The organism is Micropruina sp., assembly GCF_047606665.1.
GTDB lineage: Bacteria > Actinomycetota > Actinomycetes > Propionibacteriales > Propionibacteriaceae > Micropruina.
Window position 1 is genome coordinate 114,825 of the sequence record NZ_JASGEF010000007.1, and the last position, 57,378, is coordinate 172,202.

The 57,378-nt window shown below is 68.6% G+C and carries 54 protein-coding genes and 1 pseudogene (1 of these 55 cut by a window edge); 23 read left to right on the plus strand and 32 right to left on the minus strand.

Annotated elements, in window-relative coordinates; translation table 11 throughout:
* Together mptB and QM619_RS01385 are read right to left on the minus strand one after the other, a co-directional pair.
* Positions 1-1,328: the 5' portion of a polyprenol phosphomannose-dependent alpha 1,6 mannosyltransferase MptB gene (mptB, locus tag QM619_RS01380; RefSeq protein ID WP_415103526.1), read on the minus strand. Its footprint begins 247 nt before the window's first position; the window shows 1,328 of its 1,575 coding nt (coding positions 1-1,328); its start codon is at positions 1,326-1,328; its stop codon lies off the left edge, out of view.
* Positions 1,329-1,520: 192 nt separating this feature from the next.
* The gene (locus QM619_RS01385) at positions 1,521-1,724 is read right to left on the minus strand and encodes a hypothetical protein (protein ID WP_415103528.1); all 204 of its coding nucleotides are present in this window, start codon (positions 1,722-1,724) and stop codon (positions 1,521-1,523) included.
* A gap of 91 nt (positions 1,725-1,815) precedes the next feature.
* Here QM619_RS01385 and QM619_RS01390 point away from each other — a divergent pair, with 91 nt between their 5' ends.
* On the plus strand, positions 1,816-2,631 hold the full coding sequence (locus QM619_RS01390; RefSeq protein WP_415103530.1) for a fructosamine kinase family protein: 816 nt from the start codon (positions 1,816-1,818) through the stop codon (positions 2,629-2,631).
* Positions 2,632-2,792: 161 nt separating this feature from the next.
* Here QM619_RS01390 and QM619_RS01395 read toward each other — a convergent pair whose 3' ends face one another.
* Together QM619_RS01395 and aat are read right to left on the minus strand one after the other, a co-directional pair.
* Positions 2,793-3,656, minus strand: a complete 864-nt coding sequence (locus QM619_RS01395; protein WP_415103532.1) for an Fpg/Nei family DNA glycosylase — start codon at positions 3,654-3,656, stop codon at positions 2,793-2,795.
* Positions 3,649-4,395 (minus strand): leucyl/phenylalanyl-tRNA--protein transferase, encoded by a 747-nt coding sequence (aat, locus tag QM619_RS01400; protein WP_415103534.1) that lies wholly within the window; start codon positions 4,393-4,395, stop codon positions 3,649-3,651. The genes QM619_RS01395 and aat overlap by 8 nt, the downstream gene beginning before the upstream one ends.
* Before the next feature lie 353 nt (positions 4,396-4,748).
* Here aat and QM619_RS01405 point away from each other — a divergent pair, with 353 nt between their 5' ends.
* On the plus strand, positions 4,749-5,426 hold the full coding sequence (locus QM619_RS01405; protein WP_415103536.1) for an EcsC family protein: 678 nt from the start codon (positions 4,749-4,751) through the stop codon (positions 5,424-5,426).
* An 11-nt stretch (positions 5,427-5,437) separates the two neighbouring features.
* Here the strand turns inward: QM619_RS01405 and QM619_RS01410 are convergent, their stop codons facing one another.
* On the minus strand, positions 5,438-7,408 hold the full coding sequence (locus QM619_RS01410; RefSeq protein ID WP_415103538.1) for a GTP-binding protein: 1,971 nt from the start codon (positions 7,406-7,408) through the stop codon (positions 5,438-5,440).
* Positions 7,409-7,578: 170 nt separating this feature from the next.
* Between QM619_RS01410 and QM619_RS01415 the strand changes: the two genes are divergently transcribed.
* The gene (locus QM619_RS01415) at positions 7,579-7,929 is read left to right on the plus strand and encodes a DinB family protein (protein WP_415103540.1); all 351 of its coding nucleotides are present in this window, start codon (positions 7,579-7,581) and stop codon (positions 7,927-7,929) included.
* Between the two features lie 251 nt (positions 7,930-8,180).
* Here the strand turns inward: QM619_RS01415 and QM619_RS01420 are convergent, their stop codons facing one another.
* Positions 8,181-8,600: a PIN domain-containing protein gene (locus tag QM619_RS01420; RefSeq protein WP_415103542.1), complete on the minus strand. Its 420-nt coding sequence runs from the start codon at positions 8,598-8,600 to the stop codon at positions 8,181-8,183.
* A gap of 110 nt (positions 8,601-8,710) precedes the next feature.
* Between QM619_RS01420 and QM619_RS01425 the strand changes: the two genes are divergently transcribed.
* From QM619_RS01425 to QM619_RS01445, 5 genes are all read left to right on the plus strand, one after another.
* Positions 8,711-9,382, plus strand: coding sequence for an alpha/beta fold hydrolase (locus QM619_RS01425; protein ID WP_415103544.1), 672 nt, complete (start codon positions 8,711-8,713; stop codon positions 9,380-9,382).
* An 88-nt stretch (positions 9,383-9,470) separates the two neighbouring features.
* Positions 9,471-10,238 carry a VTC domain-containing protein gene (locus QM619_RS01430; RefSeq protein ID WP_415103546.1) on the plus strand — a complete coding sequence of 256 codons (768 nt, stop codon included), beginning with the start codon at positions 9,471-9,473 and terminating at the stop codon, positions 10,236-10,238.
* Between the two features lie 208 nt (positions 10,239-10,446).
* Complete coding sequence (locus QM619_RS01435) at positions 10,447-11,796, plus strand: FAD-dependent oxidoreductase (RefSeq protein WP_415103548.1); 1,350 nt, start codon at positions 10,447-10,449, stop codon at positions 11,794-11,796.
* A gap of 277 nt (positions 11,797-12,073) precedes the next feature.
* Entirely contained in the window at positions 12,074-14,398 is a 2,325-nt protein-coding gene (locus QM619_RS01440) for an alpha-galactosidase (protein WP_415103550.1), read from the plus strand.
* Complete coding sequence (locus QM619_RS01445; protein WP_415103552.1) at positions 14,379-15,134, plus strand: FAD-binding oxidoreductase; 756 nt, start codon at positions 14,379-14,381, stop codon at positions 15,132-15,134. Before QM619_RS01440 ends, QM619_RS01445 begins: the two co-directional genes overlap by 20 nt.
* Before the next feature lie 18 nt (positions 15,135-15,152).
* Here the strand turns inward: QM619_RS01445 and QM619_RS01450 are convergent, their stop codons facing one another.
* From QM619_RS01450 to QM619_RS01465, 4 genes are all read right to left on the minus strand, one after another.
* On the minus strand, positions 15,153-16,622 hold the full coding sequence (locus QM619_RS01450; RefSeq protein ID WP_415103554.1) for a glycoside hydrolase family 32 protein: 1,470 nt from the start codon (positions 16,620-16,622) through the stop codon (positions 15,153-15,155).
* An 87-nt stretch (positions 16,623-16,709) separates the two neighbouring features.
* Positions 16,710-17,546: a carbohydrate ABC transporter permease gene (locus QM619_RS01455; protein ID WP_415103556.1), complete on the minus strand. Its 837-nt coding sequence runs from the start codon at positions 17,544-17,546 to the stop codon at positions 16,710-16,712.
* A 7-nt stretch (positions 17,547-17,553) separates the two neighbouring features.
* Positions 17,554-18,447, minus strand: a complete 894-nt coding sequence (locus QM619_RS01460; protein ID WP_415103558.1) for a carbohydrate ABC transporter permease — start codon at positions 18,445-18,447, stop codon at positions 17,554-17,556.
* Positions 18,447-19,829, minus strand: a complete 1,383-nt coding sequence (locus tag QM619_RS01465) for an extracellular solute-binding protein (RefSeq protein WP_415103560.1) — start codon at positions 19,827-19,829, stop codon at positions 18,447-18,449. Before QM619_RS01465 ends, QM619_RS01460 begins: the two co-directional genes overlap by 1 nt.
* 208 nt (positions 19,830-20,037) lie before the next feature.
* Between QM619_RS01465 and QM619_RS01470 the strand changes: the two genes are divergently transcribed.
* Positions 20,038-21,105 (plus strand): LacI family DNA-binding transcriptional regulator, encoded by a 1,068-nt coding sequence (locus QM619_RS01470; RefSeq protein WP_415103562.1) that lies wholly within the window; start codon positions 20,038-20,040, stop codon positions 21,103-21,105.
* A 77-nt stretch (positions 21,106-21,182) separates the two neighbouring features.
* Positions 21,183-22,382 carry a galactokinase gene (gene galK, locus QM619_RS01475; protein WP_415103565.1) on the plus strand — a complete coding sequence of 400 codons (1,200 nt, stop codon included), beginning with the start codon at positions 21,183-21,185 and terminating at the stop codon, positions 22,380-22,382.
* A 17-nt stretch (positions 22,383-22,399) separates the two neighbouring features.
* On the opposite strand, the gene QM619_RS01480 is transcribed toward galK, so the two are convergent.
* The 4 genes from QM619_RS01480 to QM619_RS01495 form a co-directional block, all read right to left on the minus strand.
* Positions 22,400-22,780, minus strand: coding sequence for a hypothetical protein (locus QM619_RS01480; protein WP_415103567.1), 381 nt, complete (start codon positions 22,778-22,780; stop codon positions 22,400-22,402).
* Positions 22,777-23,094, minus strand: coding sequence for a hypothetical protein (locus QM619_RS01485; protein WP_415103569.1), 318 nt, complete (start codon positions 23,092-23,094; stop codon positions 22,777-22,779). Before QM619_RS01485 ends, QM619_RS01480 begins: the two co-directional genes overlap by 4 nt.
* Positions 23,095-24,108 carry a UDP-glucose 4-epimerase GalE gene (gene galE / locus QM619_RS01490; protein ID WP_415103571.1) on the minus strand — a complete coding sequence of 338 codons (1,014 nt, stop codon included), beginning with the start codon at positions 24,106-24,108 and terminating at the stop codon, positions 23,095-23,097. It lies immediately after the preceding gene.
* 92 nt (positions 24,109-24,200) lie between these two features.
* On the minus strand, positions 24,201-24,968 hold the full coding sequence (locus QM619_RS01495) for a DeoR/GlpR family DNA-binding transcription regulator (protein WP_415103573.1): 768 nt from the start codon (positions 24,966-24,968) through the stop codon (positions 24,201-24,203).
* Positions 24,969-25,071: 103 nt separating this feature from the next.
* Here QM619_RS01495 and QM619_RS01500 point away from each other — a divergent pair, with 103 nt between their 5' ends.
* Positions 25,072-25,386, plus strand: a complete 315-nt coding sequence (locus QM619_RS01500; RefSeq protein ID WP_415103575.1) for a DUF4406 domain-containing protein — start codon at positions 25,072-25,074, stop codon at positions 25,384-25,386.
* A gap of 226 nt (positions 25,387-25,612) precedes the next feature.
* On the opposite strand, the gene alr is transcribed toward QM619_RS01500, so the two are convergent.
* The 5 genes from alr to QM619_RS01525 all read right to left on the minus strand — a co-directional run bounded on the left by alr (position 25,613) and on the right by QM619_RS01525 (position 31,622).
* Positions 25,613-26,734, minus strand: coding sequence for an alanine racemase (alr, locus tag QM619_RS01505; protein ID WP_415103577.1), 1,122 nt, complete (start codon positions 26,732-26,734; stop codon positions 25,613-25,615).
* Complete coding sequence (locus QM619_RS01510) at positions 26,731-27,552, minus strand: sulfurtransferase (RefSeq protein WP_415103579.1); 822 nt, start codon at positions 27,550-27,552, stop codon at positions 26,731-26,733. Before QM619_RS01510 ends, alr begins: the two co-directional genes overlap by 4 nt.
* 503 nt (positions 27,553-28,055) lie before the next feature.
* On the minus strand, positions 28,056-29,474 hold the full coding sequence (locus QM619_RS01515) for a 2-oxo acid dehydrogenase subunit E2 (RefSeq protein ID WP_415103927.1): 1,419 nt from the start codon (positions 29,472-29,474) through the stop codon (positions 28,056-28,058).
* A 25-nt stretch (positions 29,475-29,499) separates the two neighbouring features.
* Complete coding sequence (locus QM619_RS01520; RefSeq protein ID WP_415103581.1) at positions 29,500-30,474, minus strand: alpha-ketoacid dehydrogenase subunit beta; 975 nt, start codon at positions 30,472-30,474, stop codon at positions 29,500-29,502.
* A complete protein-coding gene (locus tag QM619_RS01525) occupies positions 30,474-31,622 on the minus strand; it encodes a thiamine pyrophosphate-dependent dehydrogenase E1 component subunit alpha (RefSeq protein ID WP_415103583.1) in 1,149 nt (382 codons plus the stop codon). The genes QM619_RS01520 and QM619_RS01525 overlap by 1 nt, the downstream gene beginning before the upstream one ends.
* A gap of 740 nt (positions 31,623-32,362) precedes the next feature.
* Between QM619_RS01525 and QM619_RS01530 the strand changes: the two genes are divergently transcribed.
* The 5 genes from QM619_RS01530 (at position 32,363) to QM619_RS01550 (ending at position 38,535) form a co-directional block, all read left to right on the plus strand.
* Positions 32,363-33,547: an AAA family ATPase gene (locus QM619_RS01530; RefSeq protein ID WP_415103585.1), complete on the plus strand. Its 1,185-nt coding sequence runs from the start codon at positions 32,363-32,365 to the stop codon at positions 33,545-33,547.
* 174 nt (positions 33,548-33,721) lie between these two features.
* Positions 33,722-35,449 (plus strand): cation:proton antiporter, encoded by a 1,728-nt coding sequence (locus QM619_RS01535; protein ID WP_415103587.1) that lies wholly within the window; start codon positions 33,722-33,724, stop codon positions 35,447-35,449.
* Positions 35,450-35,700: 251 nt separating this feature from the next.
* The gene (locus QM619_RS01540) at positions 35,701-36,636 is read left to right on the plus strand and encodes a DUF4349 domain-containing protein (RefSeq protein WP_415103589.1); all 936 of its coding nucleotides are present in this window, start codon (positions 35,701-35,703) and stop codon (positions 36,634-36,636) included.
* 134 nt (positions 36,637-36,770) lie between these two features.
* The gene (locus tag QM619_RS01545) at positions 36,771-37,067 is read left to right on the plus strand and encodes a hypothetical protein (protein WP_415103591.1); all 297 of its coding nucleotides are present in this window, start codon (positions 36,771-36,773) and stop codon (positions 37,065-37,067) included.
* 1,099 nt (positions 37,068-38,166) lie between these two features.
* Positions 38,167-38,535 (plus strand): DUF6788 family protein, encoded by a 369-nt coding sequence (locus tag QM619_RS01550; protein ID WP_415103593.1) that lies wholly within the window; start codon positions 38,167-38,169, stop codon positions 38,533-38,535.
* A gap of 8 nt (positions 38,536-38,543) precedes the next feature.
* Here the strand turns inward: QM619_RS01550 and QM619_RS01555 are convergent, their stop codons facing one another.
* Positions 38,544-38,891, minus strand: a complete 348-nt coding sequence (locus tag QM619_RS01555; protein ID WP_415103595.1) for a putative sulfate exporter family transporter — start codon at positions 38,889-38,891, stop codon at positions 38,544-38,546.
* Here QM619_RS01555 and QM619_RS01560 point away from each other — a divergent pair.
* The 5 genes from QM619_RS01560 (at position 38,881) to QM619_RS01580 (ending at position 44,140) form a co-directional block, all read left to right on the plus strand.
* Positions 38,881-39,051 (plus strand): hypothetical protein, encoded by a 171-nt coding sequence (locus QM619_RS01560; protein WP_415103597.1) that lies wholly within the window; start codon positions 38,881-38,883, stop codon positions 39,049-39,051. The genes QM619_RS01555 and QM619_RS01560 overlap by 11 nt on opposite strands.
* A gap of 177 nt (positions 39,052-39,228) precedes the next feature.
* Positions 39,229-40,770, plus strand: coding sequence for a phytoene desaturase family protein (locus QM619_RS01565; RefSeq protein WP_415103599.1), 1,542 nt, complete (start codon positions 39,229-39,231; stop codon positions 40,768-40,770).
* Positions 40,771-40,939: 169 nt separating this feature from the next.
* Positions 40,940-42,259, plus strand: a complete 1,320-nt coding sequence (locus tag QM619_RS01570) for an AAA family ATPase (RefSeq protein WP_415103601.1) — start codon at positions 40,940-40,942, stop codon at positions 42,257-42,259.
* 148 nt (positions 42,260-42,407) lie between these two features.
* A complete protein-coding gene (locus QM619_RS01575) occupies positions 42,408-42,665 on the plus strand; it encodes a type II toxin-antitoxin system Phd/YefM family antitoxin (protein WP_415103603.1) in 258 nt (85 codons plus the stop codon).
* Positions 42,666-42,775: 110 nt separating this feature from the next.
* The gene (locus tag QM619_RS01580) at positions 42,776-44,140 is read left to right on the plus strand and encodes an ATP-binding protein (protein ID WP_415103605.1); all 1,365 of its coding nucleotides are present in this window, start codon (positions 42,776-42,778) and stop codon (positions 44,138-44,140) included.
* A 91-nt stretch (positions 44,141-44,231) separates the two neighbouring features.
* Here the strand turns inward: QM619_RS01580 and QM619_RS01585 are convergent, their stop codons facing one another.
* From QM619_RS01585 to QM619_RS01625, 9 genes and pseudogenes are all read right to left on the minus strand, one after another.
* Positions 44,232-44,507, minus strand: a complete 276-nt coding sequence (locus QM619_RS01585) for a type II toxin-antitoxin system RelE family toxin (RefSeq protein ID WP_415103607.1) — start codon at positions 44,505-44,507, stop codon at positions 44,232-44,234.
* The gene (locus tag QM619_RS01590) at positions 44,500-44,781 is read right to left on the minus strand and encodes a type II toxin-antitoxin system Phd/YefM family antitoxin (protein ID WP_415103609.1); all 282 of its coding nucleotides are present in this window, start codon (positions 44,779-44,781) and stop codon (positions 44,500-44,502) included. Before QM619_RS01590 ends, QM619_RS01585 begins: the two co-directional genes overlap by 8 nt.
* A 54-nt stretch (positions 44,782-44,835) precedes the next feature.
* Entirely contained in the window at positions 44,836-46,158 is a 1,323-nt protein-coding gene (locus QM619_RS01595) for an adenylosuccinate lyase family protein (RefSeq protein ID WP_415103612.1), read from the minus strand.
* A 92-nt stretch (positions 46,159-46,250) separates the two neighbouring features.
* The gene (locus tag QM619_RS01600; protein ID WP_415103614.1) at positions 46,251-48,476 is read right to left on the minus strand and encodes a PEP/pyruvate-binding domain-containing protein; all 2,226 of its coding nucleotides are present in this window, start codon (positions 48,474-48,476) and stop codon (positions 46,251-46,253) included.
* A gap of 88 nt (positions 48,477-48,564) precedes the next feature.
* Positions 48,565-48,777: pseudogene (locus QM619_RS01605) on the minus strand (YdeI/OmpD-associated family protein); the annotation flags it as partial.
* 103 nt (positions 48,778-48,880) lie between these two features.
* A complete protein-coding gene (locus QM619_RS01610; protein WP_415103616.1) occupies positions 48,881-49,894 on the minus strand; it encodes an ABC transporter ATP-binding protein in 1,014 nt (337 codons plus the stop codon).
* The gene (locus QM619_RS01615) at positions 49,891-50,634 is read right to left on the minus strand and encodes an ABC transporter transmembrane domain-containing protein (RefSeq protein ID WP_415103618.1); all 744 of its coding nucleotides are present in this window, start codon (positions 50,632-50,634) and stop codon (positions 49,891-49,893) included. Before QM619_RS01615 ends, QM619_RS01610 begins: the two co-directional genes overlap by 4 nt.
* On the minus strand, positions 50,634-52,403 hold the full coding sequence (locus QM619_RS01620) for an ABC transporter ATP-binding protein (protein ID WP_415103620.1): 1,770 nt from the start codon (positions 52,401-52,403) through the stop codon (positions 50,634-50,636). Before QM619_RS01620 ends, QM619_RS01615 begins: the two co-directional genes overlap by 1 nt.
* 254 nt (positions 52,404-52,657) lie before the next feature.
* Positions 52,658-53,314, minus strand: a complete 657-nt coding sequence (locus tag QM619_RS01625; RefSeq protein ID WP_415103622.1) for a TetR/AcrR family transcriptional regulator C-terminal domain-containing protein — start codon at positions 53,312-53,314, stop codon at positions 52,658-52,660.
* 59 nt (positions 53,315-53,373) lie between these two features.
* Here QM619_RS01625 and QM619_RS01630 point away from each other — a divergent pair, with 59 nt between their 5' ends.
* Both QM619_RS01630 and QM619_RS01635 read left to right on the plus strand, forming a co-directional pair.
* Positions 53,374-54,327: a zinc-binding alcohol dehydrogenase family protein gene (locus QM619_RS01630; RefSeq protein WP_415103624.1), complete on the plus strand. Its 954-nt coding sequence runs from the start codon at positions 53,374-53,376 to the stop codon at positions 54,325-54,327.
* 122 nt (positions 54,328-54,449) lie between these two features.
* Entirely contained in the window at positions 54,450-55,052 is a 603-nt protein-coding gene (locus tag QM619_RS01635; RefSeq protein ID WP_415103626.1) for an HAD family hydrolase, read from the plus strand.
* A gap of 39 nt (positions 55,053-55,091) precedes the next feature.
* On the opposite strand, the gene QM619_RS01640 is transcribed toward QM619_RS01635, so the two are convergent.
* From QM619_RS01640 to QM619_RS01650, 3 genes are all read right to left on the minus strand, one after another.
* A complete protein-coding gene (locus tag QM619_RS01640; protein WP_415103628.1) occupies positions 55,092-55,361 on the minus strand; it encodes a hypothetical protein in 270 nt (89 codons plus the stop codon).
* A gap of 284 nt (positions 55,362-55,645) precedes the next feature.
* Positions 55,646-56,824, minus strand: a complete 1,179-nt coding sequence (locus tag QM619_RS01645) for a hypothetical protein (protein ID WP_415103630.1) — start codon at positions 56,822-56,824, stop codon at positions 55,646-55,648.
* Positions 56,817-57,299: a sigma-70 family RNA polymerase sigma factor gene (locus QM619_RS01650; RefSeq protein ID WP_415103632.1), complete on the minus strand. Its 483-nt coding sequence runs from the start codon at positions 57,297-57,299 to the stop codon at positions 56,817-56,819. Before QM619_RS01650 ends, QM619_RS01645 begins: the two co-directional genes overlap by 8 nt.
* Positions 57,300-57,378: the final 79 nt, after the last annotated feature.

Here is a 57,378-nt window from a genome sequence, read left to right on the forward strand (position 1 = left end):
AGCCGGTTGGCCGCCATCAGCGACAGCGGCACCCAGGTGATCAGGTCGTACCAGCTCAGCGTGTAGGGCGAGGTGATCAGCCAGGCGGCGGTGAGCAGCGCCGCCGTCCGCACCGCGATGGTCAGCGGATCGCGTCGCGGCTCGTTACCCGGGGGTGCGCCCGGCGCGATCACCCAGGGCAGCACCCGGGACAGCATCCAGGCGACCGAGACCAGCCCGATCATGCCCAGCACGCTCATCACCGGACGGGACGTCGCATCGCCGACGGTCAGCCGGCCCAGTTCGTGCAGCCACTCCACCCACGATCCGGCCGACACGTAGGAGGTGTTGCGTCCGGCGGCGAACAGCGCCTCGGGGGCGAACAGCCCGTAGCCCAATCCGATGGTGACGCCGGCCGCCAGACAGAGTTGGAGCAGCTTGCGCGGCTGATGCCGATAGCCCCACACCATGGCCAGCCCGTAATAGACCAGCGACACCTTGACGCAGCCGGCCAGCCCGATGCCGACCCCGGCCAGCCACGCGTTGCGCCTCATGAACCACAGCCCGGCAACGGCGAACACCAAGGTCAGCGGCTCATTGTGAGCCTGCGCGCAGATCGACCAGATCATGATCGGGTTCAGAATCGTGAACAGCACGGCACGGGTCTGGAACGCCGGATCGCCGTGCGCCATCTTGACCGCGATGAAGGCGAGCACCAGGAACGGGATCAGCGCGAACATCTGCAGCCAGAACACCACCTGGTGCATGCTTTCGCCGCCCAGCGTGGCGGCCAGCCACTGGCTGAACGAGGCGATTGGCCCGTACACCGACGGGGTGTCCTGCCAGGGGGCCTCCACCCAGCGCATCACCGGGTCGTATTCCTGCCGGATGATGTTCGCCGGCGTGATGTCGTAGGGGTTCCAGCCGAGCACCATCAGGCGTCCGTACGCGGCGTACATCAGCACATCGGCCGACGTCAGCGGGGGAACCAGTGAGGTCACCGTGCAGAGTGCGGCACCCAGCAGGAACAGCCGGTGCACGCTCGGACGCCAGCCGGCGTCCACCGCGCGGTAACAGATCCACAGCCCGATCGCGCCGGCGGCGATCGCCAGCCACAAGCCGAGTACCGCGACCCACTCGTTGAGCGAGACGATTCCGGCCGGCAGATACCAGGGCGGCATCAGGCTGCTGCGCGGACCGAGCCGCAACGCCACCGCGGAGGGACCCATGAACCCGATCACGATGGTGATCAGGGTGCCGGCCAGCATCAGCGTCAAACCGAGCCGGGCGTTGCTGGTCCATTTCTGGTCGAGAATCGCGCGGGCACGGGTGACCAGCGCGCTCGGCATCGGGTGGCTCCTCGGGGTAGACAGCAGGGCTGAGACTATCGGCCGCGCCGCGCCACACCCCAGTGGATGCGTCTGGTCGAGATCATCATGTTATCCGCGGCAGAAGGGCCCGATCGGCGGGGCGCTCGTCGGATAGCGACCGATTTCAGGACCGCGACGCCCGACCAGGCGAGACGGCTGCCGAATCGGTCGCTATTTGACGGGCCGGCGAGCCTGCCGGGCTCGTCCAGACACCCCGACCGCCGCGATAGCGAGCCCGACGAGTGGGATCAACCACAAGGCAGGATTGCCGGCGGACGCGTTCTGGTCGGCCCACAGTCCGCCGGCATAGAGCGCCACACCGCCGCCGAACACCAGCACCATCCCGGTGACGACCATCATTCGGAACGTTTTCATGGCTCTTCACTCTCATCCTCGGGACGCCTCGGACACAATCTTCCCCGACCGTTCCAAGGACGATCTGTCACACCTGCGCTACCGTGCGGCGATGGACGGCGCGACGAACCCGCTGGACGACTGGCCGGTGGAGTTGCCGGAGCCGGTCAGCCTGGAGCCATTGGGCGGCGGTTGGGTGGGCCACACCCGGCTAGCGACCTTGAAGGACGGACGCCGGGTGGTGGTGAAGGACTGCCCGTACCCGGTGCTGGGCGAGGCCGATGGGTTGGCGGCGCTGCGGACGGCGGGTGTGCCGACGCCGAACGTCCTGGCCGCGACCGGATCGCGACTCGTGCTGGAGTATCTGGAGGGCACGCCGGACTGGGCAGCGATGGGCGCCGCGATCGCCCGGATGCATCGCTGCACCGGACCTGGCTACGGCTGGCATCGGGACAATCGAGCCGGACGGTTCGTGCAGCCGAACGGCTGGCTGGACGACTGGCCGAGCTTCTTCGCCGAACGCCGGATTCGCACCCACCTGGACGACCCGTCGATTCCGCGGGAGCTGGCCCGGCGGCTGCAGCGGGCCTGCGACGGGGCGGTGCAGGCGATGCTGCCGAGCCGTCCGGTGCCGTCGCTGACCCATGGCGACCTGTGGACCGGCAACACCGTCGCCGGGCGTTGGGTGATCGACCCCGAAGTGTCGTTCACCGACCGCGAGCTCGACCTGGTGCACATGCTCGGCCCCAGCCAGAACCCGTTCCCGCCGGAGTTCTGGGAGGCCTACGAGGGCGAATGGCCGATTCCGGACGACTTCGCCGACCGCCGCCGAGTGCTCGGTCTGCATCACCGGCTGCTCGGCGTCCGGCACTTCGGCGACCGCAGCGTCCCCGCCCTGATCGCCGACCTGGACGCCCTCGGCTGGTAGCAGATCCCGTGGCAAGCACGGGATGACGAAACCCACCCCGTCATCCCGGCGAACGCCGGGATCTCCAGCGCAACCCGACGCACACCCGCGCAAGAGATCCCGTGGCAAGCACAGGGATGACGAGGCTCGTCATCCCGGCGAACGCCGGGATCTCGAGGCCGCTACTTCAGCAGCTTGGACAGCCGGCGATCGGCCAGCGGTTTGCCGCCGGTCTGGCAGCCGGGACAGTACTGCAGGGACGAGTCGGCGAACGACACCTCGGCGATCGGCGTCCCACAGAGGTCGCAAGGCTGACCGGTGCGGCCGTGCACCCGCAGGCCGATCTTCTTCTCGCCCTTCAACTCCTTCGCGGCGCGTCCGACGGAACGTTCGATGGCGTCGTTGAGTTCGCCTTTGACGGCGGCGAACAGCCGGGCATGTTCCTCGGCTGACAAGGCATTGGACGGCTTGAACGGGCTGAGTTTCGCGGCGTGCAGGATCTCGTCGCTGTAGGCGTTGCCGATGCCGGCGATCACCCGCTGGTCGCGCAGCACCCCCTTCAGCTGGGCGCGTCCAGCCTTCGCAAGGATCGCCGCCAACGCGTCGGAGTCGAACTCGTCGGCCAGCGGATCAGGGCCGAGACTGGCCAGCATCGGCACCTCCTGCGGATCGCCGACCACGTAGACGGCCAGCTTGCGCTGGGTGCCCATCTCGGTCAGGTCGAAGCCGGAGCCGTCGTCCAGCACCACCCGCAGACTGAGCGGGCCGCGTCCGGGACGGGCCGGCTTGGCCGGCATGGTGTCCCTCCATTGCAGCCAACCGGCCCTGGCCAGGTGAAACACCAGCCAACTGCCGGAGACGTCGATGGCGATGAATTTGCCGTAGCGGCGCACCTCGCTGATCTCACCGCCGTGCAACGCGGACAGCGGCAGCTGAAAGGTCTTCAACGCGCTGAACGCCAACAGCTCGGTGCGGGCGATGGTGGCGCCGGTCAGCTTGTCGGTCAGGAACGATCGCAGCGCCTCGACCTCGGGCAGTTCAGGCACCGGACTCCCCCGTTCCCCAGCCAATCGAACCCAACCCAATCGAACCCTGCTCGGTCAGCTCACGTTCGGCGGCCCAGTCCGGGCCGGGCAGCGCCAGCGCCTCGTCCAGGCTGGACAGGTACTCGTCGCGGTCGATCTCGATCACGCCCAGGGACGCCAGGTGCTCGGTGCGCCACTGCACGTCGATCAACCGGTCCGGGTTGCCGTCGCGGCGCATCGCGCGGGCCAGCCGGAGCAGCGCCACCTTGGACGCGTCGCGCCCGATCTCCGCGTCGTGGAACATCGACTCGCCGGCGAACAGCCCACCAATCGACACCCCGTAGAGGCCGCCGGCGAGCCGGCCGTCCGGCGTCCAGGTCTCCACGCTGTGCACCACGCCCCGCTCGTGCAGCACGGTGAACGCGTCGATGATGTCGTCGTCGATCCAGCCGTGCGGACGGGACGGGTCGGCACACCGCGCCAGCACCCGGTCGAAAGCGGCGTCCACCGTAGTCAGATAATGTTTCGCCGATTTCCTCAGGGAGCGGGTGACGCGCAGCCCGTCCGGCAGCAGGACGCCGCGGCGCATCGGCGACCACCAGCCCATCCGGGCCGGGAACCACGAGTTGTGCAGGGGCATCGGGAACACGCCGCAGCGGTAGGCCAACACGACCAGATCGGGATCGAGTTCGTCGGAGAGCCCGATCAGGTCTTGCGCAGGCCAGTCCCGCGGCGGTCCGAAGATGCCGGGGCGACTCATTGCACGATTGTGCCATCCGGCGCCGACGATTCCAGGGACCCCGTCGGGACCACGAAGACGGGTTCAGCGGCGTCCGCGCTCGTCAAACAGCGACCGATTCGGGACGTCATCGAGGCGAGCGAGGCGAAGCGGCCCCCGAATCGGTCGCTGATCCACGGTTGTCGGTCAGGCAGCACGCGGCGCCGCGCGGTGACCGCGATCCTCGGGGTTCGTCCGGACTGGGTCGTGCCTGACTTCGTCATGGCGCGCCGTCCGCGTCCGTCCGACCGGGGACGCCGCCGGGTGACCCCGGATGATCACCGCGACGGCCGTGAGTAGTGTGGACGCCAGCCCGCGACGCCAGGAGCCACCGCATGTCCGCTCAGGAACCCAACTCCGCTCAGGAAACCAGCAAGACCCTCGTCCAGCGTGCCCCGGAGGTCGCCGGGAACTGGCTGCGCCAGATTCTCGAGTTCGCCATCGACGGCAATATGACCATTCCGGGCGCCAAGGACGCCGCCGCCCGGTCGCTGCAGACCCGCGGCGATCACGAGGAGGCGGTCGACTCGGTGATCCGGCAGCATGTCGGCCTGGCCGGGGCGCAGGGTTTCCTGACCAATCTGGGCGGCCTGCTCACCCTGCCGGTGGCGCTGCCCGCCAACCTGGCCGGGCTCGCCGTCGTCCAGATGCGGATGATCGCGGCAATCGCGCACCTGCGCGGCTACGACCTCAACGACCGGCGGGTCCGTTCGGCGCTCACCCTGGCGATGCTCGGCGAGGACGAGGTGCGCAAGCGGGTGGCGTCCGGGAAACTGCCCAGCACCCCGATGGGGGTGGCGACGGCGCCGGTCTTCGATCCGGCATTGGAGCACCTGGTCAGCGAGCGGGTCTTCGGCGACCTGGGCACCAAGATGGCCGGCAAGCATGTCGTGGTGCAGGTGGCCAAGCGGATCCCGCTGGTCGGCGGCGGGGTCGGCGCGGCCGCCGACGGCTATTTCACCTACGCGTTGGGCCAGTACGCGCGGCGCGAGTTCGTCCGTCGTCGCGGCTGACCCACCGCCCCTCACCGGGGACGTTCCCGGCACCAGACCTCGCCGTCGAGTGGATCGGGTCCGATCCGGCGACGGACGGGCGGCGTCCCGATGACCGGCTGATCGTGATCGATCTCGATCTGCAGCACACCCTCGCCACGGGTCAGGTCGGGCAGGCCTCGCGAGAACTCGAGCAGTCGCCGGGTCGGCAGGGTGCCCGACAGCACCAGCCGGTCGTCGTGCTGGGCCGTGTCGGCGATCCGTCCCTCGGACTGGCCCAGGGTCGCGGTGACGGCGGCCAGCGCCGACGCGGGAATGTCGAGGGTGAACCGTTCGATCGGTTCGCAGACTGCGGTGCCGGCCTGGGCGAGCGCCTGGTGCACCAGCATCGGCGCCAGGTTCCGGAAGTCCGCGCCGACCGTCGACATGTTCTTGTTGAACGTCTGGTGGGCGTGGCTCTGCCGGGGGTAGTACCCGGTGTGGGTGATGGTGACCACCGCGTCCGGAATCGCCCAGCCGTGCCGGCCCTGGGCCAGCCCGGTCCGCACCCCCTCCCAGGCGGCCTCGAAGAACGCCGGCGGCATCGAGCCGAGCTCGGCCTCCAGCCGTCGCACCAGCCCCGCCCCCGGTGGTGCCGACTCGACCCGGACACCCAGCGTCGCCAGGTACTGGGTGAATCGCTCGGTGATCAGCTGCACCGCGGCACCGGAGCCGAGCACCCGCTCGACGTGCACGATGGTGGTGTCGCTGAACCGGGTCGGGACGTCGAACTGCTCGGCCAGCAGGCTGCCGATCACCTCCTTCTGCACCTCGCCGTACAGCGACACCGCCAGTTCGCCCCGATCGGGATCGACCCGCAGGTTGATCAGCGGATCGGACTGCGCCAGCTCGGACAGCGCCCGGTTGAGCGCTCCTCGCCGGCTCGGGTCGACGGGTTCGACGATCGCTTCCAGTCCCGGCGGCGGGAACTCGCGGGTCACCCGTCCGGCGATCGGGGTGCCGATCCAGTCGCCGATCCGCAACGCGTCCGGGCCCTGGACGGCCGCCACCTCGCCGGCGCCGACACAGGTGGCCGAGACGAATCCCTCGGGCGCGGCGCGCCGTAGCGCGGTGATCCGCCGGGGCCGCTCGCCGGCGACCGAAACCCCTTGCCGCAGGGCTACTTCTCCGGCAAAGACCCGCACCCAGGCCGTCCGCCGACCCCCGTCGTGGTCGATCTTGAAGACCAGCGCCGAGGACTCGGCAGCCGCCGGACGCGCCCAGGCGAACAGCCTCGACAAGCCGTCCAGAAGCTCACGGACGCCGGCGCCGGTCAACGCCGAACCGGCCAGCACCGGCACCAGCACGCCGCGTCCGACCAAGGTGCGGGTCAGCGTGGCGAGCCGCCGCTGGGTGAGCCTGCGTTCGTTCACGGCATCGGCGAGCACATCGTCGTCGTGCCGGGTGAGCACCTCGATCACCGCGTCGGACGCCAGCGGCACGGCCTCGACGGCGGCGTCCGGACGCCCTTCGGCGTCGGTGCGCGACAGCATCACCACGTCCGGGCCGGCGGTGCCAGCGAGCCGTCGGCGCACCTCGGCGACGACCCGTGAACTGTCGGCGCCCGGCCGGTCGATCTTGTTGACGAAGACCAGGGTCGGCACGTCCAGCCGGCGCAACGCCCGCCACAGCACGACGGTCTGCGGCTGCACGCCCTCGACGGCGGACACCACCAGGATCGCCGCGTCCAGCACGGCGAGGCTGCGCTCTACCTCGGCGATGAAGTCGGAATGGCCCGGCGTGTCGATCAGGTTCACCTGGACGCCACCGCGGACGAACGCGGCCACATTGGTGCGAATGGTGATGCCCCTGCGGCGCTCCAACTCCATCGAGTCGGTGCGCGTGGTGCCGAGGTCGACACGGCCGAGGCTGCCGATCGTGCCGGATTCGAATAGCAGCCGTTCGGTCAGGCTGGTCTTGCCGGCGTCAACGTGGGCGAGAATCCCCAGGTTGAGAAAGTGCATGCGGGTACTCCAGGACGGGTCGGACGATCAGGGCATGGACGACCCGTGCTGCCATGATCAGACCTCCTTTCCCGTACCCGGTTCAGTACCGCGGACGTCACCCGACGTCCGGGTCAGCATCGCAAGCCGCCGGTCCCGATGCAAGCCCTTGGCCCGCACAGCCGCATCCGGTGACCAGCATCGGGTGGCGATTGCACCACATCGCCGGCTGCAACTGGATCTATGTGGAGCACGCATTCGGGCGTGGTCGCCTCGGCTTTCCCGATCTCCAGGTCCACGGAACGGCGGATGCGGCCCTGCGGGATTGGCAGGCAAGCCGCGAGGCACTCTCGGCCTGGCTTGACTCGGCCGAGGACGCCGACCTCATCGAAGACTGCCCTACCCCTCTGGGCGGGCCGCTCACGGCGAGCGAGATCGTGCGCATCCTCGTGGACGAGCAGACACACCACGGTGCGGAGATCGCGCTTCTCCGCGATCTGTGCCGGCGGCGGCACTCATACCGAGCAGGGCCGCCGCGGTGACCAGATCGCCAACCCCACGCCGAGAAACGTGCGCTATGAATGGCCCGAGAACCCCAGGCGGGACCGCACGCCGAGATACGAGCGTTGTGGCCGGGTCGAGACGCTCCCATAACGCACATATCTCGGCGCGACCCTCCCCAGAGACACTCAGGCAGTTCCATAACGCACACTTCTCCGCGCACAGACACGGCGGTCACCTGTCGCCAGGCCGCAACCAACACCCCGTACAAAGGCGACAAGGCTATGGGCCTCTACGAGCCCTGCTTCCATGGGTTGAGGCAGGCGACGCCGAGCGGCTCGAAGTGGCGGAGGTTGCGCGTCACGACGGTCATCCCGGCAGCCTGGGCCACAGCGGCGATGAGCGCATCGTCGAGCGGCGCGTGTTCGGGGACTCGATAGCCGGCCAGGATGCATGCGGCGGACTGGTCGAACGGCAGCACCCGGCCGGCGAACGCCGGCAGCACCCGGTCGCCGAACCAGCGGCGCAGGATCTCGCCTTGGAGCCGGTCGGATCGCTCTTTGGCGACGACGCCACGTTCGATCTCGGCAAGGGTCGTCGCCGTCACGAACTGGTCAGCGACCGGCACCCCGGACGCCCACGCCTCGACAGCGGGATGGCGTCCCCGGACTCGTAGCACAGAGACGACGCCTGCGTCTAGGAGGTACTGCATCGCCGGATCACCACTCCGGGGTGCGGGCGGTCAACCCGAGCCGCTCGGGCTCGAACTCGATATCGGCGCCCCCATCTACCGTGGTCGACAATCGACTCGAAGGAGGGACGATGACCGACATCGTGCTGATCGGCGGGCTGTGGCTGCGTCCGGAGATCTGGGGAGACGTGGTGACCGAGCTCGCCGGGCTCAGTCACCGGGGCGTCCCGGTGAGCTTGCCCGGACAAGGTGACGGCAACGCTGCGGCCGATCTCGACGATCAGGTGGACGCCGTGCTCACCGCGGTTGACGGGTGCCCCAAGCCACCGCTGGTGGTGGGCCATTCGGCCGCGGCGTCCCTGGCCTGGATCGCGGCCGACCGGCGGCCGGTGGCGGGTGCGGCGCTGATCGGGGGTTTCCCGGTGGCCGACGGCGAGGCGTACGCCGACTTCCTGCCGATCGCGGACGGGGCCATGCCTTTCCCCGGCTGGGCCGCCTTCGAGGGTCCGGACGCCGCGGATCTCGATCAGGCGACCCGCGAGCGGCTGGCGGCGGAGATGATCCCGGTGCCGGAGGGCGTGGCGCTCGGCGTGGTCCGGCTGCATGACGAGCGCCGCTACGACGTCCCGGTCACGCTGATCTGCCCGGAGTTCACCCCGGACGACGCCCGCGCCTGGATCGCCGCCGGCGACCTGCCGGAGTTGGCGAAGGCCCGCCACCTGGAACTGGTCGATCTCGACTCCGGGCATTGGCCGATGGTCACCCAGCCGTCCGCACTGGCGGCAGCGCTTGCCGCGATCTGACCACCGCCCAGGAAGGATCCGGAGGTTCACGGGCGGTTGCCCGGTCGATCACAGCGCGACCACAGTGGCGCACGATGAATTGAACGCCATGATCACCACAGCGACCTCCCCGTCCGTCATCGACTTGCCCACCATCGACCTGGACGAGTTGATCGGTCGCGGCAGCCTGCTGGCCCGCGTCGATCGCAAGTATGCGCTGGCTACGGCGGACGCCGCGATGGCGCTCGAGCTGGTGGACCCGACCACCACGCGGGTGCTGCAGATCGACGGCGTGCAGAACCTGGGCTACACCTCGGTCTACCTGGACACCGCGGGCCTGGAGTCATTCCTGCTGGCCGCCCGCGAGCGGCGGCGGAGGTTCAAGGTGCGCACCCGGCGCTACGAGTCGAACGGCGCCTCGTTCCTGGAAGTGAAGACCCGGTTCCGGGAGCAGACCATCAAGCATCGACTGCCCGGCGAGCACCTCACCCGCGGTGGGTTCTCCGAAACAGGGGCACGTTTCGTCGACGAGACGCTGCGCGGCGCGGGCATCCGCAACCCTCCGGTCGCCGGCCTCGTTCCGTCGTTGCGGGTCGACTACCGCAGGGTCACGCTGTTCCACGAGCCGACGGCATCCCGCGTCACCATCGACACCGGCCTGACCTGGTGGGACGTCCGCACCGGCGCCTGGCTGAGCCGTCCCGATCTGGCGATCATCGAGACCAAATCGGCCGGACGCCCGGCCGGCATGGATCGGCTGCTGTGGTCGCTCGGGCATCGTCCGGATCGCATCTCGAAGTACGGCACAGCCCTCGCGGCGATGCATCAGCACTTGCCGTCCAACAAATGGCGGCGCACCCTGAAGGAGCATTTCTGAACCTGCCCGGACGCCGCAGGGTGGCAGAATTGCCACCTGCCCAAAAGCCGCGCGTGATGCCACCTCGGCGTCATTCCGGTCTTCAGCCTCTGCGCGCTGCCCAACAACGATGTCGCCTGCGGGGCACCGCCGTGGGCGCCAGCAAGTTCTTCTGACCGGTACACGCGGTTGTGAGAGCTGCCGGCGGGGTTCAGGCTAGGGTGCCGCCATGCCGGAACCCCGCTATCGCGTCGCGATCGTCGGTGCCGGGCCGTCCGGACTGTTCGCGGCACAGTTCCTGACCGCTCACGACGACGTCGAAGTCGACATCTTCGACCGATTACCGACCCCGTACGGGCTGTTGCGCTATGGCGTCGCACCTGACCACACGTCGATCAAGGCGGTCGCGAACGCGCTGGCACGGGTGTTCGACAATCCCGCGGTGCGTTTCCTCGGCATGGTCTCGCTCGGCCGCGACGTCACCCGCGACCAACTGCTGGCGGGCTACGACGCGGTGATCTACGCGGTGGGTGCCAGCGAGGATCTGCGGCTGCGGGTCCCGGGTGAGGACGCGATGGGCAGCCGGTCGGCACGGGAGTTCGTGGCCTGGTACTCCGGCCATCCGGACGCCGAACCGCAGTCACTGGACGGTGTGACGCACGCGGCGGCGATCGGGGTCGGAAACGTCGCGGTCGATGTCGCCCGGATCCTGGCCAAGGAACCGCTCGCTCTCGATGTCACCGACATGCCCGAAGACGTGCTGGCCGAGTTGCGCCGGGCTCGGCTCACCGATGTCTGGGTGGTCGGACGGCGCGGCCCGCAGCACGCCAGCTTCACCACCACCGAGCTCCGCGAACTGTGCCGGACGCCAGGCGTCGCGGTCAGCGTGAACCCGGAGGCCTTCGACGATGTGGACGACGATGCGCTCGATCGGCGCACCCGTGCCAACGTCGCCGTGCTGCGCGAGGCGTCCGCGACCGAGGTCGCCGATCCACGGGTCCGGTTGCACTTCGTGTTCTGGCGGCGTCCGATCGAATTGCGTGGCGATCCGGTGCGTGAACTGGCTCTCGAACGCACCGCACTGGACGCCGACGGTCGCGTGGTCGGCACCGGCGAGACCGAGGCGATCGACGTCGAACTAGTGTTGCGCGCGATCGGCTATCGCGCCGTTCGGTTGCCCGGGGTGCCGTTCGACGAGACGCTCGGTGTGATCCCGTCGGAACGCGGCCGGGTGCTCGCCGATGGCACCGTCGCCCCTCGTGAATACGTGGTCGGCTGGATCAAACGGGGACCGATCGGCGTCATCGGCACCAACAAGTCAGACGCCCGCGAGACCGTCGACCAGGTGCTGACCGACCTGGCCGAGTTGGGACCGAGACCCGATCGGGTAGACCTGCTGGGGACCCTCGCCGCACGCGGGCGCGCGCCGTCCACCTTCGATGACTGGCGCCGGATCGAGGCCGCCGAGGCCAACCGTGGGGCGTCCCACCAGCGGGAACGGATGAAGATCGAGGCCTGGCACGAACTGCTCGATCTGGTGCAGGCCGGACGTCCGGGCGGTCCCATCCCACCTAGCTGAGCAACACTTCTGCGAGCGAGCCATCGACGGGTTGGAAAACTCGTCGGCCGAATTGTCCGTTCTTTTGCCCTCACGGTGTCGGGCATGTCACGTGTCCTGCTCTCGGTTCTCCTCGCGCTGGTGCTTGCGCTGGCCGGCTGCACCGGGGACCCAGCGGCACCGTGATGCAGCAGGAGCCGTTGTGACGGGACGGGCCCGGCAGCGACTCACGCCGCCGGTGCTGCGGCTGCGTACCCTTCTGACTGACCAGACCGCGAGATCCGAAAGCGAGCCCCCCGTGACCACTGCTGACCTCGGCCTTGCCCGGCCGGAACCGGACGCCTGCGTCGTACTGCGCGCCGCCGGTGTGTGCGTCGTCCTCGATATCGCCGCGGGCCGGCTGCCGGCGATCGTGCACTGGGGAGCCGACCTGGGAGACCTGACCGATTCCGACGTCCGCGCGCTGGTCCGGGCGTCTGTGCCGCCGGTGGTCTCGCAGCTCCCCGACCAGCCCTTGCGGCTGGCGGTGCTGCCCGAGCACTGGACGGGCTGGGTGGGGCGTCCGGGGCTGCGCGGTTCGCGCCACGGACGAGACTGGTCGCCCCAGTTCCGCGCCACCGCGCTCCGCGTCGACGGAGCGGACGTCGTGACCGGCCTGGCGGTCACCGGCGCCGGCTCAGTGCAGTTGGACGCCGTCGACGATACCGCCGGACTCGGCCTGACGCTGACGATGGAACTGCTAGCCAGCGGCCTGTTCCGCAGCCGCGCCCGGCTGACCAATCTGGCCGGCGATCCCTACCAGCTGGACGACCTGGTGCTGGCCTACCCGGTGCCGCAGCTCGCCACCGAGATCCTCGACCTGACCGGCCGATGGACCAAGGAGCGGGTCCCGCAGCGCCGCGCGTTCACCGTCGGCACCCACCTGCGGGAGAACCGGAAGGGCCACACCGGGCACGACTCGGCCTACCTGCTGCACGCCGGCGCGGCCGGCTTCGGCTTCGGCACCGGTGAGATCTGGTCGGTGCACACCGCCTGGAGCGGAAACCACACCCACTACGCGGAACGCATGTACACCGGCGAGCAGGTGATCGGCGGCGGCGAATTGCTGCTGCCCGGCGAGATCGTGCTCGGGCCCGGCGATCGCTACACCTCGCCGTGGCTGTACGGATCGTACGGCATCGGCCTGGACACCGTCGCCCGCCGCTTCCACAGCTTCCTGCGCGAGCGTCCGCACCATCCGTCGGTGGAGCGTCCGGTCACCCTCAACGTCTGGGAGGCGGTCTACTTCGACCACGACCTGACCAAGCTGATCGCGCTGGCCGAAGCTGCCGCGGCCGTCGGGGTGGAGCGGTTCGTGCTGGACGACGGCTGGTTCGGCGCCCGTCGCGACGACCACGCCGGGCTGGGCGACTGGACGGTGTCACCCGAGGTCTGGCCCAACGGGCTGCATCCGCTGATCGACCGGGTGAACGAACTGGGCATGCAATTCGGGTTGTGGTTCGAGCCCGAGATGATCAATCCCGACTCGGACGCCGCCCGCGCCCACCCGGAATGGATCATGGCCACCGGCGGACGGCGGCCGGTCGAATCGCGCTATCAGCAGGTGATCAACCTCGGCATCCCCGCGTGCTACGGCTACATTCGCGACGCGATGACGGCGCTGCTGGACGAGTACCCGATCGCCTATGTCAAATGGGATCACAATCGCGACCTGATCGACGCCGGCACCGCACCGTCGGGGCGTCCGGGCGTCCATGAACAGACCCTGGCCTATTACCGGCTGGTCGACGAACTGAAGGCCGCCCATCCGGGGCTGGAGATCGAATCCTGCTCATCCGGCGGGGCCCGTGTCGACATCGAGGCGATCCAGCACACCGACCGGATCTGGGTCTCCGACTGCATCGATCCGCTGGAACGGCAGCAGATGAACCGCTGGACCCAGCAGCTGCTGCCTCCGGAGCTGCTCGGCTCGCACATCGCGTCCGGCGCCTCGCACACCACCGGACGCTCGCACACCCTCAACTTCCGGGCGGCCACCGCGGTCTTCGGCCATCTCGGGATCGAATGGGACCTGACCCGGGCGAGCGCGGCCGAGTTGGTCGAGTTGGGCGCCTGGGTGGGCTTCTACAAGGAGTATCGCTCACTGCTGTTGGGTGGCGAGATGATCCGGATCGACCTGCCGGACGACACCATCGCCGCCCACGGCGTGATCGCGCCGGACCGCAGCCGGGCCGTCTACTCCTTCGCCGAACTGGGACGCTCCCCGCTGGTGATGCGGGGACGGCTCCGCTTCCCCGGCCTGGACGCCGAGCGACGCTACTGGGTGGCGCCGCTGATGCTGGACCACGCGCCGATGGTGGAAGTGCCGCAATGGTGGGGTGTCGAGCAGGAGAACAGCCACGCCCATTACCCGTCCGAGATTCTGCCGCGGCTGCGGGCCACCCCGGATTTCGGCGTCGAGCTGACTGGCGCTGCCCTCGCCCAGGTGGGCCTCACCCACGCCCCGACTTTCCCCGAGACGGCGATCCTCTACCTTGCCGAAGCGGTGGATCGAGACCCTCTCGACGATTGCTCTGGCGGCCGCATCAAGCCAAGCTGTAGCCATGACGGGCAGTGTCGGTGAGCAGTCGTGGCGTCCTTATCGGGTGGTCGACCGGATCGAGGAATCCGCGGAGGCATTCTCGCTGCTGCTGGCGCCGGTCGAGGGCGAATTGCCGTACCACCGCACCGGCCAGTACGTCACGATCGACGTGGAACTGCCCGGCGGCGATCACCGTCCGCGGCAATACACGATCTCGTCCGGACCGAACGGCGAATCGTTCCGGATCACCATCAAACGGGTGGCCGGCGCCGTCGGGTTCCCCCGCGGCCAGGTCTCCGGATGGCTGCACGAGAACGCCCGGCCGGGCGCCGTCCTGGACGTCTCCGAGCCGCGCGGCCAACTGGTCCTGGACGAGTCGGACGGTCCGCTGGTGCTGATCTCGGCGGGGATCGGCGTCACGCCGATGGCGGCGATCGTCGAAGACCTGGCCCGGCGTCAGCCCGACCGCGAGGTGTGGCTGCTGCACGCCGACCACTCCCACGAAAGCCACGCGCTCTACGAGACCCTGCGCCGGCACGCGCTCGCGATGACCAACGTCCACACCCAGGCCTGGTACGAGCAGGACGCCGAGTCGGCGCCGACCCTGCGCCCGGCCCGTCCGGGTTTCATGGATCTCGCCGACATCGACCTGCCCGCGGACGCCTCCGTCTTCCTCTGCGGACCGCCCCGATTCATGCAGTCGATTCACGGCGCCCTGCTCGCCAAGGGAATCACCGACCACAACATTCACCGCGAGGTGATCGGCACCGACGGGTGAGCGGTTCCGCGGGTAGGGCTATTCGTAGATCGTGCCGATCCGGTGTACGGCCAGCGCGGTGATCGCGGCGGTTCCCGCCTCGCTGAACACCTCGACGCGGCGCTCCCCGTCGCCGGGGAAGACCACCGAGCTCATCGCCTCGCGTCCGCCGTCGAGAAAGACCTCGACGCTCGAGGCGTCCAGCAGAATGCGCATCCTCAGGGTGCCGCCGACCACGGCCGCGCTGCGGTAGCCGCGCTGTCCGGCGCCCGAACGGTGCCGGTCGGTGACCACCCGGCCAGTCTGGACGTCGTAGGCGATCATGGTCTCGTCGCCGCCCGTGGTGGCGTGGACGATCAGCCCGACGCGTTCCGCGGTGGACGCCGCCAGGTCGATCTCAATGCCGATCTCGCCGGACGTCAGATCGTCGGCGATCACCCGCGACTCCTCGGCGTCCAGCACGAAGGCGTCGACGGTGTCGGTGCCGATCCGCAGCCCGTCCAGCTCGGCGATCGGCCACATCGTCAGGGTGTGGTCCGCGGTGAGTCCGAGCTCGCGCATCACCGTCAGCTGGGAGCACCAGCCGTCCTGCTGGGAGGGCATCGGCTGGTCGGGGCCGCCCGCCATCCAGCCGAGCAGCAGGCGACGGCCGTCCGGTGCCAGGAAGGTCTGCGGCGCATAGAAATTGCCGCCCTTGTCGAGTTCGGCGTGGTCGGCGACCACCTCGAAATCGCCGCCCGGCCGCCAGTGGCCCACCACGTAGCCGACATTGTGGACGTTGCGGCGCTCGAAACCGTCCGGATGGGCGCCCATCGGGCTGAACACCAGCACCCAGCGGTCGCCGAGCGGAAAGAAGTCCGGGCACTCCAGCATGAACACGCCGGGCAGCGTGGACCGGTACAGCACCCGGTCGAAGCGCCAATCGACCATGTCGTCCGAGACGTACAGCCAGATCTCACCGGATCCGTCGCGCGCCCCGACGCCGACCACCAGATACCAGCTGTCGCCCTGCCGCCAGACCTTGGGATCGCGGAACTGAGCGATGCCTTCCGGGGTGTCGATGACCACGCCGCGCTTCTCGAAATGATTCGCGTCCGTGCTGACCGCCATCATCTGGCACTGCCTGACCCCGCCGGCCCGGTCCACGCCGTTGAGCCAGACGTGTCCGGTGTAGTAGACGACCAGCTCACCTGCCTCCGAGACGACGGCGGAGCCGGAGAAGACACCGTGCCGGTCGCCCGCCAGGTCCGGCGCCATCGCGATCGGCTCGCGGCGCCACTGGATCAGGTCGGCACTGCTGACATGCCCCCAGTGCATCAGTCCCCAGGTCGGGCGGTACGGGTCGTGCTGGAAGTACACGTGGTAGCGGCCGTTGTAGTGACACAGGCCGTTGGGGTCGTTGAGCCACCCGCCCACCGGCGCGATGTGAAACCGCGGGTACCACCGGTCGTTGCGGGTGGCGGCCAGTTTCTCGACCGACGCCTCTGCTCGCCGCAAATCCTCGTTCATGCTGACAGCCGTCCTTTGCTCGAAATACAAGAGTCACCACGTGACGATGCCCGCCACCCGACGGTGGCGGGCATCGCGTGGAACGCGTTACTTTCCGGCGCCCGCGGTGAGGCCCTCGCGAAGCGGCTTCTGACCGAAGACGAACACGAATAGCGCGGGAATCATCGAGATGATCACTCCAGCCAGCACGGTGGCGACCGAGCCGCTACCGAGCTTGCCCTGCAACGACACCAGGCCGAGCGGCAGCGTGAAGTTCTGCTCACTGATGGTCATGATCAGCGGTCGGAAGAACTCGTTCCAGTGGTAGTTGAAGGCGAGAATTCCGACGATCGCCAAGCCTGGCGCCGACAACGGCAGATAGATGCCGAAGAAGGTCTTCCACGGTCCCGCGCCGTCGATCTCGGCGGCTTCGCCGAGTTCGGCGGGCAGACCCATGAAGTACTGCCTCATCAAGAAGGTGCCGAATGCCGTCGGCAGGGCCGGAATGATCAGCGCCAGCAGCGTATCGGCCAGGCCCATGCCACGGATCAGCATGAACACCGGGACGATAGTCACCTGCATCGGCACCATCATCGTGGCCAGGATGATGGCGAACAGGCCGTTCTTGCCCCGGAACTCGAACCGGGCGAACACATAGCCGGCCATCGCCGCGCTGATCATCTGCCCAGCGGCCGCAAGCACGGTCACCAGGGCCGTGTTCCACACGTACAACCAGACCGGGATCTTGGTGAACACGTCCGCGAACGCGCTGAAGCCGGTGGTGGTGACGTGGGTCACCGAGTCTTGTGGATTGAGCGCCGTGATCAGCGTCCAGACCACCGGACCGATGGTGAGGAACGCGCCGATTGCGAGCACCAGGTACTTTCCGAACGTTCCGATCCCAGCAAGGGGCGAACGGGTTGTGACTGCATCGATATTGCTCATGAAAACCTCACCCGTAGAAGACGTAGCGCTTGCTGAGCTGGAACTGGAGACCGGTGACCAGCATGATCACGAGGGTCAGCACGATGCCGATGGCCGAAGCGCCACCGAAGTCGAGCTGCCGGAAGGCCGATTCGTAGATCACCATCACCGCGGTGCGGGTGTCGTCACCTGGGCCCCCTCGGGTGAGAACCCAGGGCTGGTCGAAGATCTGCAGCGCGTTGATGATCGCCATCACGGACGCCACCAGCATCGTCGGGCTGATCAGTGGAATGGTGATGTGCCGGAACTGTGACCAGCCCACCACGCCGTCGATCGACGAGGCCTCGTACACCTCCTTCGGAATGCCGGCGATGCCGCCGATGAACATCAGGAAGGTGAAGCCGAAGTTCTGCCATACATAAACGATCAGCACCACGACCTTGGCGCCAAAGCCGGTGGTCAGCCAGCCGACCTTGCCGACGCCGATCATGGTGAGGAACTGGTTGATCAGGCCGAACTCGTAGTTGAACAGGTAGGCCATGATCAGCGACACCGACGCCGCCGACAGGATCAGCGGGAAGAACAGCGCCGAGCGGAAGAACGTCCGAAGCCAGTCGGGCATCTTGGACTGCACGAGAATGGCCAGCCCGAGAGCCACCGCCAACTGTACGATCACAGCGGCGACCACGAAGGTCAGGGTGTTGAGGAACGACACCCTGATCGTCGGGTTGGCCCCCATCTGAACGAAGTTCTCGAAGCCGACGAACTCCGGCGGGGTGATGATGTCCCAGCGGAAGAACGCCAGCACGACGGAGCCGAGAATCGGCACCACGCTGAACAGGCCCAACCCGATGACGGTGGGCGCGAGGAAGACCCAGATCAGCGTCCGGTTCTTCTTTTGAGGGTTAACGGAGGCGGACATCAGCGTCCCTTCAGTGCGAGTTCGAGGTCACGCTGCATCAACTCCAGCCCCGGCCGGACACCGTTGGGCCCGTTCATGATCGTGCTGACCACGTTCTTGAGCAGTGCGGATTCGACCGCAGCCTGCTGTGGCGGGGCAGGCATCGGTCCGGTGGTCGGGAATTGGATGAGGGTGTCGTAGAAGACATTCCAATGCGCCGGGCCGACCCCGGCGCCATAGAGCTTGTCGTTCAGCGAACGCCGCGGCAACGACGAGTCCGGCTTGTTGTGCGCGATGGACATGCCCTCGACCGAGACGCAGTACTTCAGCCATTCCCAGGCCTCGTCCTTGCGTTCGGAGACGGCCATGATCGCGTAGCCGCCGGCGCCGAACTGGTGGCGCTGGCCGTTCATCGCCGGGAAGTAGGTCACGTCGTAGGCGTCGTTGGCGACGCCGGCCTCTTTCAGGCCCTGGACCCAGTAGCCACCGGCTGGGGTCATGCCGACCGCGCCGGTGGAGAACAGCGCGACGAGCTCGTTGCCGCCGCCCTGTGCCGGGTTGGCCGCAAGCCCCTCGCTGACCAGGCGCTGGAGAACCGAGAAGCTCTCCACCGTGGCGTCGTTGAGCGCGTCGGCGTTCTCCCATAGATAGCCGCCGCCGCGCGGCGTCTCGTTGGGGTAGAACTTCTTCCAGAACCAGTCGCCGCCGGGCGCCTTCTCCTCGGTGAGGAAGCTGGTCTTGTTGACGTAGAGCCACGGCACGACGCCGCCCCACAGCCGGTTGTTCCAGAAGTAGGGCAGGAAACTGCCCTGCCCGCTGGACTTCATCGCCCGGGCGACCGTGAAGAAGTCGTCGATCGTCCAGTTGTCGTTCGGTCGCTCCAGGCCGGCCCGCTGCAGGGCGGAGGTGTTGTAGAACACGTTCGCGGCGTTGAAGTTGTCCGGCAACTGGAAGAGGCTGCCCTTGTAGAGGAATGCCTCGATGAGCGACGGGTGGACGTCGTCGAAATACTCCTGCATCTCGGCTGCGTCGCGTTGCACGTAGTCATCGAGCGGATGGGCCATCCGAGAGGCGAACAGCTGGGTGCCCTCGGTGGCGACGGTGACCACGTCCGGGGGGGTGCCGGCCGCGATCATGGTAAGGATCTTGGCGAAATACTCGCTCCAGTCCTGGCCCTGGATCGCCACGATCCGCACCGGGATGTCGGGATGCCTGCGGTTGAAACCGTCGATCAGCCCCTGCCGCTGGGCGGCGTCCTGCTCGGTTCCGAAGAGTGCGATGGTGAGTGCACTCTTCCCGCGCCCGGGAATATCTGACGCTGTGAGCCGCGGCCACGACACCGCGGTTCCGATCGCCCCGAGGCCCAGCGTCGCGAGCATTGCTCTTCGGGTGAAATCAGCCACTCTGCTGCTCCTTTTGAATGGGTCCGACCGCCCAGTGACAACCACTGGTTCGGGGGGCCCGAGGTTGCCGCGATGCTAATCGATTTAGCATCACGGCGTCAACGAAGGCTCAACGGGTGTCGAGGGTGGCTTGTGCTGCCCCGCCGATGGGGAGATCCGGCGGCGGATGTTAGCATCGGGCTTGGTCCGCGGCCAGGAGGGGGACTGCGTGAGGAAGCGGGTGACACTGGCCGATGTCGCGGCTCGCGCGGGCGTCTCGACCGCGTCCGCCAGCATGATCCTCAACAACCGGCAAGGCACCCGCCTCTCCGCCAAATCCGCCGAACGGGTGCGCGCCGCCGCAGCCGAGTTGCGCTACCGGCCCAACCATGCGGCTCGCAGCCTGCGGCTGGGATCGAGCCGGACGGTGGCCTTCCTCTCCGCCGACGTGACCACCACCCGCTTCGCGTCGGCGATGATCCAGGGCCTGCTCCGCGAGGCGGACGAGCGCGACCACACCGTGCTGATCGCCGAGACCGGCACCGATCCGGCCCGCACCGAGCAGGCACTGCTGACCATGCTCGATCGCGAACCCACCGCGGTGATCCTGGGCTTCATGGAGGCTCGGAAGATACACGTCCCTCCGGTGCCCTCGGACGTGCCGGTGATCCTGGTCAACGGCGCGAGCGACGAGGGGCATCCGACCGTGCTGCCCGACGATCACTCTGCCGGACGGAGGATCGCCGAGGCGCTGGCCGACGCCGGCCACACCGACATCGCCATCGTCGGCTACGACCCGAATCGCGCGCCCGACTGGGGCGAGACAGTCACCATCGGAGCTCGGTTCGCCGGCATCGACGAAGTGATCGCGGAACGCAGGCTGCGGGTGGCCGGCTACCGCGCCCCGCGCTGGGAGCCCGACATCGGGTTCGATGGCATGAACGAACTGCTGGATTCCGGTGCGACATTCACCGGCCTGATCTGCCTCAACGACCGGCTTGCCTTCGGTGCTTACCAGGCGATGCAACTCCGCGGCATCCGGATCCCCGACGACGTGTCGGTGGTGTCGTTCGACGACGACATCATCGCCGCGCACCTGCGTCCGGCGCTGACCACCGCGCTCCTCCCCTACGAAGAGATGGGACGCCGCGCGATGGAGATGGCGCTCGGCGACGGCGTCGACGCGGCCCACATCGTGGTGCCGATGCCGTTGCGCGTCCGCGATTCGGTCCGCACCCTACCCGCGGGGCGTTCCAGACGATCACCGGGCCGGCCACCGGCGGGGCCCACCGGCTGATCCCCACCGAGGTGGCGATCCGCCGCTCCTGCGGCTGCACCGTAGCCCGCTCAAACCACCTGACGAAGGAGTCGCACATGAGTGAATGGCAGCAGGCCTGGACGGCCGAGACCGGCGTCCGGACCGCGCAGGAGTTGTTCCGGCGAGCGTTCGGTGCCGAGCCGGACGGCGTTTGGGCGTCGCCGGGACGGGTCAATCTGATCGGCGAGCACACCGACTACAACGGGGGCCTGTGCCTGCCGATCGCGCTACCGCACCGCACCTATGTCGCGGCATCCGCCCGAAGCGACGGCCGCGTCCGGATGACCACCGACATCGGCACCGAACCGGTGTGGGAGGGCACCCTCGCCGAGCTGGCGCCGCGGAAGGTCTCCGGCTGGGTGGCCTACTGCGGCGGGCCGGCCTGGGCACTGACCGGCGCGGGCGTCGCCGTGCCGGGATTCGATCTCGCCGTCGCCTCCTGCGTACCGCTGGGCGCCGGGCTGTCGTCGTCCGCGGCCGTCGAATGCGCCGTCGGTCTGGCCCTGGCGCAGCTCGCCGGTCATCGACTGGACGCCGGCGACGCCGACCGTGCCCGGCTGGCGGCGCTGTGCGTCCGGGCCGAGAACGAGGTGGCCGGGGCGCCCACCGGCGGCATGGACCAGGCCGCCTCGCTGCGTGCTCAGGCCGGTCACGCGCTGCTGCTGGACTGCCGGGACGGCTCGGTCGAGCAGGTCCGGTTCGACCTGGACGCGGCCGGCCTGGCCCTGTTGGTGATCGACACCCGTGCCAGCCACTCGCTGGCCGACGGCCAGTACGGCGCCCGCCGGGCCGCCTGCGAGCGGGGCGCCGCCCGACTCGGGGTGACCACCCTGCGCGAGGTCACCGATCTGAACGCCGCGCTGGCGGCCCTCGACGATGACGAGGTGCGCCGCCGCGTCCGGCACGTCGTCACCGAGATCGGACGGGTCACCGACTTCGTCGCCGCCTCGGAGGCCGGCGACTGGGCCACCGCCGGACGCCTGATGGACGCCTCGCACGACTCGTTGCGCGACGACTACGAAGTGAGCTGCGTGGAACTCGACGTGGTCGTGGCGGCCGCCCGCGGCGCCGGCGCACTGGGCGCCCGGATGACCGGTGGCGGCTTCGGCGGCAGCGCGATCGCCCTGGTCAGGCCCGAGAAGATGGAGACCGTCGCCCACGCCGTCCGGGTGGCGGCGTCGGTGCGAGGGCTGCCGACGCCCGAGATCCACCTGGCCATCCCGTCCGATCCGGGAGCATGCCTGATCGAGCCGTAACCCCTCCGCCACGAAGGTCAGCGGTTCCGCGGCGCCCTCCTGTTCGTGGACGTCGTCGCAGTCGGGTGCGCGGCGGACGCGTTCGTCAGCCACACCACATGGGCGACGGGGTCGACGCAGTACCACAGTCGAGCTCCAGAGGAGATGTCGTACTGCCATTGCTCCAGTTCGACCCCACGAAGCGCCCGCCGGTCCAGCCGACCCTTGAGAGGCTTCTGCACATCGGTGCGCACGGTCAGCGCGGTGCGCAGACGCTCCTTGGCCTCGGCACAGTTGCCGGGAAACTGCTTCTCGAGCTCCGGAAAGCTGAGCGACTCCTTGGTGCCGAAGCGCAACTCCCACTCGTCGTCCGAGGGTGGAGGCGGGACCTGCTGTCCACGCTTCGCTCGTGGCGTCAACGATCGTCCACCGGAAGGTCGACCGGCACGTCGATCGAGGTGGCAAGGGAACGCGCCAGCGCAGGGTCGGCCCAGATCTCCGCGGCGTTGCGCCAGTCCTCGATCAGGGTGGCGAACGCCGAATACTTGCCGATCGAGGCGCTTGCTCGCAGGGTAGCGGCGGCCTCCTCAGCGAAGGCTCGGCGGTCATCCTCGGGCAGAAACGCCACCCACGGCAGGGTGGACGCCAATGCTTCGGAAAAGCGCCCGGCCAACTCGTCGTCGTGAACGAGGGCTGCCAACGCGGCCGAAAGAAGATCGGTGGCGCTTGGCAATCAGCCGGCGTAGCCGTCCGGGTTGTTCGACTGCCAACGGACGGTGTCGGCGCAGGCCTGGTCGAGACTGCGCTGTGCGCGCCAGCCGAGTTCGCGTTCGGCCTTGCTGACGTCGGCGTAGGAGGCGGCGACGTCACCGGGACGCCGCGCGACGATCTGATACGGAATGGTCACCCCGGACGCCTTCTGGTACGCCTCGATCACCTCGAGCACCGACAGCGGACGCCCGGTGCCGAGATTCCAGACGTGGCATCCAGCACCTTCACCGATCCGGGCCAGCGCGGCCAGATGGCCCTGGGCCAGATCCACCACATGGATGTAGTCGCGCAGGCCGGTGCCGTCGGGGGTCGGGTAGTCGTTGCCGAAGACCTGCAGCCCAGTACGGCGTCCGGCTGCGACCTGGGCGACGAACGGCAGCAGGTTGTTCGGCACGCCCTTGGGATCCTCACCGATCCGGCCCGACTCGTGGGCGCCGATCGGGTTGAAGTAGCGCAGCACCGCCACCGCCAACTCCTGATCGGCAGCGGCCGCGTCGGCGAGGATCTGCTCGATCATGTGCTTGGTCCAGCCGTACGGGTTGGTCGCACCGGTCGGCGCGTCCTCGGCGAACGGCGGCTCGGAGGCGCTGCCGTAGACGGTGGCCGAGCTGCTGAACACGATCCGGCCGCAGCCGTGCGCGGCCATCACCTCCAGCAGCGTGACGGTGGCCGCCACGTTCTCGCGGTAGTAGAGCAACGGCAGCTGCGTGGACTCGCCGACGGCCTTGCGGCCGGCGAAATGGATCACCGCGTCCGGACGGAAGCTGACGAAGGCGGCATCGAGAGCCGCGGCGTCCCCCACGTTGGCCTCGATGAACTCCGCGGGGCGTCCAGCCAGTTCGGCGACCCGGCGCAATGATTCCGGCGAACTGTTGGACAGGTCGTCCACGACCAGGACGTCGTGCCCTTCCTTCAGTAGCTCCACACTCGTGTGGGAACCGATATATCCGGCCCCACCCGTGACTAGGACGCGCATGCAAGATCCTCTCTGCTGATTGCTTTTCATTACCTCACCGGACGGCCGACGGCCGCCACCGATTGTCTGCCACGAGACCTCACTCGACTACCTCAGGGAGTGCGATCGTCGGTGTGAACGAGTATGACGCCGGCCGCCGCGAGTTCTCGCGAGGTGGGATCGTCCGCGGCCGCGTCGGTGATGATTCCGGCGACCGCGTCGAGCGGCAGGACGCCGTAGCGGGACGCCGCGCCGACCTTCTCGTCGCTGGCCAGCACGTAGGTCTCGGCGGCGCGGGACGCCAGGGCGCGTTTCATCGCGGCCTCGTCGGCATCGCCGGTGGTCAGCCCCGCGGTGGGGTGGACCCCGGTGACGCCGAGGAAGAACAGGTCGGCGCTGATCTTGTTCGCCGCCTCGACCGCCGCCGCCCCACAGGCGACCGCGGAGTGCTTGAACAGCTGGCCGCCGATCAGGAAGACGCCCGCTTCGTGGTTCAGGAGGGCCGCGGCGATGGTGGGGCTGTGCGTGATGATCGTGCCGCGGAAGCTCCGCGGGAGCGCCTCGACCATGGCGCGGGTGGTGGTGCCGCCGTCCAGGATGATCGTGGCGCCGGGTTCGATCAGCGCCACCGCGGCGGCCGCGACCCTGCGCTTGCTGTCCGGCGCGACCGTGGTGCGGGCCGCGTAGTCGACGATCGCCGGTGACGCCGGGAGCGCACCACCGTAGACACGCACCGCCAGGCCTGCCATGTCGAGTTCCCGCAGATCGCGGCGGATACTGTCCTCGGAAAGGCCCAGTTCGGCGGCGATCTCCTTGGCCACGATCCGCCCGTCACGGCGCAGCCGCTCCAGGAGCAACTCCTTCCGTGCCGCAGCGAGCATTTCCCACTCCTTCCCGTTCTTGCACGATTCTGCTGTATTGTGCCGGTTATGTGCAAGTCGCTGCTGATCTTGATCGCCGGTCCCTACGCCGCCGGCACCGGCGGTGACCCCGACCTACCTCGCGCGTCTCGAAGAGGCTGCCTGGCCGATCGTCCGTGCCGGCCACATTCCGATGATCGGCGAGTGGGTGGCGCTGCCGGTATTGCGCAGCGCGGGGGCCGACGGGCCGTCCGATCGGTTGGCGGCCGAGGTGATGTACCCCGCCGCCGAACGGCTGCTGCAGCACTGCGACGCAGTGCTACGGCTGCCCGGCGACTCGCGCGGCGCCGATCAGGACGTCACGATCGCGCAGGCCCGCGGCATCCCGGTGTACAACTCGCTGGACGAAGTCCCGGTTTCCTCCATTTCGAAGCAGTAACGGGCAGGCTCTGACCGCGCACTGGCCGCGGAGACCGGCTGGCTGCCGGCCGACCCTGATCGAGGCAATCCCGAAAATCGCCAAGTCGATTGCTCCGTGCCGGCGTGTCGCCCGGCTACTGGCAATCGACTTGGGGATTTTCGGGTTTTCCCCCGGCAGCCTCGGCGACCGCGAGTATCGACGCCCCGCACCATCCGGTGACGGGGGTCAGCGAGGTCGACACAGCTCAGACATAGTCGCGGGTCACCCGTCCGGTGATCAGGCAGGTCACCTCGTAGGGAATGGTGCCCATCAACTCGGCGACCTCGGCGACGGTGATCTCTTCGTCGCCGCGGCGTCCGATCAGCACTACCTCGTCGCCGAGTTCGGCGTCCGGTTCGGGGCCCAGGTCGACCATGGTCTGGTCCATGCAGACCCGGCCGGCGACCGGGTAGCAGCGGCCGCCGATCAGCACCCGGCCGCGGTTGGAGAGCAGCCGCGAGTAGCCGTCCCCGTAGCCGACCGGGATGGTGGCGATCCAGGTGTCCCGCGGCGCCGTCCAAGTTCGGCCATAGCCCACTGTCTCGCCCGCGGCTACGGGTTTCAGGAACGAGATGGCGGTGGCGAGCTCCAGGCCAGGGCGCAGTTCGACGGTGCGTTCGGCGTCCGGGTCGGGCAGGCTGCCGTAGATCATGATGCCGGGCCGGACCAGGTCGAACCAGCTGTCCGGGTGCCCGAGCACGGCGCCCGAGTTGGCCAGGTGTTTCAGTTCGACCGGGCCCGCTGCGGCCTCCACGGCGGCGGCGGTGGACGCGAAGATCGCGGTCTGCGCGCGGGTGAAATCGATGCCGGCCGGGCTGTCGGAGATCGGCAGATGACTGAACAGGCCCTGCAGCCGCAGGCCGTCGGCGGCGGCGATCCGGGCCGCCAGCGCCGGTGCGTCGGCGGGTTCGACCCCGACCCGGCGCATGCCGGTGTCCACCTTCAGGTGGACGTCGACACCGGTCAGGCCGATCCGCTCGGCCACCCGCGAGGTCTCCTCGACCGAGGCCTCGTCGACCACCGTGAGGGTGATCGCCGACGCCAGCGCCCCGCTGATCTCGTCGACGCCACGGGTCGGTGAGAGCTTCAGGATCGGCAGGCTGATGCCGGCCTTGCGCAGCTGGCGTCCCTCATCGACGGTGGCCACCCCGAGCCAGTCGGCGGCGCCCCGCAGCTCGATCATGGACGCCACGGCGAGCGCCCCGTGCCCGTAGGCGTTGGCTTTCACGGCGGCCAGCACCAGCCGGTCGCCGACCCGCGACCGGACGCCGCGCAGGTTGGCCTCGATGTTGTCCAGCAGGGTGCGGGCCGTCGTCGGGTAGGTCATGCGCGCTCATCTCCGGTGGCGATAGGACGCGCCGGGTCGCTGCTCCAGGCCGACCACGACCCCGGAAAGAGCGCGATCGGACGGTCGATGCTGGCGCCGGCGAGGACGATCTGGGCGGCGCTCACCCCCGACCCGCAATAGGCGGCCAGCGGACCTGGGCGATCGAGCAGCTGGGCGAGCCGCTCCGGGTCCGGAAGGCGTCCGTCGGCGGTGAAGAAATCGCTCACCGGAACGTTGGCCGCGCCGGGGATGTGGCCGGCGACCGGGTCGATCGGCTCGGTCTCGCCGCGGTACCGCTCGGGTGCGCGGGCGTCCATCAGGGTGCCGTCGAAGCCGGCGGCGTCGTCGGCCTCGATGGTCGGCAGCTGCCCGGTGGTCAGCGTCAACAAAACGGCTTCGACCTCGGTGTCGCCGCTGGTCAGCGGCCGGTTCTGCGCCGCCCAGGCGCCGATGCCGCCGTCCAGCACCCGGACGTCCAGACCGGCCCAGCGCAGCACCCACCACGCTCGCGACGCGGCGAACGAGCCGGCCTCGTCGTAGACCACGACCGGACGGCTGCCGTCCACCCCGAGCTCGCCCAGTCCGCGGGCCAGGGTGTCGGCGTCCGGGAGGGGGTGACGTCCCTCGATCGGTTCGCCGTGCCGGGTCAGCACCGCCTCCAGGTCGAGGAAACGGGCACCCGGCAGGTGCGCTTCCCGGTAGCGTTCGCGTCCGGCGCCGGCGGGCTCGCCGAGCCGCCAGCGGACGTCCAACACGTCAACGTCCGCGAGGACGCCGTCCAGTTCGTCGGGAGTGATCAGTACATCGCCACGGGCCATGGCCCCAGCCTGTCAGACCCGGCCGCTGGTGATCACCCCTCGGCCCAGCGAAGAACGGGTGGGTTCCGGTACCGACTGCAATGCCGGGTTCCGCCGGCTGACCCGGGCTGTGATGCGATCCGGCGCGAGTCGAGCCACACGGCAGCCGATCGCGCGATCGGTGACTGGTTTCGGGATCGCCCACTGCTTTCATGAAATAGCCCGAAAGCAGTCATCGACCCTGTCAGCGGTCACCGATCGCGCGATCGGTCAGCCGGGATGACCCGGCCCAAAGTCAACGGCCCCACCTGCGGCTGGTCGGGATGCCGGCGGCGCTGCCAGCCGACCATGGCGCCTGTGGAAACACCTCACAGAAGGCCTCGGAGTCGGACATGACCTCATCGTCCGGCGGGGTGAATCCATCGTCAATCCCGATGGGTCGAGCACCGGCTTTCGGCCGCAAACAACGATCCGGATCGGGCCGCGAGTGACCAGCCCAATCCGGATCGTTGTTTCAAGCCAGCTCAGAACATCATCGCCAGACCGGGGTCACCCAGGATCGCGGCCACGTCGCTGAGGAATTTCGAGGCCAGTTCGCCGTCCACCAGGCGGTGGTCGAAGGTCAGCGAGAGAGTGCACACCGAGCGAATCACGATCTGCTCGTCCGCGCCCTTGCCGATCACCCACGGACGCCGGGCGATGGTGCCCAGGCACATGATCGCCGACTCCCCCAGGTTCAAGATCGGCGTGCCGCCGTCCACCCCGAAGACGCCCACGTTGGTGATGGTGAAGGTGCCCTTCGTCATGTCCTCGGCGGGCACCTTGCCGGTCTTGGCGACCTGCACCATGTTGTGCAGCGCCTCGGCCAACTGCAGCAAGTTCATCTTGTTCGCCTGCTTGATGTTCGGCACCATCAGCCCGCGCGGGGTGGCCGCCGCGATGCCCAAGTTCACGTCCTCGTTGCGGACGATCTCGCTGGCGGCCATGTCGAGGGTCGAGTTCAGGTCGGGATTGCGGGCGATCGCCAGGCAGGCCGCCTTGGCGAAGATCAGCAGCGGCGACACCCGCAGGCCGGCGAACTCTCTCCGCTCTCGCAGCCGCTCCACCAGCTCCATGGACGCCGTCACGTCGGCCTGCATGATCACCGTCGCGGTCGGCACCTTGAACGACTCTGCCATGGTGCGGGCCATCTCGCGGCGGACGCCCTTCAGCGGCACCCGCGAGGTCACCCCCGTCGCCTCGGGCGTGCCACGGGAGAGCACGGCCGCGCTCAGCACGTCGTCGGCGGTAATGGTGCCGTCTGGACCGGTGCCGTCCACGGCGTCCAGATCCAGGCCCAGGTCGCGGGCCAGCCGGCGCACCGGCGGCTTGGCCAGCGCCCGCTTGGCCGCCGATGCCGGACGCGGCGTCCTGCCGGGACGCGGCAGCGGCTCACCGGTGGGTTCGGCGGTGAGCGGTCCGGTCGTCGTCGACTGATCGATCGGACGGGAGACCGGCTGGTCGGCGGCGTAAGAGTCGTGCACCTGGTCGGTGACGGGTCCGATCGGCTTGCCGACGCCGCTCGGCGCCTTTCGCGGACGCCGGGCCAGCGACGACGACTTGACGCCGTAGCCGACCAGGAACGCCTCGGAGGCCGGGGTCGGCTCGGCAGATGCCGCCGGCACAGCCGGGGTCTCGACCGCCTCGACAGGGGACGCCGCCGGCTCGGACGACGCTGCCGCGACCCCGTCGTCGATCAGCACGATCGGCGCGCCCACCGCGACAGTCGCACCCTCGTCGACCATCAGCCGGGCGATCCGTCCGGCCCACGGCGAGGGCAACTCCACGATCGACTTGGAGGTCTCGATCTCGACCAGGATGTCGTTGACCTTCACCTCGTCGCCCTCGGCGACCACCCAGCGGACGATGTCGGCCTCGACCAGTCCCTCACCGGGATCGGGCAGGTGGAATTCCTTCATCGCTATCTCCTCAGTAGGCCATGGAACGGTCGACGGCGTCGAGCACCCGATCGAGATCGGGCAGGTACGAGGATTCCACCCGGCTCGGCGGATACGGAATGTCATAGCCGGTGACCCGCAGAACCGGCGCCTGCAACGAGTAGAAGCAGGACTGCTGCAGCCGGGCGGCGATCTCGGCACCCATGCCGAGGGTCATCACGGCCTCATGCACGACGATCGCCCGGCCGGTCTTGGTCACCGACTCGATGACGGTGGCCATGTCGAGCGGCGCGAGCGAACGCAGGTCGATCACCTCGATGTCGTGGCCCTCCTCGCCGGCCGCGATGGCGGCCTCGACGCAGGTCCGCACCATCGGCCCGTAGCTGATCAGGGTGAGATCGTCGCCTGGCTTCACCACCCGCGCCTGGAACAGCGGCATCGGCTCGGCCTCGGTGTCCACCTCGCCCTTCTCGTGGTAACGCCGCTTCGGCTCGAAGAAGACGATCGGATTGTTCGAGGCGATCGCCTGCTGCACCATCCAATAGCCGTCCAGCGGGTTCGAGCAGGTCACCACCTTCAAGCCCGGCGTATGCGCGAAGTAGGTCTCCGGCGATTCCGAATGGTGCTCGATCGCGCCGATGCCGCCGCCGTAGGGAATGCGAATGACGATCGGCATCTTCAGCTCGCCGTGGGTTCGGTAGCGCAGCCGGGAGATCTGCGAGACGATCTGGTCGAAGGCGGGATAGACGAAGCCGTCGAATTGGATCTCGACGACCGGGCGATAACCGCGCATGGCCAGCCCGACCGCGGTACCCAGAATGCCCGATTCGGCCAGCGGCGAGTCGACCACCCGGTCGGCTCCGAAATCGCGCTGCAGATGTTCGGTGATCCGGAACACACCACCGAGCTTGCCAATGTCCTCGCCGGCCAGCAGCACCTTCGGGTCGGCCTCCAGCGCGCGGCGCAGGCCCGCGTTCAACGCCTTCGCCAGCGTCATCGTCGGCATCAGAAGGCCTCCTGAACCTGAGATTGGGTGTGTTCGGCGGCGGCGTCCGGGTGATCGGCGAAGCCGGCCTCGTATTCGAGGTAGTCGTCGTACTGCTCCAGCAGCACCTCGCCGGGATCGATCACCGCATAGCCGAAGAAGTCGTCCAGCTTGGGTTCCGGGAGCCGCACACAGCCCTCGCGGACGCGGATCGCCAGCTCTTCGCATTCGGCGTCCAGGGCGTCCAGCCAGGCCTGATCGATCGCGCCATTGTTCTGCAGATAGGTCTGCACCCGGCTGATCGGGTCACGCTGCCGCCACTTTTCGGTTTCGTCGTTGCTGCGGTATTTGGTCGGGTCGTCCGAGGTGGTGTGGGCGCCCATCCGATAGGTGTAGGCCTCGATCAGCGTCGGCCCCTCACCGCGGCGCGCCCGCTCCAGCGCCCAGCTGGTGACCGCGTGCACGGCCAGGACGTCGTTGCCGTCGACCCGGATGCCGGGGAAGCCGAAGCCGGACGCCCGCCGGTACAGCGGAATCTTCGACTGCAACGCGATCGGCTCGGAGATGGCCCATTGGTTGTTCTGGCAGAAGAACACCACCGGGGCGGTGTACGAGGCGGCGAAGATGAAGGCCTCGTTGACGTCGCCCTGGCTGGTCGCCCCGTCGCCGAAGTAGACGACGGTGGCACCGTTGGCGGCCGGGTCGGCGTTGCCCACCAGCCCGTCGCGCTGCATGCCCATCGCGTAGCCGACGGCATGCAGGGTGTGGGTGCCGATCACGAAGCTGTAGGAGTGCATGCCCTCGACATCATTGGCCCAGGCGGCCATTCCGGTGCCGCGGAAGGTGGTCAGCATCTCGACCGGATCGACGCCCAGGTGCATCGCGATGGCGTGCTCGCGGTAGCAGGGGAAGACGAAGTCGGGCAGCCGGACGGCGTTGACCGAGCCGACCTGCGCGGCCTCCTGACCAAGCGACGGCGGCCACAGGCCTAGCTCGCCCTTGCGCTGCAAGGCGGTGGCTTCGCTATCGAATCGCCTAGCCAGCACCATTTCGCGCAGATACCCGGCGACGGCTTCATCACTGCCGTCGAAGCTGAACTCCGGGTGCCGGACGCGTTCGCCGTCCGGAGTGAGGAGTTGGACGAAGTCGTCTACAGCGGGGTCGGACACGTCGGGAATCCTTTCGAGTCGCCCGGACGGGCACTCTCCGTATGAGGGGCTAACTTACCGGTTACGTAACCGTAGGTCAAAGGCGACGGCAGGCTCACCGCGGAGATCGATCGGTCGGTCAGAGCGGTGTTCCGGGCTCCTCTCCGGGGCTTCGTCGCCCGCGTCCACCTTCTACCTCGGGACGCGTCGGGTCGAGATCCCGCGCCAAGAGATCCTCGAGAAGGCCGCGCTCCCCGCTCGATCTGGGGTCGGCGTCCACTCTCCGCGCTGTCGCCAATCGCTGGCCGAGGGCCCACCGGCAGTCGATTCACCATCCTCGAAGAGGCCGAGACCCGGACGTAGATAAGGTTCGAAACCCTCCGCGGCCGGCGCCTCGCGATCGAATCGGACCTCGGCCCTACCGCGCTCGATCATGGTCTTCTCGAATTCCCGGCGGCTTAGCGTTCCGTCCCGATGCATCGCCTCGAGCGCCTGCAGGTAGGCCGCCCGGCGCGCCGAGGGCCACGAGTCGTGCGTCTCAGCATTCCGGGGATAGGGCTCGACACCGCGCAGCGGTTCGCTCGCGCCGCCCGGCGCCCCCTTGCGTCCACCCATGACGGGAGCATAGAACCCGGTCGCACCCCGATGGTCGTCGGCGGGGTACTCGCCAAGCCACCCGCAAGCGCTGAATGAGGACGGCGATCTGCGACACTCTCGCGCAATCTGCGGCGATCGCTAGAGATCGCCATACAGTCACATTCGTGGATCCGATCAGAAACCCGTACGCACCTGGGGCCGGCCAACGCCCGCCCGAGTTGGCCGGACGCGACCCGCAGTTGGAGGCGTTCCGTTTCGTCCTGGAGCGGGTGGCGCGCGGACGCCCCGAGCGGTCGATCGTGCTGGTCGGGCTGCGCGGGGTGGGCAAGACGGTGCTGCTCAACGCCACCCGGTCGCTCGCCGTCCGAGCCGGCTGGGGCACCGGCAAGCTGGAGGCTCGCCCCGACCAGGGCATCCGGCGTCCGCTCGGTGCCGCGCTGCACATGGCGATCCGCGAACTCGGGCACCCGGACGCCGTCGCCGTCCTGTCCACGCTGAAGGCGTTCGTGGAGCGGGCGGCGCCGGCCAACACCAAGGCGTACGACCGGTGGAACTCGGGCATCAGCGCACCCACCGTGACCGGTCGGGCCGACTCCGGCGACATCGAGATCGACCTGGTCGAGTTGCTCACCGATGTTGCCGGACTGGCTGCTGACCAGGGCAAAGGCGTCGCAGTGTTCATCGACGAGATGCAAGACCTGGGCCCGGACGACGTCTCCGCGCTCTGCGCGGCCTGCCACGAGCTGGGTCAGCAGGGGCTGCCGCTGATCGTGGTGGGCGCCGGCCTGCCGCACCTGCCGGCGGTGCTCAGCGCGTCCAAGTCGTACTCGGAGCGGCTGTTCTCCTACGCCCGGATCGACCGACTCGACCGCGAATCTGCCGACCTGGCGCTGGCTGCGCCGGCCGCGGACGAGGGTGCCGAGTTCACTCCCGAAGCGCTGGAGGCCATGTATCGGATCACCGGCGGGTATCCGTATTTCGTCCAGGCCTACGGCAAGGTGGTTTGGGACCTCGCGCCGAACACGCCGATCACCGCCGAGGACGTCGCGGTAGCCGCCCCCGAGGCCGAGCACGAGCTCGCGGTCGGCTTCTTCGGCTCCCGGCTGGAACGGGCCACCGCAGCCGAGCGGGAATACCTGCGGGCGATGGCGGACGCCGACGCCGACGACGCGGGCGCCGTCCCGTCCGCACTGGTCGCCGAGACCCTGGGCCGCAAGCCCCAGTCGCTCTCCCCCGCCCGCGACGCGCTGATCAAGAAGGGCCTGATCTACGCCAGCGAGCGCGGCCGGATCGCGTTCACCGTGCCGCACTTCGGACGCTTCCTGCGGGCCCAGGCAGAGGCGGCCTGAGCGACCGTTGGTCGAACGGGACCGATCCGTTGGTCGAGCTTGTCGAGACCCTGGCAGACCTGATTCGACACGCTCAAATCAACGGTGGGTGCTCAATCAACCCTGGGTTCTCGATCGATGGGGTTGCGCGATCGGCGGTGGCTCCGCGTCCGGCCGAAACGGCATGCTGAACCCGTGGAACCCGAACACGTCGTCATCGTGCTGACCGTTGCGCTGCTCTGCATCGCCGGGGCGTCGGCGCTGAGTGGCGCGACCCGGATCGCCGCTCCCCTGCTGCTGGTCGTCTTCGGCGGCGCGATCGGCTTCCTGCCCGGCTTTCCGAGCCTGGAGATCGAACCGGAGTGGGTGCTGATCGGGGTGCTGCCGCCCCTGTTGTTCTCGGCCGCGGCGTCCATGCCGGCGATGAGTTTCCGCCGCGAGTTGCGCTCGATCACCGGCCTGTCCGTCTTCCTGGTCGTCGTCAGCAGCCTCGCGCTGGGCTGGTTCTTCAGCGCCGCGCTCGACATCTCGCTGGCCTGGGGCGTCGCGTTGGGCGCCATCGTCAGTCCGACGGACGCCGTCGCGACCGCGATCGCGCGCCGGGTCGGCGTCCCGCAACGGGTGCTCACCATGCTGGAGGGCGAAAGCCTGCTCAACGACGCCAGCGCGCTGGTGCTGCTGCGTTCGGCGGTGGCCGCCGCGGCCGGCAGTGTCGCCCTCGGTGGCGTCGTCCTCGACTTCCTGTGGGCGGTCGCCGCCGCGGCGCTGATCGGCTTCGTGGTCGGCTGGCTGCACCTGTGGCTGCGCTCGAAGCTGGACGATCCGGCGCCGTCCACGGTGATCTCCTACGCCACCCCGTTCCTGGCAGCGGTGCCTGCCGAGCAGCTCGGGGCGTCCGGACTGGTGGCGGCGGTGACCGCCGGCCTGGTCGCCGGCTACGGCGCGCCGCGACTGCTGTCGCCGCGCGCCCGGCTCTCGGACGGGCAGAACTGGAAGACCATCGAGTTGGTGCTGGAGAGCGGCATCTTCGGTCTGATGGGGCTGCAATTGCATGGCCTGATCACCCATGCCGACCACAGCCATGGTGCGATGGCGACGGTGGCATGGGTGGCCGCGGTCGGGCTGCTGGGCACGGTGGTGATCCGGGCGATCTATGTCGCCTTGCTGGTCGCCACCATCACCCGTCGCACCCGACGCAAGCAGAGCCGCCAGGAACGCATGACCATCTGGCAGGACTACCTGGAGCGACGGTTGGCGAATCCGGACGCCGTCCCCCAGCCACCGTTTGCGCCCGATCCACGTCGAGCCGGGCCGGCCAACGCGGCGATGGCGGCGAAAGCGGCCCAGGTCGCGGCCGCCCGGAAGGGCTGGCGAACCCCCTGGAGCGCCGAACGGATCACCCAGGTCCTCACCCGGCTGCGGCGCGAGCGGGCCACCGTCGACTATCTGGTCAGCAACCCGATCGGAGCGCGCGAGGGCGGCTTGCTGATCTGGGCCGGCATGCGCGGCGCGGTGTCGTTGGCCGCCGCGCAGACGTTGCCGTCCGACACGCCGGGACGCCCGATGCTGCTGCTGGTCGCGTTCGTGCTGGCCGGCGGCTCGCTGTTGCTGCAGGGCGCCACACTGCCGCTGGTGGTGGGCAAGTTGAGCCGTCCGGTCACCGACGAGGACCGCCAGGGGGAAGCCGAGGAGCGGGAACGGCTGTTCGATCTGCTCCGGCAGACCGCTGAGCAGGAACGCACACGGGTTTCCGGACGCGAACTGAAACGCGTCGAACTCGACGTCCTGCAGGCACAACGGACGGCGCTGCTGGACGCCCGCGACGACGGCGTCTTCGATGCCGAGGTGCTCACCCATGCGTTGGCCGTGGTGGACGCCGGACAGATCGGCCTCGAATTACGTGGCTCGCCAGAAGACGGGTGAGTTCGAACCGGTTTCTAGTGGTTACGAAGGGCCGGAGCGGCACCGATTCATGCTCGAACCACTTTCTGGTTGATCTCAGCTCGGCTGCCCGGCGCCATTTCAACCACAAACCGGCTCAAGGCCGGCCTGACGCCGGGCAGCCCGGTGATAACCACCCAAAACCGGTTCGAGCGGACCTCTCCAGTCCCGCGGGCATCGCGGAAATCGACGGACGCTGCAACGTATCTGCCCGTGCCCGCGTGGTTGAGGGCATGGGTGCGTCTCGACTTCGCCGGTGGCTTCCTGCTCTGTTGCTGTCCGGGGTGATCGGGCTGGTCGGCTGCAGCCAGACCACACCGTCGGTCAGCGCGCCGGAGGTGGGCCGAGCGGCCGACGGCGTCTTACCGGCCGCGACTGCGGCGCCCAGCGAGGCCAGCCGGGCCGACGAACGACAGATCGTCCGGACCGGGGCGCTGTCGTTGCGCTGCACCGACCTGGCGGCGACCGCCGGACAGCTGCGGCAGCTGGCCGAGAGCATGGACGGCTTCGTGGCGTCCGAATCGATCTGGACGACCGCGGATTCGGCCGACGCCAGCTCCCGCATCGTGCTCAGCGTGCCGACCGAGAACCTCGACCGGTTCATGACGGACGCCGCAAAGCTCGGCGAGTTGGTCACCCGGTCGGTCACCGCGCGGGACGTCACCGAACAGGTAGTGGACGTCAAGGCCCGGATCCGGACGCTGCGCGAGTCGATCGGCCGGATCCGAGCCCTGATGGACAAGGCCGGCTCGATCACCGAGATCGCCCGGGTCGAGAACGAGCTGACCGAGCGGCAGTCGGAACTGGAGGCGCTGCTGGCCAAGCAGAAGGCGCTGAAGAACCAGGTGGAGCGGGCACCGGTCACCGTCACGCTGCTGAGGCCCGATCAGCCCGACCCACAGAATCCCTTCCTGACCGGACTGGCCCAGGGCTGGGAGGCACTGCAGAACTCGATCGCAGTGCTGTTCACCGTGCTCGGTGGCATCCTCCCGTTCGCCCTGATCGGCGCGGTGATCGCCTGGCCGATCGCGCGCCGCTACCGCCGCCGGGTAGCAGCTCCGAAACCCCCGGCGACAACGTCCGATACACCCGACGCGGAGACCTCGCCGGCGTCCGGACAGGCACCGTCAGGCAAACCAGCAGGTGACCAGACCGAGCAGAACGAGTGATTGGCTCAACGGAACCTCTTGGGCCGACCGGGCCGCCAGGCCGTCATCCGGGCGAGACAAAGCCCCGCGGTGCCTAACCGGCTGAGCCAGACAGAGGGCCGTTGTCCACGGGGCGATGTCTCTACGATAACAGCGTGTCGGCACCATCGCATCAGCCCTTCGGCTCCGTTCAAGCCGAGCGCTGGCTGAGCGCACCGCGCTACCGACGCTATCTCAACGTCGCCAGCGGCGATCACGGCTTGGCGACGGACGTCTACCTGTGGAACTCGCGCGTCGCTGCCGCTGGGATCGTCGACGTATGGCATCACGAGATCGCTGTGCGGAACACCTACGACCGCGAACTCATCCGGCGATTTCCCGACTGCGCGATCGACCCACAGTCGCGACTTTTCAGGAAGGTGCGAAATGAGTTCACTATTCCCGCTGAGTAGTCACACCTTCCCCCATCTTGCTAAAGAGATGGTTGTGGCTGGCCTCTCAGTTTCGCTCCGCCCGTCGACAGCTCTGGATACGATTCCCGAGGGTGCGATTAGTCACACCTACGTCATACCATTTCGGTCTGATAATACGTGCTTGGCCGTGATACTTTCCGATCTTCGATTGATGATACCGGGTGGCACTCGTAGCGGGGGTGAGAGTTGGTTGGACACGGGCAGACGCGAGGTACTTGAAGAGACGGGACATCGACTGACGCGAATAGTGCCGTTTGCTGCATTCAGAGTTCAGGATCCTGGCGGCGCTGTGACCTATCGCGCAGTGTGCTGGGGCGACGCGACTTTGGACGAAGTGGACGTGAACGACCCTGATGGGGCGGCCGGTGTTGCCGGTCTGCTATATCTTCGTTGGAGTGTGGCGCCGTCCCTATTCGCCCTCACGAGGCGGCCCGACCTGGGAGAGCTGTATCCTCTAGCGGCTCAGGCTCGGGGCAACGCGACGCGCCGACACCGGAAGGTTGGCGAATCGTGACCCCGCTACATTTCGCGTCTGTTAGGGAAGCGCTGATCATTCACGTCTGATCATTCACGTCATCACGGGCTCCGACACGGATCTCGGGTGGGAGAGATCCCGGATCAAGTCCGGGATGACGATGGAGGGACTTTGATCAGCGCATCCTCAGCTTGCGATTAAACCTCGGTGATGGGGTCATGCGGCCCTTTTGATGGCCGGGCGGTGGGCGGCCAGCAGGTCCCGCATCGCTTCATTGTCGACTCACCGCGGTTCAGGGCCTTGTAGAGGCTGCCGTGGGAACGGCGGAAGACCGGCTCCAGGCTCAATGCCGGCACCGAGGAGATCGGTGTGGGCGCGCACAGCATCGCCTCGCACAGCTCGAAACTGGCGTCGGGCCACCTGGTCCAGGCCCCGTGGAAGCCGGCGCGGACGTTTCGTAGGTGCTGAAGGTCACCAGCAACGCTTGGTGGACGGTCGGTGGTGGGAGTGATCATCCATGCCTCCTCAGACAGTAGATATACTGTCTGCGATCGGACAGGGAATCGATCCGACACGCCGACCACCGACCGACGGGAGTCCGCCATGGCACGCTCAACGGCGCAACGACTAGCGGTACTGCAGCGGCGCTACCGCACGCTCGCCGCACAGCTCGCTGACGTGGGCTACATCGCCGCGGGCAGCATCACCCGGCGCCACACCCGATGCGCCAACCAGAACTGCCGTTGCCGCGCCGACCCACCGCAGATGCATGGCCCCTACTGGCAGTGGACCGCCAAGGTCGACGGCAAAACCGTGACCCGAAGACTCACCCAGACCGAAGCCGAGCTCTACCAGCAGTGGATCGACAACGACCGGCAACTACGCGCCATCACCGCACAGATGCGAGAGGTCGCCGCCCAGGCCACCGACCTCATCCTGCACGACGCCACTGCCACGCAGGCCGAGGTCTAATCGCAAGCTCAGGCGAGCCCGCAGGTAACCAGACCGAGCAGGCCGACGACGACGGTGGCGATCAGGTCGAGCAAGACCGGACGGAGTCCGGCCCGGCGTAGTACCGAGGCGTGCAGCGAGATGCCGAGGGCGAACATGGCCGCGGACAGCAGTCCGGTCTGCAGCAGGCCGGCCAGTTGCAGCACCGGCGCGGGCAGCACTCCCAGGCTGCGCACCAGCACGGCGGCCAGGAAGCCGGCGACGAACAGCGGGACCAACGGCTGACCGCCACGGACGCCGTGACCACCGCGTTGACCGGCCGCGATCACGGCCAACACCGGCGCCAGCAACAACACCCGCGCCAGCTTGACCACCACGGGGGCGCTCAGCGTGTCGGCGCTGGCGTCCCGGATGACGCCGTCCAAGGTCCGCGAGATCGGCCCGCTCGCGTTGCTCGCGGCGCAACGGATCTCGATCTGGATGGGCTCGACGACCGGCGGACAGGGATCGCCGGAACCGAACGGCCTGGCCCGCTGAGGAAACGCTTGATCATTCACGTCATCCGGGACCTTCATTCACGTCATCCCGGACTTGATCCGGGATCTCTCCCGCCGGAGATCCCGTGTCGGAGCACGGGATGACGTGAATGATCAGCGCTTCACTAGCGACAATGGTGGACCTCAGGCAGTGACATTCGACGAGCAAAGGCATTCGATGCAGAAGACGATCGCGATCATCGGCGGCGGCCACAACGCCCTCACCGCGGCGGCCTACCTGGCCAGGGCCGGGGCGGCGGTCACCGTGTTGGAGCGCCTGGATCACGTCGGTGGCGCGGCGCTGTCGGCGCCGGCGTTCCCCGGCGTGGACGCCCGGCTCTCGCGCTACGCCTACCTGGTCAGCCTGATGCCGAAGCAGGTGATCGACGACCTGGGCGTTCCGTTGCGGCTGGCCCGGCGCCGTTACTCGTCCTACACCCCGATACCGGGCACTGATCGCGGCCTGCTGATCGACAACGGTGATCCGGACGCCACCCGTGCCTCGTTCGCATCCATCGGCGCCGCCGGCGACGCGGCCGGCTTCGCCTCGTTCTATGACCGCACCACGGCCGTGGCGCAGGCGCTGTTCCCCACCCTGACCGATCCACTGCCCACCCGTGAGCGGGCGAAAGAGCTTGTCGGAGCCGATTGGGCAGCCCTGTGCGAGCGTCCGATCCAGGAGATGATCTCGGACGCCGTCGCCGACGACCTGGTCCGCGGCGTGATCGCGACGGACGCCCTGATCGGCACCTTCGCCGCCGTCGACGACCCCAGCCTCGAGCAGAACCGCTGCCTGCTGTACCACGTGATCGGCGGCGGCACCGGCGACTGGGACGTTCCGGTGGGCGGCATGGGCGTGGTCAGCGACGGGCTGCGCGCGGCCGCGGAGGCGGCCGGGGCGACGCTGATCACCTCGGCCGAGGTGACCTCGGTGACCCCGGACGGCGAGGTGACTTGGCGCCACGGCGACGAGGAGCATCGACTCGGTGCCGACCTGGTGCTGTGCGGGGCGGCGCCGTCCGTGCTGGCTCGGTTGCTCGGCGAGGACGCCCCGCGGGTCGAGGGCGCGCAGGCCAAGGTGAACATGCTGCTCACCCGGCTGCCCCGGCTGCGTCAGCAGATCGCGCCCGAGGCGGCGTTCGGCGGCACCTTCCACATCAACGAGACCCTCACCCAGCTCAACGCCGCCTACGCGCGGGCGGCCGCCGATGCGGTGCCCGATCCGCTGCCGGCCGAGATCTACTGCCATTCGCTGACCGACCCGAGCATCCTCGGCCCCGAACTGCGCGCGCAGGGTTGGCAGACCCTCACCCTGTTCGGGCTGCATGTGCCGGACCGGCTGGTCGACAGCCACGGCAACGACCCGCTGCGCACCGAGCTGCGTGCCGCGGTGCTGGCCACGCTCGATTCGGTGCTGGCCGAACCGATCGAACCGCTGCTGGCCATCGACGGCAACGGCGAGCCCTGCCTGGAGGTGAAGACCACCCGTGACATCGAGGACGCCCTGGCGATGCCGGGCGGGAACATCTTCCACGGTTCGCTGTCCTGGCCGTGGGCGGACGCCGACGATCCCCTGGACACCCCCGCCCGCCGCTGGGGCGTGGACAGCGGCCACGACGGCATTCTGCTCTGTGGCGCCGGTGCCCGACGCGGCGGCGGCGTCAGCGGCGTAGGCGGTCACAACGCCGCCATGGCCGCCATCGAGCTGCTGGGGCTATGAAGGGTCTCTTGGCGACCCATCGGCAGGACGCCTGACCACCCGCCGACAGCCAGCGCCGCCGACCTTTGGCCACGCGCCGTTGGCTCGCCCTCTGTGCATGTCTCTGCGTTTTAAGAGCAAATTTCGTAAGAAATTGACGTAGAGACGCTCTTTAACGCACTCTTGGGGCATGATGCTGCTCAGGTTCTCCGCGGAGAACCACAAGTCTCTCCGTGATCGGGCCGAGCTGGACTTGGTCAGCTCGCGCCTCAAGACCCAGCGCCCCGACGACGGCGACTGGCAGGGGGTCATCTACCCGGTGGCCGGCATCTTCGGAGCCAACGCATCGGGCAAGTCCACCGTGCTCAATGCGCTGCACTACGCGCAGACGGCGGTTCGGCACTCCGCATCGACCTGGCTCGCGCGTCGGTCGGTTCCTCGGACGCCGTTCCGGCTGGACTCGTCTCGAGACGCGCCGTCCTCCTTCACCTTCGACATGGTCGTTGACGGCGTTCGGCACGAGTACGGATTCACACTGAACGCGTCCGGGGTGCTCCGCGAGTGGCTCATCGACTACCCGACCGGGCGACGACGCCTCATCTTCCAGCGAGATACATCCGGCAGCGCGGTGTTCGAGTTCGGCCGGGCATTCGCGCGTCCGGCGGCGATCGCGGCGTCAACCGCACCCAGGGAGCTGATGCTCTCTCGCGGCGCACAACTGGAGCATGACCAGTTGACTCGGGTGTGGAAAGCGATTGTCGACGGCATAGAGTTCGCCACCTTCAGCGACCTCGACCGTTCGCGCCGCATCGCGTCCCTCATCGATGCGGTACGTGAAGGTCACACCCGTTTCGATGAGATCGTGACTCTGCTTCGCATCGCGGACATAGGCATCGAATCGGTGTCGATCGAAGAGGAGCAGGCCCCAGAAGCACTCCGCGCGGTGATCCAGGCTTTGAATTCCTCACTCGCCCCGGCCGATGGCGACATCGCAGATGGAATCGAACCGATCACCGTGGACGAAGTATTCCATCGCCTGAACTTCATTCATCGAGGCCAGTTCGACACAACGCGCGGACTAGGGATCGAGGAAGAGAGCACCGGGACCATCTCATGGCTCTCGCTGGCGGTGCCGGCGGTCAACGCGTTGCGCGCAGGTTCTTTGCTCTGCATCGACGAGATCGACGCCAGTCTGCACACACAGCTGTCGACGCTGCTCATCGAGATGTTCCAGGATCGAAGCCTCAACACGCGCGGGGCCCAACTCGTCTTCACCAGCCACGACACTCTTCTCTTGGCACCTCAGACCAGTCTTTCGCTCAACCCGGAGCAGATCTGGTTTACCGAAAAGGGCGCGGATGGTGTCACCGAGCTTTTCAGTGTGGCCGATTTCCCGGGACGTTCGTCGGACAACGTCGCCAAACGGTACCTCGCCGGTCGCTACGGCGCGATCCCGCGTCTGGCACCCAGTCTGCTGTCCAATCTCTTGACAGATTCTCGCCAGCTATGAAGATCGCCGGTCTAGCCTCCCTGCGCAAGGGGCCGAATCCATCGTCCCGCGACGCCCGTGCTGATCGACCTGATGCGCGGGATCGGCTGAGCGCCACCATGGCGAAGCGCCCCGGACGTACGTTTTCTGTACAGATAGAGGAAGTGCAGTGGAGACTCTCGGCTACACAGAATTTCGGGCCCGGTACGCCGAGGTGCTCGATTCGGTTGTCAACGATCATGAGGAGGTCGTGATCGCGCGCGCCGGGCATGAGCCCGTCGTCATCGTCTCCTTGAAGGACTACGAGGCGTTGAAGGAGACCGCCTACCTGATGCGCTCCCCCGCCAACGCACGCCGCCTTCTCGACGCCATGGAGCGCCTGGAGTCCGACCGAGGTGAACAGCACAAGCTGATCAGTGCAGACTGACCACGCTCCTCGTCTGGGACCACCTAGACCGGCTCCCTGTGGCCGCAGGCGCAGGATCAGATCTAGCCAGCGCTGCGCAGCCATGGGGACGTCATCCGCTACGGGCAGCCGTGGCCAGCCTCGGCCACTCCACCGTCTTCCCACGCGCCGAAAACCTGCAAGTCTGGCTCGGAAAATCTGCAAGTTTGACCCTGAAAATCTGCAAGTCCAGTGGCAGGATGATCTCCATGGAGACGCTCGGACTGTTCCCTCGCCACGTCTCATGGGTCGCCCGTGAGGCACTGACCGACACTCCTGTGGTCATGATCCAGGGTGCGCGCCAGGTCGGCAAGAGCACGCTCGCGGCCGAACTGGCCCGGTCGGTCCCGACCGCTCTGCACGTCACCCTTGACGATCCCGCCACCCTCGCTGTGGCACGATCTGACCCCGCCTTCTTCGTCCAGCAAGCCGGAGACGGCTTGCTCGTGATCGATGAGGCGCAACGGGCACCCGGCCTGATTCTGCCGCTGAAAGCCCTGGTCGATCGCGATCGGCGGCCGGGACGGGCTCTCCTGACCGGCTCTACCGATCTGCTCCAAGTCAAAGGGGTCGGCGACTCCCTGGCCGGACGTGCCGAGACCATCGAGTTGATGCCGCTGAGTCAGGGCGAGATCAATCGTCGTCAGACACCCGAGGACTTTCTGACCTGGCTGGCGTCCGGCGCCCAGGGCTCGGCGTTCCCAGCGCTCACCCCGTCCCCCGTCGTGCGCGGTGGCTACCCCGAGGCGACTCTGCGCAAGCCGACGCGCACCGCGCGCTGGTTCTCGTCCTATATAGAACGCCTGACCAACCATGACGCCCGCGAACTCCAGCACGGCGGCTACGCCGACCATCTACGCACGTTGCTCGAACTCATCGCCTCAGGCGGCCGCGCCGAACTCGTCAAAGCACGGCTTGCCCGCGACCTGGGGGTCGCCGAGAACAGCGTGGACGCCTATCTGCGTTTGGCGACCGCGATGCGTTTGGTCACCAGTTTGCCGGCGTGGGGACGATCCCCGCGCGGACGCGTCTCACGACGGCCCAAGGTTTGCCTCAACGACACCGGGCTCGCTGCCTATCTCGCCAGATTCACCGAAGCTCAAGCCACGGCAATCGGCGGACGTGAGTACTTCGGCATGCTGATCGAGCAGTTCGTGGCGCTCGAGCTTCACAAACAGACGACCTGGAGCACGGATCCCGCCCGGCTCTTCCACTATCGCAGCCACGCTGGCGACGAGGTCGACATCGTCGCCGAGCTACCGGACGGCCGGCTGGTCGCCATTGAAGTGAAGAGCACCCAGACGGTCACCGCAAAGGCGTGGGCGGGACTGGAACGCTTCCGCCTCGACCACCCCGACCGTACCGTCATCGGGGTGGTGCTGCACGGCGGAGCCAATGTCGCGCACCTCCACGAGTGGCTCCACCTGCTGCCGATCAGCAGCCTCTGGATGCACTGACCGCCTCGCGTGCGGCAGCCCACGCCCGATCCGCGGCCGCCCGCACCACCTTCTCGCAATTGTCGGGTTACCGGCTCCGAACCATGCCCTTTCAGCGAGGCCGGTACACGTCGGAGCGATGAGCAATCGCCACCACGTGCACGACCCGCTCGGCCACGTCGACCCGAACGAGAACACGGTAGGACGTACCGACGTAGCCACTGCGCAGCCCGGCGAGTTCACCATGCAGCGGCTTCGTCACCCGCAGCGGGTTCTCGGCCAGCGGGCCGTCGATGAACCGCAGCGCCGCGTCGGCGAATTTGGGGGCAAGCCGCGTCACACTTCGCACGGCCGGCGGCGTCATGTTGATCTGGAACAGATCAGGCACCGGCGCGCCGCTCGGCCAGAAGGGCACGGAGTTCTGCGACGCTCGTCCGTTCGCCGCGCGCAATGCTCGCGTCGGCTTCCGCCAGATCGTCGGCGATGCCCGGCACCGCGGCCCAGAACGCGGTTTCACTGAGGGACTCGAACTCGTCCGCGGAGACCAGCACGGCGGCGGGCCTCCCGTGCCGAGTGATCACCACCGTCTCATGGATCCCTTCGACAGCCTCCACGAGCGCCGACAGCTGGTCCTTTGCTTCGCTCACCGGCATCGTCTTCATGACCCATATTCTAGCCAGACTTTTGGCCAGAATCACCCGGGCTTGGACGCTCAGCTACCTGTCGTCGTCCGTCGCGCCTGCGGCCGCCCGCGCTTGATCCGCGGCCGCTCGCGCCACTTGCTCGCTGAGGCCGGTGTAGCGGGTCGGGTCGAGCAGCATCGCGATCTCGTCGTCCGACAGCACCGCCATCACCCGTCGGTCCCGACGCAAGGCGTCGCTGAACGAAATGGCCTCGTTGTTCACCCGTTCGACCGCGTGGTGGACGACGTGGTGGGCCTCTTGGCGTCCGAGCACGTCACCGAGGCGCAACATGACTGCCTCGGCGTTGATCAGTCCGCCGGTCAGATCGAGGTTTGCCCGCATCCGCTCCGGCGAGACTTGCAGGCCCCGAAGCAGCCCGACCACGGCGTCCATGGCTTCGACAGCACCCACGCATGCCTGCTCCAGACTCCGATCCATCAGGACCGAGCGGCTGCCGTCCACCTCATGCGATTGCAGCATGGCCTCCAGCGCCAGCGGCACGGCTGCCCGCGCATGCGCGGCGGCGATGATCGTCGTCCCGAGGTGCGGCGCCACCCGTTTCTGCGGCATCGTCGACGAGCCCACCTGGCCTGGCGGAATGGCCTCGGATGCCTCGCCGTGCTCGGGCGTGTTCAGCAGCTGCATCTCTTCGGCGATCGTCTGCGCGGTCGCCGCGATCAGCCCGAGCAGCAGGACGAACTCGGCGAGGTGATCGACGACGGCCCGCGACGGCACCGCCATCGGGGACAGTCCCAGGCGCGCCGCAACCTTCGCCTGCAACTCGATGCCACGGACGCCGAACGACGCGAACGTGCCCGCCGCGCCCCCGGTCATCGACTGCAGCAGGCGGGGTTCGAGCTGTAGCAGCCGCTCATGATGCCGGACGAACTGGTCGCTCCACGCCGCCACCTTCAGCCCGAAGGTGATCGGGACGGCGTGCTGCCAGTGGGTGCGTCCGGCCATCGGCAGCGCGGCCGTCCGATCGATCAGCTCAGCGGCGGCCAGCAGCGCGTCACGCACCAAGCCCAGGATCGTCGCGTGCACGTCGCGGAGAATCAGGATGTCGCCGGTCTGCTGAATGTTCTGCGTGGTGGCACCCCAATGCACCCACCCGCCGTGTTCTCCGACGACCTCGGCAAGCTCCTCGACGAGCGCCATCATCATGTGCCCGTGAGCCTCCACTCGGACGGCAAGATGGTCCGGGTCGAGGGTCGCACTGCGCGCCGTGGCCGCGATCTGGATCGCCGCGTCCGGCGGAATGAGCCCCATCTCCCCTTGTGCCTCGGCAAGCGCCGCCTCGACCTCGAGGTAACGCCGCCGCTTGTTCTCCGGCCGGAATGCGTCACGAACGTTCATTGGGCGGACGTTCATCGGCGAAACGACTCCTGTGTTCGAGGGACGCCGGCGAGTGTATATCCAATCGCTCGATCTATGCCGGGACGCCGCCGCTACCGACCGCCGAACTCGCGCACCTGCTTCACCACGAAGCGTCCGTCGGCCAGCACCTTGATCTCCAGGTCGAGCGAGCGGGGCTTCTCGTTGTCGGCGGTCACGAAGTCGCAGGAGCCCGGATAGTAGTCGGGGTTGGCCCGGCAGTAGGCGCGTTCGACGGTTCGGACGATGTTGACCAGGGCGATCATCTGGGCATTGGTGAGCACCGGCGCGGTGAGTTGCGGCTCGTCAGCTTTGGGCTTGGCGAATCGGGTCACGGTCAGGCTGATCGGCTCGTCGTCGGAGATGAATGCCGCGATGGTGAGTTCGCTGTGCGTGCTCGGGTCGGGGTTGGTGACCAGGTTGTTGCCCTGTTGCACCGACAACGAATAGCCGTAGACGGCGTCGGTGTTCAATACCCGCGTGACCACGACCGCGTTGGCCGCGACATCGGATTCGTTGTCGTAGGCGGGGACGACCGCCAGTCCCATCGCGACGGTGGTCTGGTCGATGCGGGCGAATGCGCGCTCGTCGACGGCCCGCTTGTTCCACAGGCTGGCGTAGCAACCTTTGATCGCGCAGCCCAGCGAGCGTGGGTCGACTTTGCGTTTGGTCTCGCCGCCGTCGTCGTCGGCCTCTTCGACGATCGTGCAGGTCTGGCACGGCTGGTCGGCCACCTTGGTCTTCACCGAGAAGCTGTCGTACAGGCCGGCGCCGTCGAAGCCGGGAATGTCCTCGGCGTTGGCCGACGAACGCACCTTGAGCTTCTTCACCCCCAGCGCATCGACCCGGGCGCGGACGGCGTCCAGTTGTCCGGGTGGGAATTCGGCGGCCAGAAAGGCGTCCTGGACTTTCGTCACCAGTTCCTTGAGGTCGCGCGGTGCCAGGTCGCCCGCGCGTTCCTTGGTGACCAGTTCGTCGATCGCCGCGCGCAAGGCCGCATTGGGCGGGTGGGCGACGAAATCGGCGTAGAACTGGAACGGCACGGCGAAGCCGTCCGGGGTGAGGTCATAGCCGACCACGGCGCTCGGCGTCCCCGGCTGATCGGCCCGGCCGAGCACCTCCGGATGCCGCAGAAATCCGAGATTGGCGGCCTTGGAGCCGTACTTGCGAGCGAAGGCCAGCGTCTCCTCCGCGCCCACCTCGCCCATCTCGTCGTAGCTGCGCAGCGTCGTCTCCGGCTCCCAGCCCAGCGGAACCAACGGACGGTTCATCCGTTCGGCAAGCTTCTCGGCGATCACCTCGTCGGTGGTCGGCTCGATCAGATAATCGTCGGCCCGGACGACGTAATGCACCGGCTGGTCGGCGAACGGCGCCAGCCGCGGATGCTCCGGGCCGGCATCGCGGAGCACCGCATTCGGCGTGTTCCGTTCCTTCGACTTCAGGTTCACATGGGAATTCGTGTCCTGGACGGCTTTGGTCAGCACCCCGGCGACCACCGAGAGATCGAGCGGCAACTGGTCGAGGACGACGATGTCGGTTGGCCGCAGATCGTCGGGATCGGTGGGAAAGATCCGCAGATGCCCCCAGGCCTCGCCCTGGTTGAGCGGAATATAGGTCACCGAACCGAGAATGTCGTCCAGGGTGAGCACGTCGATGCCGCCCGCGATCAAATCGGACGCCACCCGTGCCGTGGTCTGCTGGGTGCCGGTCTGGACGAAGGCGAGCGTCATGCCGGGCAGCGCGATCTGGGCGGCGACGACCAGCACCGCGTCGCGCAGATCCTCTTCGGCGACCACGTCTTGCGGGTAGAACTGAATGCCGAGCACCGGCGGGCGTCCGGCCAGCGCATAGCTGTGCACGACGCCGGCGATGTACCGCTTCGGGCCGGGCGTGAAATAGGTGATCCGGTTGAACTCGTCCAGACCTTCGGGGACGCCGAAGACCTCGCGTCCGAAGAAGTAGTGGTACTTCGCGGCATCGGGGATCGAGCCATTGCGGACGAAATTGCTGTTCACGAAGGCGACCTGGGGATGCGCCGGATCGCGCTGGTCGACGAAGACCTTCGTGAGGCGTCCGTTCGCCACCAGATCGGCCGCCGGCTGCGAGATGGCGTCGAAGAGCTCCGCCGAGTCGAGCCTGAGGTGCGAGAGCCCGATCGCCGGCGCCTCGGGCGAAACCGGCCCGGTCGGGGCGAGCAGCCGACTGGCGCTCACCACCGTGGCGGCGCGAGCGCCCCGCGACGCGGCGGGGGCCTCCGGCGTGACAAGGGGCGCTCTGAGGCGCGGCAGGAATCCGTACATGGAAAGCTCCTTCGGGGTCCTGTTCACCCTAACCAGCGGGCCGCTCGCCATGAATCGGCACAAGTACGCCCGTTGGGCGGGGTATCAGTCAGTCCGGTCGAGCCCACTTGGCTAGTTCGCCGTAGCGCTGTGTCCGGATCAGCCGTCCGGACGCCGAGTCGGCGATCAACTCGGCCAGCCGCTTCTGCCGCGTGGCCTCGGTCTTCGTCTGCATCACCCAACCGACGCCGACCCGCCGGCAGGACGCGGCGGCGCGTCCGTAGCAGAACGCGACCGCCGCTGGATCGGCCTGCAGCGCCGCCTCGTAGTCGTCCGCACAGCGAGTTCGCCCCCCTCGCGCCTAGCGGTACGCGACCTGGTCGGGACGCCGTCGCTCGAACGCGGCAATCCCGTGAGGCGATTCCCTACGAGCCGTGGGCGTCGCGATAGAGCGCGGCGAACGCACCCGAGCCCTTGGCCAGCAATTCGGCGGGGGTTCCGTCGTCCACGATCCGGCCGTCCTCGACCACGAGGACGCGGTCGGTGATGTCCAGGGTGGACAGCCGGTGCGCGATGATCAGCGCGGTGCGTCCGGCGAGCAGCGTGCGCAGCGCATGGTGCAGTGCGCGCTCGGTGGGGATGTCCAGCGAAGCGGTCGCCTCGTCCAGGATGATCACCGCCGGGTCGGCGAGAAAGGCGCGCGCGAAGGCGAGCAGTTGGCGCTGCCCGGCCGAGAGCCGGGTGCCTCGATGTCGGACGTCGGTGTCGTACCCGTCCGGCAGCGCCGCGATGAAGTGATGCGCGCCGACCGCCATCGCCGCCTCGGCGACCTGCGCATCGGTGGCGTCCGGCCTGCTCAACCGCAGATTGTCGGCGATCGTTCCGGAGAACAGGAACATCTCCTGGGTGAGCAGCACGACCGTGGAGCGCAACTCGGCCTCGGCGATGTCCTTCAGGTCGATGCCGTCCAGCAGGATGCGCCCCGACGTCGGGTCGTAGAAGCGGGCGATCAGCTTCGCGATGGTCGATTTGCCGGCACCGGTCGACCCGAGCATCGCCACCACCTGGCCGGGCCGCAGCGTCAGGTCGAGGCCGGTGATCTCGTGGGATTCGTCGCTGTACCCGAAGCTCACCGAGTCGAACCGGATCTCGCCGCGCACCGGACGAGCCAGCGGCACCGGGTGCGGCGGCTCGGGCACGCTCGGCTCGGCGGACAGGAACTCGGTGATCTTCCGGGCCCCCGCGAACGCGGTCAGCAGCTGATCCATCATGTTGGCGGACGACTGGACGGCGCTGAACAGCATGCCGACGTAAAGGATGAAGGCGGCCAGCGCGCCCAGCGGCATGGCGCCGTCCATCACCCGGAGCCCGCCGACCGTCAGGGTGGCCATGGTGGCCAGCGCGATGCCGGCGGCCATCGACGCGTAATAGGTGCTCATCGTGGCGGTGATCGGCGGGACAGCTGCCGCAGCGTCGCCGCGCTGCGGTCGAACTCGTCGCTGTGCAGCGACTCGGCGCCCAGCGACTGCACCACCGCAACGGCGCCCAGCGGCTCGACCGCGCGGGCGGTGACCTGCGCGATGGCGTCCCGTTCGGCGATCCGGGTCGGAGCCATCCGGCGCACCCGCCAGGTGATCAGCACCAGCACCGGAAGCAGCGCGGCGAGCACCGTGCCGGCGACCACGACGTCCAGCAGCAGCATCGCGACCAGGACGCCGACGACCATCAGCGCGGCGGTCAGCATGCCCGACAGCACCATCGCGAACACCGTGCTGACCGTGTCCACGTCGGCGGTCAGCCGGGAGACGATCACACCCGTCGACCACCGCTCGTGGTAGGCGATCGGCAGCCGGGCGAAGGCGGCGTCCACCTCGCGGCGCAGGTCGTAGGTGACCGCCTCGCCGATCCGGCCGATGCCGCGGCGCGCCACCACGGTGAGCACCCAGGTCAGGGCGCCCGCGACCAGCAACACGACGGCGATCCAGGTCAGCGGACCGTAGTCGCCGCGGCGGGTGGGTTCGACCGCCGCCTCGATGCCGAAGGCGACCAGGCGCGGCCCGATCAGCTGCAGCGCCACCACCACGACCGACACGGTCAGCAGCAGCGCCAGCCGCCGGCGATACGGCCGGGCCAACCCCACCATCAGCCGCACCGGACCTCGTGTCGCGATGCCGCTCATCAGGCTTCCTCCGCGCTGGACTGGTCGTCTGCGCCGGACTGGTCGTGTGCGCTGGCCTGGTCGTCCGCGATCATCACCCGGCGATACTCGGCGCTGGTCTTCAGCAATTCCTGGTGGCTGCCGACCGCGACCACCCGTCCGTCCTGCAGCACCGCGACCCGGTCGGCCAGCATCGCCGTCGTCGGACGCCGGGCGATCAGCAGGGTCGTGGTGCCGGCGACGACCTCGCGCAGGCGTCCGAGCAGCGCCGCCTCGGTGCGCACGTCCAGCGCCGAGGTGGGGTCGTCCAGAATCAGGACGCGGGGACGTCCCAACAGCGCCCGACCCAGCGCGAGCCGTTGCCGCTGCCCACCGGACAGCGTCAGCCCGCGCTCGCCGACGACGGTGTCGCGGCCGTCCGGCAGGTCATCGACGAACCGGGCCTGCACCACGTCGATCGCCTCGGCCATTCGCCGTTCGGTGACACCGGGGCGTCCGGCCCACAGATTGTCGGTGACCTTGTGCGAGAACAACACGGCCTCTTCGAAAGCCACGCCGACCTGCGCGCGCAACTCGGCCGGGTCAAGGTCGCGCACATCGCGGCCATCGATCAGCACCCGGCCTGAGGTCGGGTCGGCCAACCGGTTCACCAGCGAAGCCAGCGTGCTCTTGCCCGATCCGGTCGCGCCGACCAACGCCACCGTCTCGCCCGCTCCGACCTCCAGGTCGACACCGGACAGCACCGGAGCGTCGGCGTCCGGGTAGCTGAAATGCACATCGTCGAAGTGGAGCCGCGCGCCGCCCCCCACCGGCATCGGCGCGGGTTCCTGCGGGCCACGCACCCGCTCGTCGGTGTCGAACGCGTCGCCGAGCCGCTCGGCCGCCACGGTCACCGCCTGAATCGTCGCCAGATTGAATCCGAGCGCGGTCAGCGGGAACTGCACCCGGCCGAAGTAGGCCGCGAACGCGACCAGCTCACCGACACTGAGCACACCGTGCGCCACCAGCGCGATCCCCGCCACGATCAGCCCGGCGAGCACCAGCATCGGATAGCCCTGGGTGACCCCGAAACTGCGCGACGAGGCGTCCACCACGAGCATCCGCGCATCGCGAGCCAGCCCGGAGAGCCGGTCGAACCGGGCTCGGACGGACGGCCCGCCGCCGACCCCCTTCCACACCCGCACCCCGACCGCGGACTCCTCGCTCGCCGCGGCAAGATCGCCGGCACACCGACGGGCGTCGGCCAACGCCTGACGCATCTGGTTGCGGGCCCGCCACATCGCCCAGGTCAACGGCGACAACGCGGCCAGCGCGGCCACGCCCAAGACCGGCTGAATCGCCACCATCATCACCGTGGCAGCCACCAGACTGGCGACGGTGGACACCAGCATCGCGGAGGTTTGGGTGTACCAGAAGCCGATCTGCTCCACATCGCCCACCAGCCGGGCGACCGCATGACCGGTCCCGGTCTGGTGATGATAGGACGGCCGCTGCCGCAACAACCTGCCGAACAGATCGGTCCGCAGCTCGTACTCCAGATTCGCCCCGTCAGGGGTCGGCAGGAACCGGGCCAGGAACGCCAGCGCCTCCAGCACCATCAACCCGACCAGGATCCATACGCTGCGCCACAGCCCGTCGACATCGCCGGTGGCCACCGGACCGTCGATCGCCCCGGCCAGCACCAGCGGCACGATCATCTGCACCACCAGCGCGACCACGTCGCCGACCAGCATGACCGCGACCCGCACCCGGTAGGACTGCACCCGCGGCCGGAGCCGATTGATGCCCATCGCTGCCTTCCTTGCGTGCTGCCCGCGGAACCGTCCGATCACGGACGCGAACTCAGGTCGCGCTCAGCGTCCACCGCTGAGGCCACCGAGCAGAATGCCACACCCCCTGCCGGTCCACCGCATCGCGAGGCGCCTCGGCCCGCACCCGTGCGAGGGGACGCCAACGCCCACCCGGCGACGCCCCGGCCCCTCACCCCCTCCCTAACTACTTCAGCCCTCCCGCATGTGGCAGGGCTGAAGTAGTTAGGGAGGGCCTACGGGGCGGACGCGGTGAGCGCGGTGACCAGGCGGGCGATAACGCGCTCGAACCGGGCTTGCGGATCGGCGAACATCAGGTGGCCGGCATGGGCCATCAATGGATGCGTATCGGCGCCGAGCCGGGCGTCGCGTTCGGCGAGGTCGTAGCTGCTCGGATCCGCCTCGCGGGCCTGGCTCACCCCCTGCTCCTCCGCCGTCCAGCCGATGGTGAAGTGCATCACGATCTGCCAGGTGTCCAGGATGTCCTCGAGACTCCGGCCGGCGGCGACGAGGACGGCGAGGGGCCGTTCCTGCACCTGGATCAGACCGACGTCGGTGAGCCGTCGGCCGGCGAAGACGGTGGCGCCGTCCCGGTGCGCCAACATGGCGGCCCGCATCCTCCGGGCGGCCTCGGTCAGCCCGCGAGCCAGGTCGTCGTCCGGCTCGTCGAACAGCGCCACCGTCGCGGTGCGCCACATGCTCGTGCCCATCTCGTCGAGCAGATCGGCCTTGTCCGAGATGTGCCAGTAGAGCGCCGCCGCCTGCACCCCGAGGCGTGCCGCCACCTTGCGCATGGTGAGGCCGTCGAGCCCGTGCTCGTCGAGCACCTCGAAGGCGGCCGCCACGATCTGGTCGCGGGTCAGCCCGCGCCCGACTCCCCCCGGCTTGATCATTGAACAATGTTAAGGCACACTCGTGGACGAGGCATTTAACATCGTTCAATGGAGTCGTCATGCGTGCAGCAGTCGTCACCGCTCCCGGCGCCACCCCGGCGGCCGGAACGTTCGCCGAGCCCGAAGCAGGCCCCGGCGTCCAGCTCGTCGAGATCGTCGCGGCAGGCATTCATCCGGTCGTTCGCGGCCTGGCCTCCGGACGCCACTACGGCTCGACCGACACGTGGCCGAAGATCCCAGGCGTCGACGCCGTCGCCCGCACCGCGGACGGCGGGCTGTGTTACACCGGCTTCACCGCCGATCCCTACGGCACCTTCGCCGAGCGGGCCGCCGTCCGGCTGGTGCTGCCCGTTCCCTCCGGCGCCGACCCGGTCACGCTCGCGGCCGGAATGAACCCCGGCATGGCGTCCTGGCTGCCGCTGACCGCCTATCTGGACGTCCCGGCGGAGGCGTCCGTGCTGGTCCTGGGCGCCACCGGGAGCGCCGGACGCCTCGCCGTCCAGAACTGCCGAGCACTCGGCGTCAAGCGCGTGCTGGCCGCCGGCCGCAACCCCGACGCCCTGGCCCGGACCGCCGAACTCGGCGGCTGCGCCACGGTGTCACTGGCTGGCGAGACGGTGGCTGGCGGGGCGCTGGGCGACGCGGTCGCCGAGTACCAGCCCGATCTGGTGCTCGACTTCCTGTGGGGTCCGGTCGCCGAGGCCGCCCTGACCGCACTCGGCACCCGCGGCCTGGCCACCGTCGTCCACCCGGTCAACTACGTCGAGATCGGCGCGGCGGCCGGAGCGACAGCGGCCGTGCCTGCGGCGGTGCTGCGCAGCCGGTCGGTCACGCTACGCGGCAGCGGCGCGGGTTCGGTCGCCCACGACGCGCTGGCCCGCGCGGCGACCGGCTACGCCGAGCTGCTCGCGTCCGGAACCGTCCAGGTGGACGCCGTCGCCTACCCGTTGGACGACATCGCGACCGCGTGGGCGGACACCAACAGCGAGCATCGGGCCGTGCTGGTGTTCTGAGTCACCTCGTCATCCCGGCCCCGCCCCGCGATCTCGGGATCGTGCAGTCAGCACGACGCTGAGATCCCGGCATCCGCCGGACGACGAGAAAGCCAGCGGCGGAAGACGCCATGATGACGTCCATGATCCGTGCCGTCGTCTTCGACCTGGGCCAGGTGCTCTCCTCGCCGCCCGACATCTATTCCCATCCCGCCGGGCTGCTCGGCGTCCCCACCGACGATTTCATCGCCGCCTACTGGCACGGATCCGGACGCCGCGAGTACGACGAGGGCGCCTCCGACGAGGCCTATTGGGGTCCGCTGCTGACCCGGCTGGGCGTCCCGGCGTCCGCCGAGAACGTGGAGTTGCTGGCGAGCACGGACGCCACCATCTGGACCCGGATCCGGCCGTCCGCCGAGCAGCTGATCGTGGACGCCAAGGCGTCCGGACGCCTGATCGGCCTGCTCTCCAACGCGCCGCGACCGCTCGGGGAGGCCATCAACGCCGCGCCCTGGCGGCGGCACATCGACCGGGTCTACGTCTCCGCGCTGATCGGTGCGGCCAAGCCGAAGCGGGAGATCTACGACCACGCCGCCGCCGACCTGGGCGTGGCTGCGTCCGAGATCGCCTTCATCGACGACCGCCCCGAGAACGTGGACGGCGCGCTGGCCGCCGGCTGGCAGGCGCACCTGTGGGTGGACGACGACGACACCCGCGCCTGGCTCAGCAGTTGCGGCGTCCTCTGAATCGGGAAGAAGCGGCGGGCGCCGGCGATCAGCGGTTGCTCAGGCAACCTTGCTGCCGTAGCGCTGCCGCGCGGCCTCTCCCGAGGTTCCCACGAACAGGCCGATAGCCGACCAGGACATGCCGACCTCTCGAGCTGCCCTGATCGCGTCCAGCACATGCCGCTCCGCGTCCGACCGCTCTTGAATCGCAGCCCGCAATAGTGCGACCGCGCCTGGGTCAAGTTCGTCCGCCGGATTGGGCTCGTAATCCTCAAATCTGGCCGCAAGCTGATCGGCGTGCTGAAGGATCTCATCGACAGTACGGGGCATCGTCATCACCTGAGGTACTTCTGGCGCGCAGGCATGGCGTGGATGATAACCATGGCCACCTCACCTTCCACATATCCGATTTCTAGGATGAGAGCGGCTTGATTGGGGCCGATCATCATCGTGAACCCATCTCCGAGATCCCAGATCCGCAGCGGATTCCTGTAGGCATGCAAGATGTCGTCACGACTTAGTCCGTGCTTATAGCCGAGGGAGCGATGATCGGCTCGTCCAGCACCTCTCCAAGATAACTTGTGGGAGAGGTCCCCCGCAAGACACACCCGCGATCAGCGTGGGCTGGCCGGAGGCGCCTCGCTCGCGAGCGGGCCGGGCTTGTTCGGCTCGGCCTTGATCTGCGGCGGGATGCATAGTTTGCCGGCCTCACCGGATCCTGTGGTGAACACGAGCGGGGGTTGCAGCACGGCTTCGCAGGCGTCCCGCGTCAGCTTGCGGCTGGCCGAACCGCCGACGATGCCGTTGCCCTGGCAGCCGGAGTAACGCACCACCGTATCGGTCACATTCGCGCCCCGCCACTGCCGGACCATCGCCGCCGTGCTTCCCGCACCGGTGCAGGCGCTGTCCGGGCCCGAACCCTTGGGTGCCGCCGCCAGCGCCGCGGTCACCGTGCGACCGGCGTCGCTGTCGAGCAGCTTGGACGCCACCAGCTGCGGAGTCGGCGTGGCCAGGTCGTACTGACACAGCGACACTTCGAGTGACCCGTTTCCGGCGGCAGCGCCTATAGTCCCACTCTCCAAGGTCGAATGCGCGGGGCAGCCGTTCGGATCGATGCCGGCCAACGGCTGGACGGTCGCGAGGATCTGGTCGGCGACGGTGGCGAACGCGTCGGTGTGGACGACTTCGATGACGTAGCCGGACACCTCTTTGCTGGCCACCTTCCAGCCGTCCGGCATGTTCCAGCCGCGGTTGAACCCGGCTGCCGCATGGACGGTGACGAACATCTGCAGCCGCTTGGCGGGCAACTCACCCAGGCACCCGATGGCCCGCACCACCCCCAGGTCGGGGGCGAGATCAACGAACGGCTGGGACGGCCGATCGGCCTCATTGTCGGCACACCAGTCCGCCCGCGGCGCGTAGGCGTAGTCCCAGCGATCGGGCACCTGGTAGCTGAGCACCCGGTGCGACTCCCAGCGCCATCCGTTGCGCGCCGCCGTGATCGGTGCCGACGAGGTGGGCGTCGGCCCGTCCGATGCCCGTTCCGGCGCGACAGCCGGCACCGCTGAGGTGTCGGAGCCCGCGACCCGGTTGAGCACCAGCGGAATCGCCACGGCCGCCACCAGCACCAACGCGGCGGCGAACGGCACCCAGCGGGGCAGGCCACGGCGTTCTTTCGCCGTCGGCACCAGAATTGTCAGCGGTGCGAAGCCGGGCTCACCGGCATGCGCGTGCAGCGCGTCGCGGAACGCGCGCTCGGCCCGGTCGTCGTCGGGCGCGGTCGGCTCAGTCATCGGATCCGTCCTCGATCAGTTGGGTGCGCAGCCGGGTCAGCGCCCGGTGCACATGGGAGCGGGCGGTCGCCTCGGCACAGCCGAGGATGGACGCGATCTCCGCGTATTCCAGGTCGTCGTAGAAGCGCAGCGCGACCGCGGCCCGCTGCAGCGTCGGCAGGCTCCCGCACAGCTTCCAGGCCAGTTCGGCGTCGGTGACGTCGGCGGCATGGTCGGGGGCGATCTCCTGCAGCCGGTCACTGACCTGTTCGCGTCCGGTGCGGCGCCAGCGGGTGATGCCGGCGTTGACGATGCTCCGCTTCACGTAGGCGTCCACGTCGCCGGCGGCGCTGACCCGCGCCCACCGCGGGTACAGGCCGAGCAGGGCGTCCTGCACCAGATCGCGCGCGTCTTCGGCGTTGCGGGCGACCAGGTAGGCGAAGCGCTGCAACGCCACCGAACGGGTCGCCACATAGTCTTCGAACCGCACGGCCACCGGCGCCTCCTGTACGAGCGTCATACCGGGTACACGCGGCAACCGGGTGCGGCGTTGCACGACCGGGCATGATCGTCCC

Coding starts and splice junctions, on each gene's coding strand:
- QM619_RS01385 (WP_415103528.1), bottom strand. CDS start 1,724: ATGAAAACGTTCCGAATGATGGTCGTCACCGGGATGGTGCTGGTGTTC.
- QM619_RS01390 (WP_415103530.1), top strand. CDS start 1,816: ATGGACGGCGCGACGAACCCGCTGGACGACTGGCCGGTGGAGTTGCCG.
- aat (WP_415103534.1), bottom strand. CDS start 4,395: ATGAGTCGCCCCGGCATCTTCGGACCGCCGCGGGACTGGCCTGCGCAA.
- QM619_RS01405 (WP_415103536.1), top strand. CDS start 4,749: ATGTCCGCTCAGGAACCCAACTCCGCTCAGGAAACCAGCAAGACCCTC.
- QM619_RS01410 (WP_415103538.1), bottom strand. CDS start 7,408: ATGCACTTTCTCAACCTGGGGATTCTCGCCCACGTTGACGCCGGCAAG.
- QM619_RS01420 (WP_415103542.1), bottom strand. CDS start 8,600: ATGCAGTACCTCCTAGACGCAGGCGTCGTCTCTGTGCTACGAGTCCGG.
- QM619_RS01425 (WP_415103544.1), top strand. CDS start 8,711: ATGACCGACATCGTGCTGATCGGCGGGCTGTGGCTGCGTCCGGAGATC.
- QM619_RS01430 (WP_415103546.1), top strand. CDS start 9,471: ATGATCACCACAGCGACCTCCCCGTCCGTCATCGACTTGCCCACCATC.
- QM619_RS01435 (WP_415103548.1), top strand. CDS start 10,447: ATGCCGGAACCCCGCTATCGCGTCGCGATCGTCGGTGCCGGGCCGTCC.
- QM619_RS01445 (WP_415103552.1), top strand. CDS start 14,379: ATGACGGGCAGTGTCGGTGAGCAGTCGTGGCGTCCTTATCGGGTGGTC.
- QM619_RS01450 (WP_415103554.1), bottom strand. CDS start 16,622: ATGAACGAGGATTTGCGGCGAGCAGAGGCGTCGGTCGAGAAACTGGCC.
- QM619_RS01455 (WP_415103556.1), bottom strand. CDS start 17,546: ATGAGCAATATCGATGCAGTCACAACCCGTTCGCCCCTTGCTGGGATC.
- QM619_RS01460 (WP_415103558.1), bottom strand. CDS start 18,447: ATGTCCGCCTCCGTTAACCCTCAAAAGAAGAACCGGACGCTGATCTGG.
- galK (WP_415103565.1), top strand. CDS start 21,183: ATGAGTGAATGGCAGCAGGCCTGGACGGCCGAGACCGGCGTCCGGACC.
- galE (WP_415103571.1), bottom strand. CDS start 24,108: ATGCGCGTCCTAGTCACGGGTGGGGCCGGATATATCGGTTCCCACACG.
- QM619_RS01495 (WP_415103573.1), bottom strand. CDS start 24,968: ATGCTCGCTGCGGCACGGAAGGAGTTGCTCCTGGAGCGGCTGCGCCGT.
- alr (WP_415103577.1), bottom strand. CDS start 26,734: ATGACCTACCCGACGACGGCCCGCACCCTGCTGGACAACATCGAGGCC.
- QM619_RS01510 (WP_415103579.1), bottom strand. CDS start 27,552: ATGGCCCGTGGCGATGTACTGATCACTCCCGACGAACTGGACGGCGTC.
- QM619_RS01520 (WP_415103581.1), bottom strand. CDS start 30,474: ATGCCGACGATGACGCTGGCGAAGGCGTTGAACGCGGGCCTGCGCCGC.
- QM619_RS01540 (WP_415103589.1), top strand. CDS start 35,701: ATGGGTGCGTCTCGACTTCGCCGGTGGCTTCCTGCTCTGTTGCTGTCC.
- QM619_RS01550 (WP_415103593.1), top strand. CDS start 38,167: ATGGCACGCTCAACGGCGCAACGACTAGCGGTACTGCAGCGGCGCTAC.
- QM619_RS01565 (WP_415103599.1), top strand. CDS start 39,229: ATGCAGAAGACGATCGCGATCATCGGCGGCGGCCACAACGCCCTCACC.
- QM619_RS01570 (WP_415103601.1), top strand. CDS start 40,940: ATGATGCTGCTCAGGTTCTCCGCGGAGAACCACAAGTCTCTCCGTGAT.
- QM619_RS01590 (WP_415103609.1), bottom strand. CDS start 44,781: ATGAAGACGATGCCGGTGAGCGAAGCAAAGGACCAGCTGTCGGCGCTC.
- QM619_RS01595 (WP_415103612.1), bottom strand. CDS start 46,158: ATGAACGTTCGTGACGCATTCCGGCCGGAGAACAAGCGGCGGCGTTAC.
- QM619_RS01600 (WP_415103614.1), bottom strand. CDS start 48,476: ATGTACGGATTCCTGCCGCGCCTCAGAGCGCCCCTTGTCACGCCGGAG.
- QM619_RS01610 (WP_415103616.1), bottom strand. CDS start 49,894: ATGAGCACCTATTACGCGTCGATGGCCGCCGGCATCGCGCTGGCCACC.
- QM619_RS01615 (WP_415103618.1), bottom strand. CDS start 50,634: ATGAGCGGCATCGCGACACGAGGTCCGGTGCGGCTGATGGTGGGGTTG.
- QM619_RS01620 (WP_415103620.1), bottom strand. CDS start 52,403: ATGGGCATCAATCGGCTCCGGCCGCGGGTGCAGTCCTACCGGGTGCGG.
- QM619_RS01625 (WP_415103622.1), bottom strand. CDS start 53,314: ATGATCAAGCCGGGGGGAGTCGGGCGCGGGCTGACCCGCGACCAGATC.
- QM619_RS01630 (WP_415103624.1), top strand. CDS start 53,374: ATGCGTGCAGCAGTCGTCACCGCTCCCGGCGCCACCCCGGCGGCCGGA.
- QM619_RS01635 (WP_415103626.1), top strand. CDS start 54,450: ATGATCCGTGCCGTCGTCTTCGACCTGGGCCAGGTGCTCTCCTCGCCG.
- QM619_RS01640 (WP_415103628.1), bottom strand. CDS start 55,361: ATGCCCCGTACTGTCGATGAGATCCTTCAGCACGCCGATCAGCTTGCG.
- QM619_RS01645 (WP_415103630.1), bottom strand. CDS start 56,824: ATGACTGAGCCGACCGCGCCCGACGACGACCGGGCCGAGCGCGCGTTC.